At 70.1% G+C, this 55059-nt stretch carries 53 protein-coding genes, 1 pseudogene and 3 riboswitches (1 of these 57 only partly in view); of the genes and pseudogenes, 35 read left to right on the forward strand and 19 right to left on the reverse strand.

Annotated features, from left to right (window positions below):
- Positions 1–224: 224 nt before the first annotated feature.
- Positions 225–764 (forward strand): outer membrane protein assembly factor BamE, encoded by a 540-nt coding sequence (bamE, locus tag HWX22_RS20470; RefSeq protein WP_059818213.1) that lies wholly within the window; start codon positions 225–227, stop codon positions 762–764.
- Positions 765–797: 33 nt separating this feature from the next.
- On the opposite strand, the gene HWX22_RS20475 is transcribed toward bamE, so the two are convergent.
- Genes HWX22_RS20475 through cobA form a run of 4 tightly spaced genes read right to left on the reverse strand, consistent with a single transcriptional unit; the run spans position 798 to position 3866 of the window.
- Positions 798–2102: a cobyrinate a,c-diamide synthase gene (locus HWX22_RS20475; RefSeq protein ID WP_175910935.1), complete on the reverse strand. Its 1305-nt coding sequence runs from the start codon at positions 2100–2102 to the stop codon at positions 798–800.
- Between the two features lie 3 nt (positions 2103–2105).
- Positions 2106–2708 carry a cob(I)yrinic acid a,c-diamide adenosyltransferase gene (cobO, locus tag HWX22_RS20480; RefSeq protein WP_059524395.1) on the reverse strand — a complete coding sequence of 201 codons (603 nt, stop codon included), beginning with the start codon at positions 2706–2708 and terminating at the stop codon, positions 2106–2108.
- 34 nt (positions 2709–2742) lie between these two features.
- Positions 2743–3120, reverse strand: coding sequence for a cobalamin biosynthesis protein (locus HWX22_RS20485; protein WP_059691724.1), 378 nt, complete (start codon positions 3118–3120; stop codon positions 2743–2745).
- Positions 3117–3866, reverse strand: coding sequence for a uroporphyrinogen-III C-methyltransferase (cobA, locus tag HWX22_RS20490; protein WP_175916265.1), 750 nt, complete (start codon positions 3864–3866; stop codon positions 3117–3119). Before cobA ends, HWX22_RS20485 begins: the two co-directional genes overlap by 4 nt.
- 169 nt (positions 3867–4035) lie before the next feature.
- Positions 4036–4272, reverse strand: a riboswitch (cobalamin riboswitch).
- Between the two features lie 125 nt (positions 4273–4397).
- A riboswitch (cobalamin riboswitch) is annotated at positions 4398–4661 on the forward strand.
- 184 nt (positions 4662–4845) lie between these two features.
- Here cobA and HWX22_RS20495 point away from each other — a divergent pair.
- From HWX22_RS20495 to HWX22_RS20530, 8 genes are all read left to right on the forward strand, one after another.
- A complete protein-coding gene (locus tag HWX22_RS20495) occupies positions 4846–5904 on the forward strand; it encodes a HoxN/HupN/NixA family nickel/cobalt transporter (protein ID WP_175910943.1) in 1059 nt (352 codons plus the stop codon).
- Positions 5905–5929: 25 nt separating this feature from the next.
- Entirely contained in the window at positions 5930–7018 is a 1089-nt protein-coding gene (gene cobW / locus HWX22_RS20500; RefSeq protein WP_175916266.1) for a cobalamin biosynthesis protein CobW, read from the forward strand.
- Positions 7019–7024: 6 nt separating this feature from the next.
- A complete protein-coding gene (gene cobN / locus HWX22_RS20505) occupies positions 7025–10840 on the forward strand; it encodes a cobaltochelatase subunit CobN (RefSeq protein WP_175916267.1) in 3816 nt (1271 codons plus the stop codon).
- Positions 10837–11925: an ATP-binding protein gene (locus HWX22_RS20510; RefSeq protein ID WP_175916268.1), complete on the forward strand. Its 1089-nt coding sequence runs from the start codon at positions 10837–10839 to the stop codon at positions 11923–11925. The genes cobN and HWX22_RS20510 overlap by 4 nt, the downstream gene beginning before the upstream one ends.
- A gap of 68 nt (positions 11926–11993) precedes the next feature.
- Complete coding sequence (locus HWX22_RS20515; protein ID WP_175916269.1) at positions 11994–12602, forward strand: VWA domain-containing protein; 609 nt, start codon at positions 11994–11996, stop codon at positions 12600–12602.
- A gap of 76 nt (positions 12603–12678) precedes the next feature.
- Entirely contained in the window at positions 12679–13131 is a 453-nt protein-coding gene (locus HWX22_RS20520) for a YaiI/YqxD family protein (protein WP_059524379.1), read from the forward strand.
- A gap of 120 nt (positions 13132–13251) precedes the next feature.
- Positions 13252–13824 carry a DUF1993 domain-containing protein gene (locus HWX22_RS20525; RefSeq protein ID WP_175916270.1) on the forward strand — a complete coding sequence of 191 codons (573 nt, stop codon included), beginning with the start codon at positions 13252–13254 and terminating at the stop codon, positions 13822–13824.
- Between the two features lie 36 nt (positions 13825–13860).
- Complete coding sequence (locus HWX22_RS20530) at positions 13861–14187, forward strand: low molecular weight protein tyrosine phosphatase family protein (RefSeq protein ID WP_175916271.1); 327 nt, start codon at positions 13861–13863, stop codon at positions 14185–14187.
- A 15-nt stretch (positions 14188–14202) separates the two neighbouring features.
- On the opposite strand, the gene HWX22_RS20535 is transcribed toward HWX22_RS20530, so the two are convergent.
- Both HWX22_RS20535 and HWX22_RS20540 read right to left on the reverse strand, forming a co-directional pair.
- Positions 14203–14637, reverse strand: a complete 435-nt coding sequence (locus HWX22_RS20535; protein WP_175916272.1) for an NUDIX domain-containing protein — start codon at positions 14635–14637, stop codon at positions 14203–14205.
- A 163-nt stretch (positions 14638–14800) separates the two neighbouring features.
- A complete protein-coding gene (locus HWX22_RS20540; RefSeq protein WP_175916273.1) occupies positions 14801–15046 on the reverse strand; it encodes a hypothetical protein in 246 nt (81 codons plus the stop codon).
- A gap of 273 nt (positions 15047–15319) precedes the next feature.
- Here HWX22_RS20540 and HWX22_RS20545 point away from each other — a divergent pair, with 273 nt between their 5' ends.
- From HWX22_RS20545 to HWX22_RS20555, 3 genes and pseudogenes are all read left to right on the forward strand, one after another.
- Positions 15320–16486 (forward strand): CoA transferase, encoded by a 1167-nt coding sequence (locus HWX22_RS20545; RefSeq protein WP_175916274.1) that lies wholly within the window; start codon positions 15320–15322, stop codon positions 16484–16486.
- A gap of 138 nt (positions 16487–16624) precedes the next feature.
- Positions 16625–17790, forward strand: a pseudogene (locus tag HWX22_RS20550) (acyl-CoA dehydrogenase family protein).
- 53 nt (positions 17791–17843) lie between these two features.
- Positions 17844–18587 (forward strand): IclR family transcriptional regulator, encoded by a 744-nt coding sequence (locus HWX22_RS20555; protein ID WP_059818230.1) that lies wholly within the window; start codon positions 17844–17846, stop codon positions 18585–18587.
- Positions 18588–18694: 107 nt separating this feature from the next.
- Here the strand turns inward: HWX22_RS20555 and HWX22_RS20560 are convergent, their stop codons facing one another.
- Positions 18695–20050, reverse strand: a complete 1356-nt coding sequence (locus HWX22_RS20560; protein ID WP_175916275.1) for a chitinase — start codon at positions 20048–20050, stop codon at positions 18695–18697.
- On the opposite strand from HWX22_RS20560, the gene HWX22_RS20565 reads away from it, so the two are divergent.
- Positions 20043–20327, forward strand: coding sequence for a hypothetical protein (locus tag HWX22_RS20565; RefSeq protein WP_175916276.1), 285 nt, complete (start codon positions 20043–20045; stop codon positions 20325–20327). The two genes, HWX22_RS20560 and HWX22_RS20565, sit on opposite strands and share 8 nt — an antisense overlap.
- On the opposite strand, the gene cobJ is transcribed toward HWX22_RS20565, so the two are convergent.
- From cobJ to cobG, 4 genes are read right to left on the reverse strand one after another with little or no spacing between them, the layout of a single operon-like run.
- Positions 20303–22018 (reverse strand): precorrin-3B C(17)-methyltransferase, encoded by a 1716-nt coding sequence (gene cobJ / locus HWX22_RS20570; RefSeq protein ID WP_175916277.1) that lies wholly within the window; start codon positions 22016–22018, stop codon positions 20303–20305. The genes HWX22_RS20565 and cobJ overlap by 25 nt on opposite strands.
- Positions 22015–22749 carry a precorrin-2 C(20)-methyltransferase gene (locus tag HWX22_RS20575; protein WP_175916278.1) on the reverse strand — a complete coding sequence of 245 codons (735 nt, stop codon included), beginning with the start codon at positions 22747–22749 and terminating at the stop codon, positions 22015–22017. The genes cobJ and HWX22_RS20575 overlap by 4 nt, the downstream gene beginning before the upstream one ends.
- Positions 22746–23372 carry a precorrin-8X methylmutase gene (locus HWX22_RS20580; RefSeq protein WP_175916279.1) on the reverse strand — a complete coding sequence of 209 codons (627 nt, stop codon included), beginning with the start codon at positions 23370–23372 and terminating at the stop codon, positions 22746–22748. Before HWX22_RS20580 ends, HWX22_RS20575 begins: the two co-directional genes overlap by 4 nt.
- On the reverse strand, positions 23365–24720 hold the full coding sequence (cobG, locus tag HWX22_RS20585; RefSeq protein ID WP_175916324.1) for a precorrin-3B synthase: 1356 nt from the start codon (positions 24718–24720) through the stop codon (positions 23365–23367). The genes HWX22_RS20580 and cobG overlap by 8 nt, the downstream gene beginning before the upstream one ends.
- Before the next feature lie 106 nt (positions 24721–24826).
- Positions 24827–25018: riboswitch (cobalamin riboswitch) on the reverse strand.
- 203 nt (positions 25019–25221) lie between these two features.
- On the opposite strand from cobG, the gene cbiE reads away from it, so the two are divergent.
- Genes cbiE through cobM form a run of 4 tightly spaced genes read left to right on the forward strand, consistent with a single transcriptional unit; the run spans position 25222 to position 29044 of the window.
- Entirely contained in the window at positions 25222–26457 is a 1236-nt protein-coding gene (gene cbiE, locus HWX22_RS20590; RefSeq protein ID WP_175910969.1) for a precorrin-6y C5,15-methyltransferase (decarboxylating) subunit CbiE, read from the forward strand.
- Positions 26457–27545 carry a cobalt-precorrin-5B (C(1))-methyltransferase gene (locus HWX22_RS20595; protein ID WP_175910971.1) on the forward strand — a complete coding sequence of 363 codons (1089 nt, stop codon included), beginning with the start codon at positions 26457–26459 and terminating at the stop codon, positions 27543–27545. Before cbiE ends, HWX22_RS20595 begins: the two co-directional genes overlap by 1 nt.
- The gene (locus HWX22_RS20600; RefSeq protein WP_175910973.1) at positions 27542–28273 is read left to right on the forward strand and encodes a cobalt-precorrin-6A reductase; all 732 of its coding nucleotides are present in this window, start codon (positions 27542–27544) and stop codon (positions 28271–28273) included. The genes HWX22_RS20595 and HWX22_RS20600 overlap by 4 nt, the downstream gene beginning before the upstream one ends.
- A 42-nt stretch (positions 28274–28315) precedes the next feature.
- A complete protein-coding gene (gene cobM, locus HWX22_RS20605; RefSeq protein WP_059818239.1) occupies positions 28316–29044 on the forward strand; it encodes a precorrin-4 C(11)-methyltransferase in 729 nt (242 codons plus the stop codon).
- 36 nt (positions 29045–29080) lie between these two features.
- On the opposite strand, the gene HWX22_RS20610 is transcribed toward cobM, so the two are convergent.
- The gene (locus HWX22_RS20610; RefSeq protein ID WP_175916280.1) at positions 29081–30265 is read right to left on the reverse strand and encodes an MFS transporter; all 1185 of its coding nucleotides are present in this window, start codon (positions 30263–30265) and stop codon (positions 29081–29083) included.
- A gap of 132 nt (positions 30266–30397) precedes the next feature.
- Here HWX22_RS20610 and HWX22_RS20615 point away from each other — a divergent pair, with 132 nt between their 5' ends.
- Positions 30398–30910, forward strand: a complete 513-nt coding sequence (locus HWX22_RS20615) for a MarR family transcriptional regulator (RefSeq protein WP_059818240.1) — start codon at positions 30398–30400, stop codon at positions 30908–30910.
- Positions 30911–31045: 135 nt separating this feature from the next.
- On the opposite strand, the gene HWX22_RS20620 is transcribed toward HWX22_RS20615, so the two are convergent.
- From HWX22_RS20620 to HWX22_RS20630, 3 genes are all read right to left on the reverse strand, one after another.
- Positions 31046–31750, reverse strand: a complete 705-nt coding sequence (locus tag HWX22_RS20620) for a glutathione S-transferase N-terminal domain-containing protein (protein WP_175916281.1) — start codon at positions 31748–31750, stop codon at positions 31046–31048.
- A 223-nt stretch (positions 31751–31973) separates the two neighbouring features.
- A complete protein-coding gene (locus HWX22_RS20625; protein ID WP_175916282.1) occupies positions 31974–33098 on the reverse strand; it encodes a porin in 1125 nt (374 codons plus the stop codon).
- Positions 33099–33347: 249 nt separating this feature from the next.
- Positions 33348–36041, reverse strand: a complete 2694-nt coding sequence (locus HWX22_RS20630) for a LuxR C-terminal-related transcriptional regulator (RefSeq protein WP_175916283.1) — start codon at positions 36039–36041, stop codon at positions 33348–33350.
- A 254-nt stretch (positions 36042–36295) separates the two neighbouring features.
- Between HWX22_RS20630 and HWX22_RS20635 the strand changes: the two genes are divergently transcribed.
- The 12 genes from HWX22_RS20635 (at position 36296) to HWX22_RS20690 (ending at position 47835) form a co-directional block, all read left to right on the forward strand.
- Complete coding sequence (locus HWX22_RS20635) at positions 36296–37213, forward strand: universal stress protein (RefSeq protein ID WP_175916284.1); 918 nt, start codon at positions 36296–36298, stop codon at positions 37211–37213.
- Positions 37214–37246: 33 nt separating this feature from the next.
- Positions 37247–38227: a quinone oxidoreductase gene (locus HWX22_RS20640; RefSeq protein WP_059524340.1), complete on the forward strand. Its 981-nt coding sequence runs from the start codon at positions 37247–37249 to the stop codon at positions 38225–38227.
- Positions 38228–38237: 10 nt separating this feature from the next.
- The gene (locus tag HWX22_RS20645; RefSeq protein ID WP_059691703.1) at positions 38238–39086 is read left to right on the forward strand and encodes a TauD/TfdA family dioxygenase; all 849 of its coding nucleotides are present in this window, start codon (positions 38238–38240) and stop codon (positions 39084–39086) included.
- 125 nt (positions 39087–39211) lie between these two features.
- On the forward strand, positions 39212–40267 hold the full coding sequence (locus tag HWX22_RS20650) for a 3-keto-5-aminohexanoate cleavage protein (RefSeq protein ID WP_175916285.1): 1056 nt from the start codon (positions 39212–39214) through the stop codon (positions 40265–40267).
- A gap of 156 nt (positions 40268–40423) precedes the next feature.
- On the forward strand, positions 40424–41752 hold the full coding sequence (locus tag HWX22_RS20655; protein ID WP_059691702.1) for an MFS transporter: 1329 nt from the start codon (positions 40424–40426) through the stop codon (positions 41750–41752).
- 22 nt (positions 41753–41774) lie between these two features.
- Positions 41775–42350, forward strand: a complete 576-nt coding sequence (locus HWX22_RS20660; RefSeq protein ID WP_059524332.1) for an alpha/beta hydrolase — start codon at positions 41775–41777, stop codon at positions 42348–42350.
- A 263-nt stretch (positions 42351–42613) separates the two neighbouring features.
- Complete coding sequence (locus HWX22_RS20665; protein WP_175916286.1) at positions 42614–43780, forward strand: extracellular solute-binding protein; 1167 nt, start codon at positions 42614–42616, stop codon at positions 43778–43780.
- 49 nt (positions 43781–43829) lie between these two features.
- Positions 43830–44909, forward strand: coding sequence for an ABC transporter ATP-binding protein (locus HWX22_RS20670; protein ID WP_175916287.1), 1080 nt, complete (start codon positions 43830–43832; stop codon positions 44907–44909).
- A 46-nt stretch (positions 44910–44955) separates the two neighbouring features.
- The gene (locus HWX22_RS20675) at positions 44956–45828 is read left to right on the forward strand and encodes a sugar ABC transporter permease (RefSeq protein WP_175916288.1); all 873 of its coding nucleotides are present in this window, start codon (positions 44956–44958) and stop codon (positions 45826–45828) included.
- On the forward strand, positions 45828–46751 hold the full coding sequence (locus HWX22_RS20680) for an ABC transporter permease (protein WP_175916289.1): 924 nt from the start codon (positions 45828–45830) through the stop codon (positions 46749–46751). Before HWX22_RS20675 ends, HWX22_RS20680 begins: the two co-directional genes overlap by 1 nt.
- A gap of 182 nt (positions 46752–46933) precedes the next feature.
- On the forward strand, positions 46934–47371 hold the full coding sequence (locus HWX22_RS20685; protein ID WP_059449716.1) for a hypothetical protein: 438 nt from the start codon (positions 46934–46936) through the stop codon (positions 47369–47371).
- 251 nt (positions 47372–47622) lie between these two features.
- Positions 47623–47835, forward strand: a complete 213-nt coding sequence (locus tag HWX22_RS20690; RefSeq protein ID WP_059467484.1) for a hypothetical protein — start codon at positions 47623–47625, stop codon at positions 47833–47835.
- 205 nt (positions 47836–48040) lie between these two features.
- On the opposite strand, the gene HWX22_RS20695 is transcribed toward HWX22_RS20690, so the two are convergent.
- Positions 48041–48178 (reverse strand): hypothetical protein, encoded by a 138-nt coding sequence (locus HWX22_RS20695; RefSeq protein ID WP_175916290.1) that lies wholly within the window; start codon positions 48176–48178, stop codon positions 48041–48043.
- Here HWX22_RS20695 and HWX22_RS20700 point away from each other — a divergent pair.
- From HWX22_RS20700 to HWX22_RS20720, 5 genes are all read left to right on the forward strand, one after another.
- Positions 48177–49367: a CoA transferase gene (locus HWX22_RS20700; RefSeq protein ID WP_175916291.1), complete on the forward strand. Its 1191-nt coding sequence runs from the start codon at positions 48177–48179 to the stop codon at positions 49365–49367. The genes HWX22_RS20695 and HWX22_RS20700 overlap by 2 nt on opposite strands.
- Positions 49368–49396: 29 nt before the next feature.
- Complete coding sequence (locus HWX22_RS20705) at positions 49397–50359, forward strand: hydroxymethylglutaryl-CoA lyase (protein ID WP_175916292.1); 963 nt, start codon at positions 49397–49399, stop codon at positions 50357–50359.
- A 25-nt stretch (positions 50360–50384) separates the two neighbouring features.
- Entirely contained in the window at positions 50385–50768 is a 384-nt protein-coding gene (locus HWX22_RS20710; protein ID WP_059524323.1) for a VOC family protein, read from the forward strand.
- Between the two features lie 263 nt (positions 50769–51031).
- The gene (locus HWX22_RS20715; RefSeq protein ID WP_175910997.1) at positions 51032–51859 is read left to right on the forward strand and encodes an alpha/beta hydrolase; all 828 of its coding nucleotides are present in this window, start codon (positions 51032–51034) and stop codon (positions 51857–51859) included.
- 119 nt (positions 51860–51978) lie between these two features.
- A complete protein-coding gene (locus HWX22_RS20720; RefSeq protein ID WP_175916293.1) occupies positions 51979–52872 on the forward strand; it encodes a LysR family transcriptional regulator in 894 nt (297 codons plus the stop codon).
- Positions 52873–52943: 71 nt separating this feature from the next.
- On the opposite strand, the gene HWX22_RS20725 is transcribed toward HWX22_RS20720, so the two are convergent.
- The 3 genes from HWX22_RS20725 to HWX22_RS20735 form a co-directional block, all read right to left on the reverse strand.
- Positions 52944–54401 carry an MFS transporter gene (locus tag HWX22_RS20725; RefSeq protein WP_175916294.1) on the reverse strand — a complete coding sequence of 486 codons (1458 nt, stop codon included), beginning with the start codon at positions 54399–54401 and terminating at the stop codon, positions 52944–52946.
- Positions 54398–54685, reverse strand: coding sequence for a hypothetical protein (locus HWX22_RS20730; protein ID WP_175911002.1), 288 nt, complete (start codon positions 54683–54685; stop codon positions 54398–54400). Before HWX22_RS20730 ends, HWX22_RS20725 begins: the two co-directional genes overlap by 4 nt.
- 164 nt (positions 54686–54849) lie before the next feature.
- Positions 54850–55059: the final stretch of a hypothetical protein gene (locus HWX22_RS20735; protein WP_175916295.1), read on the reverse strand. It continues 966 nt past the right edge of the window; 210 of the gene's 1176 nt are visible here — the last part of the coding sequence; its start codon lies off the right edge, out of view; the stop codon is at positions 54850–54852.

The following is a 55059-nucleotide window of genomic DNA, read 5'->3' on the forward strand; positions in this document are numbered from 1 at the left end:
CGGTGTCGGTCAACTCGCGCGTGTCGGGCCAACAACAGGCTCTTTTGCATTGGAAACGCGCCGAAAGCGCTACGCAAGAGCCAGTGCAGACCCTCGTCCAGGCTCCTGTTCCATTGGAAAGCGCTATGCGCGCGAATTTGACGCTCCTTGACATCGACGGGACGAGCCGCGTGCTACGCTGCGCGCGACGCCGGATCGGCTCGATGAATACAGGTGTGGATGACATGCGAAAACAGTTTCTGACCGTGCTGACGGCCTGCGCGGTCGGCGTTCTGGTGGCCGGTTGCGACGACCAGAAGGTGGCTGACGCGGTGAATGCGATCAAGCCCGATCCGATGGCGTTCGGCAATCTGCAGCCGGGCGTCTCGACGACCGAGGACGTGCTGCGTCAGGCCGGCAAGCCCGAGATGGTGAGGCAGGGCGAGGACGGCTCGCAGCGCTTCGAGTATCCGCGCGGCCCGTACGGCACGAGCACGTACATGCTCGATTTCGGGCCGGACGGCCGGCTCGTGTCGATCACGCAGGCCCTGACGGCGGCAAACATCGCGAAGGTCGTGCCTGGAATGTCGAAGGACGACGTACGGCAACTGCTCGGCAAGCCGACCGAGGTCGCGCAATACGCATTGAGTCATGAAGAAGTGTGGAGTTGGCACTGGGCCGAGGGCGGCGTATCGGGCGACGCGATGTTCAACGCGCATTTCTCGCCCGACGGCACCGTGATCCGGACTTCACGCTCGGAAGCGCCGGGCCGCGAAAAGCACTGACATCGCGACCTCGCGGCGTCCCGCAGTTTTTCGTCAGAATGCCGTGCCGCCGAACAGCGCGGCCGCCAGCTCCGGATTCGACGGCCAGTACATATGCATGTACGTCGCGACGATCGGGCCCGCGCGATAAACGGCTTCGCCACTGCCGGGCGCGCCGTCGGGCCGCGCGGCGGTCGCCAGCGGCGCCAGCGGCGTATCGAGCCGCGAATAATGAAACGTATGACCGCGCATCGGCCCGGTGCGCGTGTCCAGCTGCTGCATCCCGAGCGCCGCAAACCGGCGCTGCATCGTCGCATGGCCCGCCAGCAGCCCGAGCATCGGCGTCGTCGCGCCGTCCACGTCGGTCAGCGATTCGCACAGATACACCATCCCCCCGCATTCCGCGACGATCGGCCGGCCGGCCGCCGCGTGCGCGCGAATCGTCCGCGCGGTCACGGCATTCGCCGCAAGCGTCGCCGCATGCAGTTCCGGATAGCCGCCCGGCAGGAACAGCGCATCGCAATCGGCGGGCACGGGTTCGTCGGCCAGCGGCGAAAAGAACCGAAGCTGCGCGCCGAGCGCATCGAGCAGCGCCAGATTCGCCGGATAAATGAACGAGAACGCCGCATCGCGCGCGATCGCGATCCGCGTGCCGGCGAGCGCACGCGGCAGCGGGGCGCGGACATCCGGCGCCGCGAACGAAACGGCGGGCGGCAATTCGGCGAGCGCCGTCTGCGCGAGCACGTCGGCCGCGCGCTCGAGCCGCGCATCGAGGTCGTCGATGTCGGCGGGCTGGTGCAGGCCGAGATGCCGCTCCGGTAGCGCGATGCCCGCATCGGCCGGCACGTGGCCGAGCCAGCGCAAGTCGTCGGGTAACGCCTGCCGCAGCAATTCCGCGTGCCGCGGCGACCCGACGCGATTCGCCAGCACACCGTGAAACGGCACCTCGGGGCGGAACCGCGCGAGCCCGAATGCGATTGCCGCGAACGTCTGCGCCATCGACTTCGCGGCAATCACCGCGACGACCGGCACGCCGAACGCGACCGCGAGATCGGCGCTGCTCGGCGTGCCGTCGAACAATCCCATCACGCCTTCGATCAGGATCAGGTCCGCGTCGCGTGCGGCATCGGCGAGCAGCGCACGGCAGCCGGCTTCCCCGACCATGCCGAGGTCGAGCGCATGCACGGGGGCGCCGCTCGCGCGTTCGAGCAACATCGGATCGAGAAAATCCGGCCCGGTCTTGAACACGCGCACGCGCCGGCCGAGCCGCCGGTGCAGCCGCGCGAGGCCGGCCGTCACCGACGTCTTGCCCTGGCCGGACGCGGGCGCGCTGACGAACAGCGCGGGGCAGGCCGGCATCGCTCAGAACTCCACGCCGGGCTGCGCCTTCACGCCTTGCTCCTTGTACGGATGCTTGACGAGCCGCATTTCGGTGACGAGGTCGGCCGCATCGATCAGTGCATCGGGCGCATGCCGGCCCGTGACGACGACGTGCACCGAATCCGGCCGCCCGACGAGCGTCGCGAGCACTTCGTCGAGCGGCAGATATTCGTACTTCAGCACGGTGTTCAGCTCGTCGAGGATCACCATCCGGTACTCGCCGCTTTCGATCATCCGGCGCGCCTCGTCCCAGCCCTTGCGCGCGGTCGCGATATCGGCGTCGCGATTCTGCGTGTTCCACGTATAGCCGTCGCCCATCGTCACGAAGTCGCATTGCGCGACCGCGCCGAGGAAATCGCGCTCGGACGTGTGCAGCGCGCCCTTGATGAACTGCACGACGCCGAGCCGCATGCCGTGGCCGAGCACGCGCACGGCCATGCCGAACGCGGCCGTGCTCTTGCCCTTGCCGTTGCCGGTGTTGACGATCAGCAGGCCCTTTTCCTGGGTGGCGGCAGCCTGCTTCTTTTCATGGCCGGCGCGGCGGCGTTCGGTCATCCGCTGATGGGATTCGGCATCGGTCTTCATCGGGAATCGTCCTGTCGAAAGCGAAACAAAGGGTTCAGAGCGGGCCGGCGAGCGCGACCGTCACGCCGCCCAGGATGGATTTGGGGCCGAGCAGCCGGCCCCGCGGTGCCGCGAGCCGCGCGCACGGCTCGGCCACGCCCGCGACGCCGAAACGCGCGAGCGCGGCCGCCGACGGGCCGCTCAATGGCGGTTCGGGGCACTGCGCGAGTTGCGCCGCGTCGAACGCGACGAGCGGCCAGCCGCGGCGTGCGCACAGCATGCGCAGCGGCCGGGCGCGCGCCTTGTCGGCGAGCGTCGCGACGACGGCCGGCTCGGCATCAGGGTAGTGCTTCAGCGCCGCGCGGATCGCGGCATCGAGTTGCGCGGCCGTCACGTCCGCGCGAAACCCGACGCCGAGCGCGACGCGCATCATGCGCGGCCGCCGAGCGCCGCGCGCACGGCCGGATCGCCGGCAAGCGCGGCGACGCGGCCGATCACGACGATCGCGGGCGAACCGATACCGGTCGCGCCCACGCGTTCGACGATGGTGTCGAGCGTCGCGAGCACGTGCCGCTGCCCGTCGCGCGTCGCGTTCTCGATCGCCGCGCACGGCATGTCGCCGGGCACGCCGCCGTCGCGCAGCGCGGCCACGATCGCGTCGAGCCGGCGTATGCCCATGTAGATCACGATCGTCATGCGCGTCGCGGCCAGCGCGCGCCAGTCGGGTTCGTCGGCACCCGCGCCGTGGCCCGTGACGAAGATCACGCCCTGCGCGTCGCCGCGATGCGTGACCGGAATGCCGAGCGCGGCCGGAGCCGCGATACCGGCCGTGATGCCGTTCACGACCTCGACCGGGAAACCCGCCGCGCCGAGCGCGAGCAGCTCCTCGCCGCCGCGGCCGAACACGAACGGATCGCCGCCCTTGAGCCGCGCGACGCTGCGGCCCGCGCGCAGGTGCGCGAGCATCGCGGCGACGATCGCCTCCTGCGGCGTCGATGCATGGCCGCCGCGCTTGCCGACGTGCTCGATGCGCGCGTCGGCGCGCGCATGGCGCAATACGTCGGGGTTCACGAGGTCGTCGACGAGCAGCACGTCGGCCGTGGCGATCGCGCGCACGGCCTTCAGCGTCAGCAGATCGGCGTCGCCGGGGCCGGCGCCGACGAGCCAGGCGCGGCTCATCGGACGCGGCACGGCGCACACCGTGTCGTGGCAGTGGAAAGGGGACGGCGAGCGGCACATCGGCGGCCGGCGGACAGGCAAGGCATGATGGATCGGGCGAAGCCCGCGCGAACGCGGGCGGGAAGCGCACCCCATCCGTCCCCCGCGGATCGGGCGTTCGGCGAGCAGCGGGCTCGCCCCTTGCGTCGGCCGGTATCCGGGCTGGCCGCTTGCCAGGCCGCAGCCTTCCCGCCCGCTGAAGGGCAGTGGCATCGCGGGCGGCCTGGGCGCGTGCGGGGGGAACCGCGGCGCGCGGGCGGCGTACCGTTGCGGGGACAGCACAGGCCGGGCGGACTTCCGCCTCCTGTTTCCCGTTTAACTGCGTGCGCGGAATGCGCATGCGAGCACCGAACGCGGCGCATACGATAGCACAGCGATCGGCCCGCGCGAACCCGCCCCGCGGGCGCCGCGAGCGCCCCCGGCGCGATGCCGCGGCCGTGCCAACCGCGCCGCGTCGGCCCGTTCCGCCTTGACGCTCCCCGCACCGCCGCCTACACTCGCACGCGTTTTGGTGCTCGCGCGCGCTCCTCCGGCGCGCGCAGTTAAACGGGAAACAGGGAGCCTGGCTGCACCGCAGTCGAGCCAACCTGTGCTGCCCCCGCAACGGTAAGCGAACGCATCGCGCCCAGCGCGATGCAGCGCCGCTTCGCCGCATGCCTGCCGCATGCGGACGACCGCCACTGGATGCCGTGCATCCGGGAAGGCGAAGCGGCGTGTTCGTCAGCCCGGATACCGGCCAGAACGTGGGGTTCAGCGCCGCGGGGAGGCGGCGCATCGTCCACGGCCGCAGCACGCCCGACGCCCGAACGCTGCCCGCTTCCTTTGCCGACCCGTCAGCCGCATCGCGCGCGGGCCGGGGCGAAGAACGGCCAGCGGCGCGGGCGGGGCCGACGACGGCCGTGTTGGCATTCATCATGTCGACCGTTCGCAAAGGAGCATCATGCTCGACTCGTTCTTCCGTCTGTTCAACGACAGCTCATCCGGGCTGCGCGGCAAAATCGTCGCGATCTATTCATTGCTCGTCGCCTTCAACATCGGCGCGTGGATCTGGGCCTTCGTCGCGTTTCGCGACCAGCCCGTGCTGCTGGGTACCGCGCTGCTGGCCTACGTGTTCGGCCTGCGCCACGCGGTCGACGCCGACCACATCGCCGCGATCGACAACGTCACGCGCAAGCTGATGCAGGAGGGCCGCAGCCCGCTCGGCGCGGGCCTGTTCTTCTCGCTCGGCCATTCGACGGTGGTGATCGTGATGTCGGTGGTGGTCGCGCTGACCGCGGCGTCGCTCGCGCGCTTCGAGAGCATGAAGACCTGGGGCGGCGTGATCAGCACGAGCGTGTCGGCGTTCTTCCTGCTGGTGCTCGCGGCCGCCAACCTGCTGATCCTGATCTCCGTCCACCGGACGTTTCGCGCGGCCCGCCGCGGCGAGGCGATCGTCGACGCCGACCTCGACATGCTGATGAACCAGCGCGGCGTGCTGGCCCGCCTGTTCCGGCCGCTGTTCCGCCTCGTGTCGCGCAGCTGGCACCTGTATCCGGTCGGCTTCCTGTTCGGCTTCGGCTTCGACACCGCGACCGAAATCGCGCTGTTCGGCATTTCGGCCACGCAGGTGCAGGGCGGCCTGTCGTTCTGGTCGGTGATGGTGCTGCCGGTGCTGTTCACCGCGGGCATGACGCTCGTCGACACGACCGACGGCATCCTGATGATGGGCGCGTACCGCTGGGCGTACGTGCGGCCGATCCGCAAGATCTACTACAACATGACGATCACGTTCGTGTCGGTGCTGGTCGCCGCGCTGATCGGCGGCATCGAGGTGCTCGCGCTGCTCGCGGATAAACTGTCGCTGCAGGGGCCCGTGTGGGATTTCTCGACGATGGTCGCATCGCATTTCGGGATGCTCGGCTACGTCGTGATCGGCCTGTTCCTCGCGTGCTGGATCGTGTCGGCCGCGATCTACCGCCTCAAACGCTACGACGAGATCGACGTGACGCTCTCGGCCTGACTCCCTTTTCGACACAGGATCCACCATGACCTTACGCAAGCTTCCCGTCACGATCGTCACGGGCTTTCTCGGCAGCGGCAAGACCACGCTGATGCGCCACATCCTGCAGCACGCCAAAGGCCGCCGCATCGCGGTGATCGTCAACGAATTCGGCGAGCTCGGCATCGACGGCGAAATCCTCAAGGGCTGCGGCATCGGCTGCGAGGACGCGGACGGCGCGCAGGGCGAAGCGTCGGGCCAGCTGTACGAACTCGCGAACGGCTGCCTGTGCTGCACCGTTCAGGAGGAGTTCTATCCGGTGATGGAAGCGCTCGTCGAGCGCCGCGCCGACATCGATCACGTGCTGATCGAGACGTCGGGCCTCGCGCTGCCGAAGCCGCTCGTGCAGGCCTTCAACTGGCCGACGATCCGCAACAGCTTCACGGTCGACGCGGTCGTGACCGTCGTCGACGGTCCGGCCGCCGCGAGCGGCCAGTTCGCCGAGAACCCGCAGGCCGTCGACGCGCAGCGCCGCGCCGATCCGAACCTCGACCACGAATCGCCGCTGCACGAACTGTTCGCCGATCAGCTGTCGTCCGCCGACCTCGTGATCGTGAACAAGGCCGACCTCGTCGCCGACGCGCGGTTCGCCGAGGTCGAAGCCGCGATCCGCGAGGAAATCCCGCCGCAGGTGAAGATCGTGCGCGCGACGCGTGGCGAACTGGACGTCGCGATGCTGCTCGGGCTCGAATCGGCGTCGGAGGAAACGATCCACCTGCGGCACGACCATCACGGCTCGGCCGACGACGGTGATCACGACCATCATCACGACGATTTCGATTCGGTGGTGGTGTCGGGCGATGCGGGCACGCGCGAGGCGACGATCGCCGCGCTGCAGCGTGTCGTCGAGACGCATACGATCTACCGCGCGAAAGGCTTCGCCGCGCTGCCCGATGCGCCGATGCGGCTCGTGATCCAGGGCGTCGGCCGCCGCTTCGACAGCTACTTCGACCGTCGCTGGCAGGACGGCGAAACGCGTGCGAGCCGCTTCGTGCTGATCGGCGAGGATCTCGACGCGGCCGCGCTGCAGCGCGCGTTCGACGCCGCGTGCGCGGCCGACCTGCAACAGGCGTAACGCGCGATGCATCTGCTGCGCACCACGCCGGGCGGCTTCGTCGACGATACGCAGGGCGTCGTGCGGATCGACCAGCAGCCGGCCGACATCGTGATCCTGAGCTCAGCCGACACGACGCTGTCGCTGCTGGCCAGCGTCGTGCCGAAACTGCCCGCCGGCTTTCCGAGCGTGCGGCTCGCGAACGTCACGTTCCTGCGGCAGCCGGCGTCGGTCGATTTCTACGTCGACGACGTGCTGCGTCACGCGAAGACGGTCGTGATCGATCATCTGGGCGGCGAAGCATACTGGCCGTACGGGATCGAGCAGGCCGTGTCGCTCGCGTCGAAACGCAAGCAGCAGCTCGCGATGTTCTCGGGCGACCTGCAGGAAGACCCGAACCTCGTCGCGAAGAGCACGGTCGCGCCCGACCTGTGCCGGATGTGGTGGCGCTATCTGCGCGAAGGCGGCATGCACAACGCCGAAGCGTTGCTGCGCAGCATCGCGTTCCATACGCTCGGTTTCGGTGACGAACCCGAGCTGCCGCGCCCGCTGCCGGCCGCCGCGCTGTATCACCCGGCGCGCGACCCGGCGAGCGTCGACGACTGGCGTGCGCGCTGGACGCCCGGCGCGCCCGTCGTCGCGATCCTGTTTTATCGCGCGCACTGGCAGGCCGCGAACACCGCCGTGTTCGACGCGCTGGCCGATGCGCTCGTGCGCGAGGGGCTCAATCCGCTGCCGATCGCGGTCACGTCGTTGAAGGATGCGGTGAGCCGCGAGGTCATCACGCAGCTGTGCGACACGCATGGCGTCGCGCTCGTGCTGAACACCACCGCCTTCGCGGCCGGCGCGATCGACAGCCCCGAGCCCGACGTGCTCGCCGGCGATGCGCCGGTGCTGCAGGTGATCCTGTCCGGCGGCAACCGCGACGCGTGGGTGGCCGACAACCAGGGGCTGCATGCGCGCGACATCGCGATGCACATTGCGTTGCCCGAGGTCGACGGGCGCATCGTCACGCGCGCGGTGAGCTTCAAGGGGCTGGCGTATCGTTGTCCGCACACCGAAGTCGACGTCGTGCGCTACCAGCCGGACGCCGAACGCGTCGCGTTCGTCGCGGCGCTCGCGCGCGGCTGGTGCCGGCTGCGCATGCTCGACAACGCCGACAAGCGCATCGCGCTGATCCTCGCGAACTATCCGCAAAGCGAAGGGCGGATCGGCAACGGCGTCGGGCTCGACACGCCGGCGTCCGCACTGCGCGTGCTGGCGGCGCTACGCGATGCGGGCTATGCCGTGGCCGATCTGCCGGCCGATGGCGACGCGCTGATCGCGCGACTCACCGAAGGCGTGACCAACGACCCGGCCGTGCGCGCCTTGCGCCCCGCGTTCCAGAGCTTCGCGCTGGCCGATTACGTCGCGCATTTCGCGCGGCTGCCGGCCGCGGTGCGCGACGCGCTGAACGCGCGCTGGGGCCCGCCCGAAGCGGACCCGACGCTGCGGCAGGGGCGCTTCACGATCGCCGGCTGGCGCGCGGGCAACGTGTTCGTCGGCATCCAGCCGTCGCGCTCGCGCGGCGAGAACGACTATGCGAGCTACCACGATGCGGATCTCGTGCCGCCGCACGCGTATCTCGCGTTCTATTTCTGGCTGCGCGATGCGTTCGGCATCGACGCGGTCATCCACCTCGGCAAGCACGGCAACCTCGAATGGCTGCCGGGCAAGAGCGTCGCGCTGTCCGACGCGTGCTGGCCCGACTTGACGCTCGGGCCGCTGCCGCATCTGTATCCGTTCATCGTCAACGATCCGGGCGAGGGCAGCCAGGCGAAGCGCCGCGCGCAGGCGGTGATCGTCGATCACCTGATGCCGCCGCTCACGCGCGCGGAAAACTACGGCCCGCTGCAGGATCTCGAACGGCAGGTCGACGAATACTACGAGGCGCTGATGGTCGATGCGCGGCGCGCGAAGCTGCTGCGCAAGACGATTCTCGCGACGATCGCCGAACACCGTCTGCACGACGAACTGAGCGTGTCGCCGCCGCGCGATGCGGGCGACGAGGATGCGCTGCTGACGCGCGTCGACGCGTGGCTGTGCGAACTGAAGGAAGCGCAGATTCGCGACGGGCTGCACGTATTCGGCGTGTCGCCCGCCGACCGTCAGCGACGCGACACGCTGCTCGCGCTCGCGCGTTTTCCGGTCGGCGACGGCAAGGGCGAACGCGCGGGACTGATCGGCGCGCTCGCGCGCGATCTCGCGCTCGGCGACGATTTCGATCCGCTCGCGGCCGACTGGGCCGCGCCGTGGACGGGCCCGCGGCCGGCCGTTCTGCAAGCGCTCGACGCGTCGCCGTGGCGGCATGCCGGCGACACGCGCGAGCGGCTCGAACGGCTCGCGCAGCATTGGCTCGACGGGCTGTGCGCGGCTGTTTCCGGCGAGACCGGCGCCGATGCCGCCCCCACGCCGCCCGGCGACTGGCCGAGCACGCTCGCCGTGCTCGAGCGCGTGCGCTCGACGCTGCTGCCCGCCCTCGACGCATGCGGCGGCGAGGAACTGCGCCAGCTGCTGCGCGGGCTCGACGGCCGCTTCGTGCCGCCGGGGCCGAGCGGCTCGCCGTCGCGCGGCCGGCCCGACGTGCTGCCGACGGGCCGCAATTTCTATTCGGTCGATACGCGCGCCGTGCCGACGCAGGCCGCGTGGACGCTCGGGCTGAAGTCCGCGCAGCAGTTGATCGAACGCCATCTGCAGGACCACGGCGACTATCCGCGCGCGATCGGCCTGTCGGTCTGGGGGACGGCCACGATGCGCACCGGCGGCGACGACATCGCGCAGGCGTTCGCGCTCCTCGGCGTGCGGCCGAAATGGGCGCACGGCAGCCATCGCGTGACCGACTTCGAGATCCTGCCGATCGAGATCTTCGACCGGCCGCGCATCGACGTGACGTTGCGCGTGTCGGGTTTCTTCCGCGACGCGTTCCCGAACCTGATGCACCTGTTCGACGCGGCCGTGCAGGCCGTTGCCGCGCTCGACGAGCCCGAGGCACTGAACCCGATCCGCGCGCGCGTCGAGCGCGAACGCGCGAAATGGATCGAGCAGGGCGTGGCGCCGGACGAAGCGCGGCGGCGTGCCGGCTGGCGCGTGTTCGGCGCGCGGCCGGGCAGCTACGGCGCGGGCCTGCAGGATCTGATCGACCAGCGCCGCTGGCAGACCGATGCCGATCTCGCCCATGCGTACCGCCAGTGGGGTGGCCATGCATACGCGCAGAACAGCGCCGGCGACGCCGCGCCGGACGTGTTCGGCGAACGGCTCGCGACGATCGACGTCGTCGTGCAGAACCAGGACAGCCGCGAACACGACATCCTCGATTCGAACGACTACTACCAGTTCCAGGGCGGGATGACGGCAGCCGTGCGGCACCTGTCCGGGCGGCAGCCGAGCGTCTACCACGGCGACCATGCGAACCCGGTCGCGCCGAAGATGCGCACGCTGCGCGAGGAAATCGCGCGCGTGATCCGCTCGCGCGTCGTCAATCCGAAATGGCTCGACGGCGTGAAGCGCCACGGCTACAAGGGCGCGGCCGAAATGGCCGCGACCGTCGATTACCTGTACGGCTATGACGCGACCGCGCGCGTGCTGTCGGACCACCAGTACGCGCTCGTCGCCGACGCGTACCTGTTTGACGACGCCACCCGCGCGTTCCTCGAACGCCACAACCCGAAGGCGCTGCACGGCATCTGCGAACGTTTCGTCGAAGCGATGCAGCGCGGGCTGTGGCAGGAGCCGGGCGATTATCGCGAGCGGATCGAAGCGGTCTGGCTCGACAGCGAACAATGTCAGGAAGGAGGACGGCGATGACCGATTCGACGACGCATCGCGCCCGCGCGGTATTTCCGTTCGCGGCGCTGGTCGCGCAGCAACCGCTTCAGCAGGCGCTGCTGCTCGCGGCGATCGACCCGTCGCTCGGCGGCGTGCTCGTCAGCGGGCCGCGCGGCACCGCGAAATCGACCGCCGCACGCGCGCTCGCCGAACTGCTGCCCGAAGGGGCATTCGTCACGCTGCCGCTGTCGGCGAGCGACGAACAGGTCACGGGCACGCTCGATCTCGCCCATGCGCTCGCCGAAAACGGCGTGCGCTTCCGGCCGGGCCTGCTCGCGCGCGCGCATCGCGGCGTGCTGTACGTCGACGAGGTGAACCTGCTCGCCGACGGGCTCGTCGATACGCTGCTCGACGTCGCCGCGAGCGGCGTGAACGTGGTCGAGCGCGATGGCGTGTCGCATGCGCACGACGCGCGCTTCGTGCTGGTCGGCACGATGAATCCCGAAGAAGGCGAACTGCGCCCGCAACTGCTCGACCGCTTCGGGCTGATGGTCGAACTCGAGAACTGCTTAGATGCCGCGCAGCGCGAGCAGATCGTGAAGGCGCGCCTCGCGTTCGATCTCGACCCGGACGCGTTTCGCGCACGTCACGCGGCCGCGCAGCGCGAACTCGACGACCGGATCCGCGCGGCGCGGGCACGGTTGCCGGCGCTGGATTTCGGCGACGCGGTGCATGCACGCGTCAGCGCACTGTGCATCGACGCGGCCGTCGACGGCCTGCGCGCCGACCTCGTGATGCTGCGCGCCGCGCGCTCGCTCGCGGCGCTGGAGCAGGCCGGCGCGGTGACGGTGTCGCACGTCGAACGCGTGGCCGACTCGGTGCTGCGGCATCGGCGCCATGCGGGTACGCCGCCGTCGTCGGGCGCGACGCAGTCGAATGCGGAGGGCGGCGGCGACCGCGGCGACCGTCCGCCGCCGGACACGCACCGGCAGCCCGACCATCCACCGGGCGCGGCACGAAACGACGCGACCGCATCGCAAGGCGACTGGGGCTACCTGCCGCCCGAGCCGGCCGGACTGCGTGACGTGAAGAGCGTGGTGCCGCTGCCGCTAAAAAAACGCTGAGCCATCGAGCCGACGCCGCCGCGAATACCGTTCGCGGTCCTCGATGGCAACCAGGCGCTGTCGCGCGCGTGCCGGGTACGGTGCGTGCCGGCACGGCCGTTGCATGGCCGGCGACGCTCGCCGCGAAGCGCGGCGGCCCGCTGCACGTCGACCATCTGCGTTTCCGCAAGCGGGCCGGCACACCGCGCGCGCTCCATTGCTTCGTGCTCGACTGCTCGGCGTCGATGCTGGCGCACGATCGGCTCGCGCTCGCGAAAGGCCTGATCGTCGCGTACTTCGATCAGGCCGCGCGCGATCGCGTGGAAACCGCGCTGATCTGCTTCGGCGGCAACGGCGCCGCGCGGCGCTTCGGCCCGGCCGTGCCGCGCTGGTGGAATGCGCGCTGGCTCGAACCCGTGGACGGCGGCGGCGGCACACCGCTTGCCGATGGCGTCGCGGCCGCCGCGCAATTGCTCGCGGGCGCCGCACGGCGTACGCCGGACGAGCAGCGCTGGCTGTGGGTGCTGTCCGACGGCCGCACGCGCGAAACGCCGCCGAGACCGGCGGCCGCCGATCACGTCGTGTTCGTCGACTTCGACGATGCGGCCGTGCGAATCGGGCAGGGCAGGCGGCTCGCCGATGCCTGGGGCGCGCAATGGATGACGGCCGCGTCGCTGTGCGCCGGGCCGGCCGGCTGATCGCGTGGGCGGCCGTGCGTGGCGACGCGCCGGCGCTGCGCTATGATCGCCGTTTCTACCCACCGGAATGCCTGCCATGCAAGTACTCGTCGATGCCGACGCGTGTCCCGCCGTCATCAAGGACATGCTGTTTCGCGCCGCGCGTCGTGCCGAGATCTGCGTGACGCTGGTCGCGAACCAGTTCCTGCGCACGCCGCCGTCGCCGTTCATCAAGGCGCTGCAGGTGCCGGCCGGCTTCGACGTGGCCGATGCGCGGATCGTCGAACTCGCGGAAGCCGGCGATCTCGTGATCACGGCCGACATCCCGCTGGCCGCTGCGGTCCTCGACAAGGGCGCGCATGCGCTCGACCCGCGCGGCAACTGGTTCAGCCGCGAGAACATCGAGGAACGGCTGTCGACTCGCGCGATGATGGAGCAGCTGCGCAGCGCGGGCATCGATACGGGCGGCCCGGCCCCGTTCAGCGTGCGCGACGGCAAGGCGTTCGCATCGCAATTCGATCGGTTCCTGGCACGCCACGGCAAGCCGTGACATACCGGGCGCCGGTCGTGCGATACGTCACTGGTTTCGCGTCGAAACGTCGGCTACGGCAGAATACGGATTCGCGCCGACATTGATATCGTGGCGCGAACGCCTCATCGGAGAGCATGGATGTCACCGACCCAACTTCTCGTTCCGACCTTCACCCAGATGCTGCGCGCGCAATCCGCGTGGCTCGACAAGGCCGCCGCGCATCGGCAGGCCGAGGGCAACGCGCCCGATGCGTTGCTGACGCTCAAGCTGGCACCCGACATGTATCCGCTCGCCGCCCAGGTGCGGTTTTCCTGTTTCCAGGCGATGGAACCGGTCTACCGTTTGCGCGGCGAACCGTTGCCGGACGTGCTGCTGGCGTTGCGGGAGGCCGGCTGGCATGCCGACGCGCAGCCCGGCACGCTGAGCGACGCGCAAGGGATCGTCGCCGGCACGATCGCATTCCTCGGCGAACTCGCGCCGGACGCACTCGACGGCGGCGCCGCGCTGCCGATCGCGCTCGAACTGCCGAACGGCATCGCGTTCGACATGAGGGGCGAACAGTACGCGCGCGACTGGGCGCTGCCGCAGTTCTACTTTCACGCGATCGCCGCGTACGCGATCCTGCGCCATCACGGCGTCGAGCTCGGCAAGGCCGACTACGTGCCGCACATGCTGGCCTACGTGCGGCCCGGCACGATTCCGCAGGGTTGACCGGTTGAGCGGACCATCCGGCCGCCGTGCACCGGCATGACACGGGCCCTGTTCATCTGCAGCCGCAACCGGCTGCGCAGCCCGACGGCCGAGGCGGTGTTCGCCGCGTGGCCGAGAGTCGAAACCGACTCCGCGGGCCTCGCGCCCGACGCGCAGACGCGCTTATCCGCCGAGCAACTCGAATGGGCCGAGATCGTGTTCGTGATGGAGCGGGCGCACAAGGCGAAGCTGTCCGCCCGATTCGGCATCCGGCTGAAGCACAAGAAGATTGTCTGCCTCGACATTCCCGACCGCTACGCATACATGCAGCCCGAACTCGTCGCGCTGCTCGAGCGCAAGGCCGGTCCGTTGCTGCGCGGGTGAGCCGCACGGGCCGGTTCAGCGCGAGCGGAACGGCCCGTCCGCGTGCGCGTGCGCGGGAAAGCGGTCGAGGTGCAGCAGTTCGATGATCTTGCGGGTCGGCACGCTCGCGCGCAGCGTCTCGAGCCGTTCGACGTCGAACCACTTGCAGCGCGCGATCTCGTTGCTCGCGCGCGGCGTCAGATGTTTCGGCACGTCGGCCACGAACACGTGATGAAGTTTCGTGAGGCCGCCGAACTGCACCGCATAGTCGAGCGCGAGCCCCTCCAGCCGCGTTTCCTCCGCCAGCTCCCGCTGCGCGGCCTTGAGCGGCGTCTCGCCGCGCCGGATCGTGCCGCCCGGCAGCGACCAGCGCGCCGCGGTACGGGCGACCAGCAGCACGCTGCTGCGCTGGCGGCACACGATCGTGGCGCGTTCCTTGATGCTCGCGACGGTATCCGGCCCGGTATTCATGTTCGGCAAAACAGGTGCTGAATCGTGGAGGGAAATGGTCGTCGACCGGCGGTGCCGGCCTGTCGCCCGATCGTCGGGCACGACGGCATGCAAGCCGCCGCGCCGATCATACCGGGCGTTCGTGACAGTTCCGTGCGTTGTCGCGCGCGCACCGCGCATCGCGTCACGCGTGCGTGTAGAACCCCGTACGCGCGGGTTTCCCGGACCGCCCATGGCGCCGCTTGTGGATGGCGCGCCGGTGCTGATGCGGGGGCGGGTTCACGTGCGGGCGCGTGGGCGCGGGCCGTGCCGTCGGCGCGGCGGCCCGCGGCTGTGATTGTCCTTCGCCAAACTGGTAAGTCTGGGTTTGCGCGCTGGCGACGCCCAGCGTCGACGCCAGCACGATGGCCGCGAGCAGCATGTGTTTCATGAAAGGTCCGCCTGTCTTCAGTGAGCACTCTCCGGCAGCTTAGCGAACCGCGGCCCGGCGCCGCAACCGGCCGGCGTTCGGTGTCGTCCCCAGTTGCGGGCGACCGCGTTCTCCGCCCGGCTGCCGGGGGCATGCCCGGCTTGACAACGAAATTCCCGAGTGTGAATATAACTTCACGCACGAGAATTATCATTCGAGTCCGGGAAAGCGTGTCGCCGCCTGTCGGCACGGCGGAACCAGCGGTCCGATCAACCGGAAGCAGGAGCGAGACGCATGGCGGAACTGGAACAGCAGGGCGCGTTGGCGGGGTTGCGCATCATCGATCTGTCGCGGGTGCTGGGCGGCCCGTACGCGACACAGATTCTTGCCGACCACGGCGCGGAAGTGATCAAGGTCGAACCGCCGTCGGGCGACGAGACGCGCACCTGGGGGCCGCCGTTTGACGGTGACACAGCGTCGTATTTCCTCGGCGTGAACCGCAACAAGCTCGGCATCGCGCTCGACCTGACGAAGCCTGAGGATCGCGAGCGCCTGCTCGACCTGCTCGAGCACGCCGACGCGCTGGTCGAAAACTTCAAGATCGGCACGATGGAGCGCTGGGGCCTCGGCTTCGAGACGCTGCACGCGCGTTTTCCGCGTCTCGTCCATTGCCGCGTGTCGGGCTTCGGCGCGGACGGCCCGCTCGGCGGGCTGCCCGGTTACGACGCGGCCGTCCAGGCGCTGGCCGGGCTGATGAGCGTGAACGGTGAGGCGGGCGGCGCGCCGCTGCGCGTCGGTGTGCCGATCGTCGATCTCGTCACCGGGCTGAACGCGGCGCTCGGCGTGCTGATGGCGCTGCGCGAACGCGATGCGAGCGGGCGCGGCCAATTCGTCGAATCGACGCTGTTCGACTGCGCGCTGTCGATCCTGCATCCGCATACGCCGAACTTCTTCCATTCGGGCAAGGCGCCGGCGCGCACCGGCAACGCGCATCCGAACATCACGCCTTACGACAGCTTTCCGACCGCGAGCGTCGACATCTTTCTCGCGGTCGGCAACAACGGGCAGTTCGCCGCGCTGTGCGACGTGCTCGGCACGCGCGACTGGCCCGACGATCCGCGCTTCGTCGACAACCGCGCGCGCAGCGCGAACCGCGCCGCACTGCGCGCGCTGCTCGAAACGGCGCTGGCCGCACACGACGGCGCGGCACTCGCCGAGCAGCTGATGCGCCGGGGCGTGCCGTGCGCGCCCGTGCTCGGGCTCGATGCGGCGCTCGACCATCCGCACGTCGCGCACCGGCAGATGAAGGTCGAACTGGGCCGGCATCGCGGCATCGCGTCGCCGATCAAGCTCGGCCGCACGCCGGCCACGTACCGGCGGCCGCCGCCCGCGCTGAACGAACACGCGGCGCAGGTGTTCGCCGACGACGCACGCGACGACGACGGCCCACGTCGCAACTGACCCGCATCGCGGCCGGCACCGCCCGCGCCCCCTTCGCACATCACGCCGCGCCGCACCCGACACGCGCCGCTGCAAGAGGAGACACCTCATGCCCGCATGGATCGGCGCGGCCGTTCACGTTTTCCTGGAGGGCAATCCATGCAGTTCGACCTGACCGACGATCAGCGCGCGATCGAAAGCGCGATCGAGAAAATCTGCGAACGCTTCGGCGACGACTACTGGCTCGAACGCGATCGCGCGGGCGGGTTTCCGTCCGACTTTCACGCGGCGCTCGCCGAGGCCGGCTGGCTCGGCATCGCGATGGACCCGGCCCACGGCGGCGCCGGGCTCGGGATGACCGAGGCCGCGCTGATGATGCGCACGATCAGCGCGTCGGGCGCCGGCCTGTCGGGCGCATCGGCCGTCCACATGAACATCTTCGGGCTGAACCCGGTGCAGGTGTTCGGCAACGACGCGCAGAAGGCGCGCTTCCTGCCGCCGCTGATCGCCGGCCGCGACAAGGCCTGCTTCGCGGTGACCGAGCCCGATGCCGGCCTCGACACGCGCACCTCGCCACGCAGGCGCGTCGCGACGGCGACCACTACGTGCTGAGCGGCCGCAAGATCTGGATCTCGACCGCGCAGGTCGCGAACAAGATGCTGATCATCGCGCGCACGACACCGCTCGACCAGATCGCGAAGCCGACCGATGGCTTGAGCCTGTTCTACACCGACCTCGACCGTTCGCGCGTCGAGGTGCGCGAGATCGAGAAAATGGGCCGCAAGGCAGTCGATTCGAACATGCTGTTCATCGACGACCTGCGCGTGCCGCGCGACGACCTGATCGGCAACGAGGGCGACGGCTTCCGCTACCTGCTGCACGGGCTGAACCCCGAACGGATCCTGATCGCCGCCGAGGCGATCGGCCTCGGGCAGGCCGCGCTGCGCCGCGCGACGCAGTATGCGTGCGAACGCGTCGTATTCGGCCGGCCGATCGGGCAGAACCAGTCGATCCAGCATCCGCTCGCGCAGGCCTGGATGCAGCTCGAAGCCGCGTGGCTGATGGTGATGAAGGCCGCGACGCGCTACGACGCGGGGCAGCCGTGCGGCGCGGAGGCGAACGCCGCGAAGTACCTCGGCGCGGAAGCCGCGTTCCAGGCGTGCCAGACGGCGATCGCGACGCACGGCGGGATGGGCTATGCGAAGGAATACCACGTCGAGCGCTATCTGCGCGAGTGTATGATTCCGAGGCTCGCGCCCGTGAGTCCGCAACTGATCCTGTGCTACATCGCGGAGAAGGTGCTCGGGCTGCCGAAGTCGTACTGACGCGCGGCGGCCCGCCCGGCGCGCGGTTTCCCGTTCCGAATCAAGCGCTCGTCATGGACGTCAAACTCGTTGCCCGCACGCTCGACCTGTTCGAGCTGTTCGCCGCCGAACGGCGGCCGCTGCCGCTCACCGAACTCGCGCGCCTGCTCAACGTGCCCGCGTCGAGCTGCCTGGCGATGGCGCGCACGCTCGTGAGCCGCGGCTATCTGTACGAGGTGCGCAAGCGCGGCGGCTACTATCCCACGCGGCGCCTGCAGACGATCGCCGCCGCGATCGACGCGACCGATCCCGTCGTCGACATCGTGCATCCGCATCTCGTCGCGCTGCGCGACGCGAGCCACGAGACGGCCGTGCTCGGCAAGATCCAGGGCGCGTCGGTCACGTATCTCGACGTCGTCGAATCCGAGCAGGCGATCCGCTACACGCGCCAGCCGGGCGAGCTGCGGCCGCTGCATGCGAACTCGATCGGCAAGGCGATCTTCGCGTCGCTCGCGAGCGACGCGCAGCAGGCGCTCGGCGCGCAATTGTCGTTCGAACGCTTCACCGATGCGACGGTGGCCGACCTGCCGGCGCTCGTCGCGCAAACCGCGCGGTTTCGCGAACTCGGCTGGGCCGAGAACCTCGGCGAGAGCGCGCCGGAGCTGTCGGCGATCGCGGTCGCGCTGACGCTCGACGGCGACTGGTACGGGCTGTCGATCGTCGGGCCGACCGAGCGGATCCGCCAGCATCGCGACACGCATGCGGCGCTGCTGGTCGACGCCAAGTCGCGGCTGCTGGCCGAGCAGGGGCGTGGTTAGCAAGAAGCGCGAAGCACGGCGGAGGGCTGCTTCGGCGGCCGTTCACCGCGATGCCGGGCGGCATCCGGGAACGGCCGTGGCGCGTCACGCGCCGGTGTGCCGCGCCGTCACGACTTCACCCACACGCCGCCTGCGCTCGGGTTGTCGCCCTGCGTCCACCATTTCGCGCAGTATTTCGCGCCCTGGTACATGACGCACGTGCCGCCCTGGTACGCGGTCGTTGCCGACCACACGGGCGTGCCGCCGCCGACCGGCTTCCATACCGCAGCCTGGCCGGGCACGTCGCCCTGTGTCCACCATTGCGCCTGGTACGTCGTGCCCTGGTAGGTCACGGTCGCGCCGGCCGTATAGACCTGGCCGGCCGACCAGGGCGCGCCGGGTTGCGGCGTTCCGCCGTTCGAGCCGCCGCCGTAGTTCGGATCCTGCGTGACGCCCGTGCCCCACTTGCCGTCGAGTTTGCGGAAGATCGATGCGAACGCGTATGGCTGCTGCGCGATACCCGAGCAGGTCGGCGCCACATATGCGCCGTTGTTCGGGCAAGGCTGATCGCGGCCGACCGACCAGTTGCCGAAGAAACCGTAGCCGTTGCCGATCGCCGCATTCAACACGCTCTGCGCATTCGCGAGCGTGAAGGTTTCGCCCTGCACGTCGTTCATCCCGATCATCGGCGTGACGCCCACCATCTGCCACAGCTGCGCGCCCGTTTTCGGCTGGCCCGCCGACTTGAACGCCGTATCGAGCTGCGAATAAAGCGCCTGCGCGGCGCTGATCGCGGCCGCGCCCATGTCGATGTTCGCGGGGCCGTAGTCCATCGTCATCAGGTTCACCGCGTCGAACGCAACCTTGTTCGCGATTGCCGCGTTGACGACGTTCACGCCATCCTGCGTGAGCCCGGTCGGCATCGTCGGCAGCGTCAGCGTGACGTGCAGCGGCTTGCCTTTCGCCGCGTAGTCGGACTGCAGTTGCGCGACGGCCTGGAAGTTTCGGGCGACGGCGGCGCTGTCCTGCTGCGATGCGCCCTCGATGTCGAAGTCGACGTGCGCGAGGCCGTAGGTGTCGATCACGGTCTGATAGGCCGTCTTCAGCGCGGGGACGCTCGAGCATGCCTGCATCAGCGGCGTGCCGTTCGCGCCGCCGAACGAGACGGCAATCTCGCCGCCTTTCGCGCGATAGCTCGCGATCGACGTCGACAGCGACGCGAGCAGGTCGCCGCTCGCGCCGTTGCCGATCGGCTGCACGCCGCCCCAGGACGGCGCGCAGCCGCTGCCCGCGACCACGAACGCGAGCGTGAACTGCTGGATGCCTTGCTGGACGCCGATCCGGTCGACGAGCGGCGTCGGGTAGAGCGTCACGTCGACGAAGGGCGCATAGACGCCGGCGCCGTGGGACACGCTCGCCACGGCGAGCAGACAGCCCGCGGCGAGCGCGCGCGGGTTGAATCGCGGCAACACGTTGTTGTTCATTGTGTTCTCCAAGTGGAAGAGGGATACGCTGGCCCGCGTATCGCCGCCGGGCGGGCGATCGGGTATGCCCGCCCGGCGGCGTGCTCATCTTGGAGGATTCGCGCCGAATCGTGAATACTTAGGTGTTCTTTTCGTTATTCGATTCCCGATACGTAACGATCTTGCCGATTCGATCGCCTATCGAAACGCGAAGCGGGCGATTTTTCCGACCGATATCGATCGGATGGTCGGCCGCGCGTTGCGCCGCGACGTTCAACGATACCAGCGCGGCGTGTAGACCCACTCACGCCCGTCGCCGATCGCGAAACGCCGCGTCGTCGACGAACCGACGATCACCATCGTGCGCATGTCCACCTGATCGCTGCGCAGCGCGCCGAGCGTCGTCGTCGTGAGCGTCGCGCCGGGCCGGCCGATGTCGCGGCCGAGCACGACGACCGTATCGGCCGCACGATGCGCGCGCACCGCATCGAGCGCACGGTCGAGCTGCCACGGCCGGGCACGCGAGATCGGGTTGTAGAACGCCATCACGAGATCGGCTTGCGCCGCGTGCCGCAGGCGCGTCTCGATCACGTCCCACGGCTTCAGGTTGTCCGACAGCGAGATCGCGCAGAAATCGTGGCCGAGCGGCGCGCCGGCCTGCGCGGCGGTCGCGAGCGATGCCGATACGCCGGGTTCGATGCGAAGTTCGACCGCGGCCCATCGCGGATCGCGCGCTTCGTCGAGCGCTTCGAGCACGGCCGCGGCCATCGCGAACACACCCGGGTCACCCGACGAGACGACCGCGACGCGCCGGCCTTCGGCCGCCAGTTCGAACGCATGGCGCGCGCGCTGCATTTCCTCGCGATTATCGGTGCCGTGGACGCGCTGGTCCGCGCGGAACGGGCCGGCCATCGTCACGTAGGTCGTATAGCCGAGGATGTCGGTGGCTTGCGCGAGCGCGGTGCGCGCGGCGGGCGTGAGCCATGCCGCATCGCCCGGGCCGAGGCCGAGCACCGTCAGGCGGCCGCGTGCACGGCCGAGCGTCGCGGGATCGACGGGTTGCGTCGCGACCGCGCACGCGAGGCCGTCGGACGTTGCGCGCAGTGTGTGCGCCATGCGCAACGTCGAACCCAGCAGGGCAGCCGCATCGGCATCTTCGTCGCGTTCGACATCGGCGAAGCGCAGCGGCACGCCCAGCGTCCGTGCCGCCGCCTCGACCCGCGCATCGCCGAGCAACGACGCCGGTGCGACGAGTGCGGCGAGCGCCAGCCGCGCGAGACCGTGCGTATCGAGCAGCGCGTCGATGCGCTCGGCAAGCGATGGCGACGCATCGGCCCGCACGCCGCGCGCCTCGATGGCGACCACCACGCTGCGCGGATGGATCACGAGTTCGTCGCGCGCGCCGCGCCACGCATCGGGCGTCACGCGGATCGCATGCGCGGCCGCATCGTCGCGCGGCAGCGCGACGTCGTCGAGCCACGGCGCCGCGCCGTCGACGCGCGTGGCCGCACCCGCGAGCAGGTCGGACACGAAACGCTTGCCTTGCTGGAGATCGGCGAGCGCATAGCCGTCGGGCGGGTTGAGCACGCACGCGCCGAAGCGCAGCTCGCCGCTGGTCGTGATCGCGGGCGCGACGCCGAGGCATTCGGCGATTTCGCGCGCGATCAGGTTGACGCCCGTCAGCCCGCCGAGCAGCGGCACGACGGCCGAACCGTCTTCCGCGACCGCGAGCACCGGCGGCTCGACACCCTTGTCGGCCAGCGCCGGCGCGACGCAACGGATCACGATGCCGGCCGCGCACAGCGCGACGATCGGCAGGCCGCGTGCGTAAAGCTCGCGCAGGTGTGCGCCGAGCTCGTCGAACGGCACGTCGGCCTCGACGCGCGACGCGAGCCCGTGCACGACGGCGCCCGGATAACGCGCCTGAATACGCCGCGCGGTATCGAGTGCGCCCGCGCCGAGAATCACGATCGCGGGCGGAGTCGTCATCCTTGCCATTTTTCCCCCGGCACGACGAGCAGCGAGAAGTACGGCGACGCCATCGGATCGACTTCGTCGAGCGGCACGATGCGCTGCGCCGCCATCGTCGCGCGCTCGACGTACAGCGCGCGCTTCGCGAGCCCCAGTTCGTCGAGTACGCGCCGCACCTTGTCGAAGTTGCGGCCAAGCTTCATCACGACGGCCGCGTCGGCCTGCGCGAGCCGCGTGCGCAATTCGTCCTCCGGCAGCACGCCGGACAGCACCGACAGGCTCTGGTTGCGATAGACGAGCGGCTGGCCGAGCACGGCCGTGCCGCCGAGCATCGCGCACACGCCCGGGATCACTTCGGTGTCGTAGCGCGGCGCCAGGCGATCGTGCAGGTACATGTACGACCCGTAGAAAAACGGATCGCCTTCGCAGATCACCGCGACGTCGCGCCCGGCGTCGAGATGCGACGCGACGATCTCGGCGGCCGTGTCGTAGAAATCGGCGATCACGGTCTCGTAGCAGAGCGGCGGCGGCAGCGCCTCGGTCGTCACCGGATAGACGAGCGGCAATTGCGTCTGCGCATCGAGCAGATGCGCCTCGACGATCCCGTAGGCATTGCCCTTCTTGCCCTTCGCGACGAAATACGCGACCACCGGCGAGGCCTGCAGCACGCGCAGCGCCTTGATCGTCATCAGTTCGGGGTCGCCGGGGCCGACGCCGACCCCGAACAGGCGTCCGCGCGGGGCCGTCATTCTGCCTCCGTCGCGAGTGCGTTGACGGCGGCCGCGGCCATCGCGCTGCCGCCGCGCCGGCCGAGCAGCGCGACGTACGGCACGCCGCGGCTGTCGGCGTCGAGTGCCGCCTTGGATTCGGCCGCGCCGATGAAGCCGACCGGAAAGCCGAGGATCAAAGCGGGGCGCGGCGCGCCGGCGTCGATCATGTCGAGCAGGTGGAACAGCGCGGTCGGCGCATTGCCGATCACGACGACGCTACCGGCCAGATACGGGCGCCACAGTTCGAGCGCCGCGGCCGAGCGCGTGTTGCCGAGATGCCGCGCCAGGTCGGGTACTTCCGGTTCGCCGAGCGTGCAGATCACGCGATTGCCGACCGGCAGCCGCGCGCGCGTGATGCCTTCGGCGACCATCCGCGCGTCGCACAGGATCGGCGCGCCGGCCGCGAGCGCCGCGCGGCCCGCCGTGCCGGCGCCGGCCGAGAAGCGCAGGTCGTAGGCGACATCGACCATCCCGCACGCGTGGATCACGCGCACCGCGAGCTTCTCGAGATCGGGCGGAACCTGCGACAGGTCGGCCTCGGCGCGGATCGTCGCGAACGACTGGCGGTAGATTTCCTGCCCGTCGCGAATGTAGTCAAGCATCGGTGGTGTCCTGGCTGTGCCGCGCGTCCGTCAGTCGGTCCGCGGCCTGGTCAATCGTCAGATGGCGCGCGAGCGGGGCGCCGAGGCCCGCGGCGGCGTCGCGCCGGTAAAGGTCGTAGCGGCCGGGCGCGACCGCGACGAGGGTGGACGTCGCGGGGTGCGGCAGCGCGCAGTGACGCTCGCAGCCGGTCAGGTGCACGTCGACCGGATGGCCGACGCGCGCGGCCAGCGCGAGCGCATCGTGTTTCGTATCGGCGCGCGACTTCGCGCAGCCCGCGCTGCCGGTGCACGCGACCAGCGCCGCCAGCGGGTCGGACATCGTGCACACGAGGCCGAGCGACGCGAGCGCGTCGAGCACGGCCGGCGTGCGTTCGTGCCGCACGCCGTGCACGAACACGCCTTGCCACGGGGTCATCGACAGCGTGCCGTCGCCTTCCGCGTCGGCGAGTGCCGCAAGCCGTTCCAGTTGTGTTGCGTCGAGCCGGCCGAGCACGAACTGCGCGCCGACGCTGCAGCGATCCGCATCGCGCGACGGCCGTGCACCGAAACGCAGCGCGGCGTCCGCGTGCTTGCGCCGCCAGCCGGCCAGTGCCGGATCGGCTTCGAGCGGGAAGGGCGCGTAATGCTGCACGCGCTCGCGCAACGCGCATGCGCCGCCCGTCGCGAGCAACGCGCGCATCCGCGTGATGTCGGCCGGCGCGAGATCGAGGAACGCGAGCAGCAGTGCGCGAACGAGCGCGACGGTCTGGTCCGGCGCGACGTCGAACCAGGCCCGCGGATCACCGGGCGCGACCGGCGGGCAGCCGGCCAGGCCCGCGGCGATGCGGACTGCGCCGTCGCCGCGACGCCACGCGGCGAGCCAGATGTCGTGCGGATGATCGAGCGCCGCGACCGTTTCGCCGCCGTCGAGCTGGATCGAGAATTTCGGCGACATCTCGCCACGGCGCGGCTCGTGCGTCAGCATGTCGAGCAACGGCAGCGCGAGCGCGCGGCTGTCGAGCAGTGCGTCGGGATCGCGCCCCGCGAGCGGGCTGAGCATCAGGTTGCGGACGTCGTCGCTCGCGGCGAGCGCGGCCCGGTCGTCGGCGGCATCGCCGGCGCGCGGGCCCAGGCCGGCATCGAGCAACGCGTCGGCCAGCGTATCGGCCGCGCCGTCGCGGATGCCGCGCAACTGGAGATTCGCGCGATTGGTCGCGTCGATCGCGCCGGAGCCGTAAGCGCGCGCGGCTGCGGCGATCGCACGCGCCTGCCGCGCGTCGAGCCGGCCACCCGGCAGCTTGATCCGGCACAGCCCGCCGTCGGCGGCCGCGACGACGCGCACGAGCCCCGGGCAAGCCGACGGGCGCACGACGGGCGATGCAGGAATGGAATCGGGGGCGGAACTCAACGGGATACCGGGACAGTGTCGCGCCGCGGCCAACGCATCGGTACACCCCGCCCGACGCCGACTGGCACGCACGCACTTTCATGCCGGCAGGTCTCCTGGCTGACAGGTCGGCGCCGGCTCCCGGCCTTCCCGGTGAAACCAGTGGCACGAGGGGGAGATCGGCTCGCTGTCTACAGTTGCGGGGGCAGCCACAGCGGCGCGGTGCGCGCCCTGTGTTCCCTCTTCGGCCCCGAAGGGCACCGGCGAACGAACGGCCGTAGCATACCCGATTTCCCCCGCGCTTCGCGACCGCCGAGCGGGCATCGTGGCCGAAGCGAAATGCGGCCCGGCGTCGGCGGGCCGGCAGATGAAACGCGCGGTGGAACACGGTACCATGCCGACTTTCGCAATGCGGACGGCCGCACCGGCGCCATACCGGCGCCGTGCGGCGACTCGATGGAACCGGACGATGGGGAAGGGTGCATGACGGCGTGGCTGACGGTAGTGGGCATCGGCGACGACGGCTACGCGGGGCTCGGGCGCAGCGCACGGCGCGCGCTGCTCGAGGCGTCGCGGGTCGTCGGCGCGAAGCGGCACCTCGACATGCTGCCCGCGCGGCTGCGGGCCGAGCGCGCCGCGTGGCCGTCGCCATTCGACCTGTCGGGCCTGCTCGCGCGACGCGGTTCGCCCGTCTGCGTGCTGGCGAGCGGCGACCCGATGCTGTTCGGCGTCGGCGCGACGCTCGCGCGCGAACTATCCCCCGACGAATGGCGCGTGCTGCCCGCGCCGTCGTCGCTGTCGCTGGCGGCCGCGCGGCTCGGCTGGGCATTGCAGGACGTCGGCGCGGTGTCGCTCGTCGGCCGGCCGCTCGCGACGCTCGCGCGCCATCTGCTGCCGGGCCGGCGCCTGTTCGTGCTGAGCGCCGACGGCCGCACGCCGGCCACGGTCGCCGCCGAACTCGCCGCGCGCGGCTTCGGCCCGACGCGCATCAGCGTGTTCGAACATCTCGGCGGGCCGCTCGAACGGCGCATCGACGGTCTCGCGCAAGACTGGAACATCGACGAAACCGCCGCGCTCAATCTTGTCGCGCTCGACTGCCAGGCCGGCCCCGATGCGCCGCGCCGCGCACTCACGCCCGGCCTGCCCGACGACGCGTACCGCCACGACGGCCAGCTCACCAAGCGCGACATGCGCGCGCTGACGCTCGGACGCCTCGCGCCCGCACCCGGCGAATTGCTGTGGGACGTCGGCGCGGGCAGCGGCTCGATCGGCATCGAATGGATGCGCGCGCATCCGTCGTGCCAGGCGATCGCGATCGAGTCGCATGCGGAGCGCCAGCGCTTCATCGAGCACAACCGCGACACGCTCGGCGTGCCGGGGCTGCAACTCGTCGCGGGGCGCGCGCCCGCTGCGCTCGCGGGCCTCGCTGCGCCCGACGCGATCTTCATCGGCGGCGGCGCGACCGCGCCTGGCGTGCTCGACGCGTGCTGGTCGGCGCTGAAGCCCGGCGGCCGGCTCGTCGCGAATGCGGTCACGCTGCAGGGCGAGCTCGCGCTCGCCGCGTGGCGCGAGATGCACGGCGGCACGCTCACGCGCGTGTCGCTCGCGCACGCCGAGCCGCTCGGCCGCTTCGATACGTGGCGGCAGCCGTTGCCCGTCACGCTGTACGACGTGCGCAAACCTGATGCCATGGCAACGGACCTCACGGACCCCGCGTGATGCGCGACGAAACCCCCGAACAACCGGCGCCGCTGCGCTTCGGCTACACGACCGGCAGCTGCGCGACCGCGACGTCGCTCGCCGCCGCGCGCCTGCTGCTGGCGGGGCACGCGGTCGACGCCGTCGAGATCGTGCTGCCGAAGGGGCAGCACGTGATGATGCGGCTGGCGTTCTGCCGGACGACGGCCGACGGCGCGGAAGCCGGCACGATCAAGGATGCCGGCGACGATCCGGACGTCACGCACGGCGCGCTGGTCTTCGCGCGCGTCGCGCTCGCGGCGGCGCCCGGCGTGCGCTTTCACGCGGGGCCGGGTGTCGGCACCGTCACGCGCGCCGGACTCACGCTGCCCGTCGGCGAACCGGCGATCAATCCGGTGCCGCGCCAGATGATGACCACGCACCTCGACGCGCTCGCGGCCGAATTCGGCTACGCAGGCGGCTTCGACGTGACGATCGGCGTCGAGGGCGGCGAGGTGCTCGCGCTGAAGACGATGAACCCGCGGCTGGGCATCGTCGGCGGATTGTCGATCCTCGGCACGACCGGCATCGTGCGGCCGTTCTCGTGCTCGGCATACATCGCGTCGATCCACCAGGGTATCGACGTCGCCCGCGCGAACGGGATCGCGCACATCGCCGCGTGTACCGGCAACGCGAGCGAGGATGCGATGCGCGCGCACTACGGCCTGCCCGACATGGCGCTGATCGAAATGGGCGATTTCGCCGGCGCGGTGCTCAAGCACCTGCGCCGCGCGCCGGTCGCGCGCCTGTCGATGTGCGGCGGCTTCGGCAAGCTCAGCAAGCTCGCGGCAGGCCATCTCGACCTGCACAGCCGCCATTCGAGCATCGATCTGCCGCTGCTTGCGCAGTGGGCGGCCGAGGCGGGCGCGAACGCGGCGCTGCAGGCCGCGATGCGCGCGGCGAACACCAGCCAGGAAGCGCTCAAGCTCGCGCAGGCCGACGGCGTGCCGCTCGGCGACATCGTCTGCGCGCATGCGCTGCGGGTCGCGCGCGACATCGTGCCCCCATCGGTCGCGATCGAAATGTTCGCGATCGACCGGCAGGGCCGCTTCGTCGGGAGCGCACGATGAGCACGCGCATCCTGCTGCTCGGCGGCACCGGCGACGCGCTGAAGATCGCGCGCGCACTCGGCCCGCAACACGTCTACAGCCTCGCGGGCCTCGGCAAGGTGCCCGAGGACTTGCGCTGCGAAGTGCGCGTCGGCGGCTTCGGCGGAGCGGCGGGACTCGCCGCGTACCTGCGTGGCGCCGGCATCGGCCTCGTGATCGACGCGACGCATCCGTATGCCGCGCGAATCAGCGCGAACGCGGCGGCGGCCGCGCGCGACGCCGGCGTGCCGCTGTGGGCGCTGCGCCGCGCGCCGTGGGCGCCGCAACCCGGCGACGACTGGCGGATGGTCGACGACTGGGCCGGCATCGAGGCCGCGCTCGCGCCGTTCCGGCGGCCGCTGTTCACGCTCGGCCGCGAACCGCTCGCGCATCTCGACGAGATTCCGCCGCACCAGTTCTGGCTGGTGCGCTGCCTCGATGCGCATCCCGGCAACGCGCGCGCACAGGTCCTCGCCGCGCGCGGGCCGTTTACGCTCGACGGCGAGCGCGCGCTGTTCGCACTCGCGGGCATCGACGTCGTCGTCAGCAAGAACAGCGGCGGCGCCGCGACCGAGGCCAAGCTCGACGTCGCGCGCGAACACAGGCTGCCGGTCGTGATGCTGCGCCGGCCGGCGCAGCCCGACGCCGATCGCACGTTCGACTCGGCCGCCGCGCTGCTCGATGCGCTCGACCCGAGCGCGCGCGCGTGACGCCGCGCGCCGGCTGCCCCATGAATTGACGGAGATTTTTCGATGACGGTGTATTTCATCGGCGCAGGTCCCGGCGACCCGGAGCTGATCACGGTGAAGGGCCAGCGTCTCGTGCGCACGTGCCCGGTGATTCTGTACGCAGGCTCGCTCGTGCCGCCGGCCGTGCTCGACGGCCATCGCGCGGAGCAGGTCGTCAATACGGCCGAGCTCGACCTCGATGCGATCGTCGCGCTGCTCGCCGCCGCGCATGCGAAAGGCCAGGACGTCGCGCGCGTGCATTCGGGCGATCCGTCGCTGTATGGCGCGATCGGCGAACAGATCCGCCGGCTGAAAGCCCTCGGGATTCCGTATGAAATCGTGCCCGGCGTGACGGCCACGGCCGCGTGCGCGGCGACGCTCGGCGTCGAGCTGACGCTGCCCGGTGTCGCGCAGACGGTGATCCTCACGCGCTTTGCGGGCAAGACGACGATGCCGGAAGGCGAAGCGCTCGGCGCGCTCGCCGCGCATCGCGCGACGCTCGCGATCCATCTCGGCGTGCGGCATCTCGCGCGGATCGTCGACGAAGTGCTGCCGCATTACGGGCCCGCCTGCCCGGTCGCGGTGATCTACCGTGCGAGCTGGCCCGACGAGGAACGCGTGACCGGCACGCTGGCCGACATCGTCGGCAAGGTGCAGGACACGCGGATCGAGCGCACCGCGCTGATCCTGATCGGGCGCGTGCTCGATGCGGAAGGGTTCGCGGATTCGACGCTGTATGCGAGCGGCAGTTGATTGCGCGTGCAGGGAACGCGAGGCACTGCGCTCGCGCTACGCCCGCGCAACGCGCCGCGCAAACCGCGGCGCGAACCCCGTCGCCAGCGCGAACAGCACGACGCACAGGCAAGCCATCGCGACCCACGCGGGCGACAGATCCGCGAGATGCTGGCGCACGATGCCCGCCGCGAACGGAAACAGCCCGGCGATCAGATAGCCGACGCCCTGCACGAACCCCATCAACGACGCCGCGTCGGCCGGTGTCGCCGCATGATCGACCGTGACGATCAGCGACAACGGAAACAGCGCGCCGATACCGGCACCCATCAGCAGGGCAGCCGGCAACGCAAGTGCCTGCGGCGCGGCCAGCATCACCAGCAGCCCCGCGAGCAGCGACGCGATCGCCGCGTGCAGCGCGGGCCGGCGATCGGGCAGGCGGTCGATCGTCGCCGAGACCGCGAGCCCCGCGACGACTTCGGCGAGCGTCACGCCGCCGAGCAGGCTGCCGGCCGCGGTCGGCGACCAGCCGAGCCGCATGTAGTACGGCGGCAGCCATGCCAGCACGAGGGTATAGGCGCCCGTCGCGATCCCGAAGAACAGCGCGAGCCGCCACGCGCGCGGCGAGCGCGACGGGCGCGCCTGCACCATCGACGCCGACGTCGGCCCGGACACCCACGCGTCGCCGCCCCGGCTGGCCAGCGACCACGCGAGCGCTGCGAGCGCGGCCGGCAGCGCCCAGCCCGCGAGCGCGACCAGCCAGCCCCAGCGGGCCGCGGCGAACGGCGCGACGACGCTCGCGAGCACCGCACCGCCCATGATCGACGTCGAATAGACGCCCATTGCGCCGCCGATCCGCGTCGCGAAATGCGCCTTCACGAATCCCGGCAGCAACGCCTGCACCATCGCGATCCCGAGGCCCGCGCAGCATGCGCTCGCGAGCAGCAGCCACGCGTGCTGCGCGCCGATGCGCGACGCGCAGGCGAAGCCGATCAGCGCGACGCCCAGCCATACGCCGCCCACGATTCCCGTCACGCGCTGCAGCCGCCGCGCGCTCAACGCGCCCAGGCCCATCAGCAGGATCGGGATCGTGGTCAGCAGGCTCGCCGCGCCGTCGCCGATGCCGGTCGCGCGCTGGATCATGTCGAGCAGCGGACCGATCGCGGCCAGCGCCGGCCGCAGGTTCAGTCCGACCAGCACGATGGCGGCAAGCCGCCATCCGGGAGAAGTGAAGCGATTCATGGAACGGCCCTCGGTGTCGGTGCGCGACACCTCCGTCAGGAGGGCCGCGCGTTTTCATGTAAAGTGTCTCGACATCAAGATAAATGCCGATTTATCTCGACGTCAAGATAACTGGTGAGCCGAGGAGGGTTAATGGATCGAGCCGCGCATGCGCTCGCGCAATGGCGCGTCGAGCGCCCGGATCTGGACGCGTCGTCGATGCTCGTGATGGGACGGCTGCAGGAGGCCGCACTGGTGATCGCACGCGACGGTCTCAATCCGTTGTTCGCGCGCTACGGGATGCAGCCGGGCGAATTCGACGTGCTGGCGACGCTGCGGCGCAGCGGCGCGCCGTTCGCGCTGACGCCGACCGCGCTGTACGACGCGCTGATGATGTCGTCGGGCGGGATGACCGCGCGCATCGACCGGCTGCAGAAGGCCGGATGGGTCGAGCGTCGGCCGAACCCGGCCGACGGCCGCGGCACGCTCGTCGCACTGACCGACGCCGGCCGCGCACTGATCGACGATGCGGTGGTCGCGCACGTCGACAATCAGCGCGCGATGCTGGCCGCGCTGTCGGAGGCGGAGCAGGCGCAGCTTTCAGCGCTGCTGGCAAAGCTGCTGGCGGGACTGGGGGAAGCGGCGTCGACGTCCGCCGAAAAATAGCGCCGCCGATTCGTCACGTCGAATGAACGCAGCGAGCGGGAAACGAAAACGCCCGAAGGAAGCGGGAGAATCGCCCGCCGCGCGATGCGGCGGGCCAGGAAGAGAGCGGGCCGCGAGGTGCGCCCGCTGCGCGGCTCAGCCGCGTGCGGGGATGTTGAGCCCGCGCGCGACGGCCGGACGCGCGACAAACGCATCGAGCGCCCGCGCGACATGCTTGAATTCGCCGAAGCCGACCAGGTCGCCCGCTTCGTAGAAACCGACGAGGTTACGCACCCACGGGAAGATCGCGATGTCGGCGATCGTGTACGTATCGCCCATGATCCACTTGCGGTTCGCGAGATGCGCGTCGAGCACGGCGAGCAGACGCTTCGATTCGGCGACGTAGCGGTCGCGCGGCCGCTTGTCTTCGTAATCGCGGCCCGCGAACTTGTGGAAGAAACCGACCTGCCCGAACATCGGGCCGATGCCGCCCATCTGGAACATCACCCACTGGATCGTATCGTAGCGGCCCGCGAGATCCTTCGGGATCAGTTGGCCCGTCTTGTCCGCGAGATAGATCAGGATCGCGCCGGATTCGAACAGCGGCAGCGGCCGGCCGTCCGGGCCGTTCGGATCGATGATCGCCGGGATCTTGTTGTTCGGGTTCAGCGACAGGAATTCGGGCGACAGCTGGTCGTCGGTGTCGAAGCGGACGAGGTGCGGCTCGTACGGCAGGCCGGTTTCCTCGAGCATGATCGACACCTTGACGCCGTTCGGCGTCGGCAGCGAGTACAGCTGCAGACGGTCGGGATGCTGGGCAGGCCATTTCTTCGTGATCGGGAAGGCGGACAGATCGGGCATGGAGGTTCGCTCGTCAACGTGGAGGATCCGCGCTCCGCCGTCCTGCCGCGCATCGCCGACCGCCTCTGACATCGCGACAGGAACGGGACGAACACTTCGACAGACGGGCGGGGCGCGCCGAAAACGCCCACTGTAGCCGATCCCCGCGATCGCTGCAGACGGCGGCCGCGCGCGGTGCCCGAGCGCCGCCGCACGCCCATCGCGTCGTTGCGTCGCCGCTTCGTCAGAAGTTGTGCCGCAGCCCGAGCATCGCGGCGGTCGTGCCGACCCCGGGCGCGACCGGCTGCCCGTACACGAGCATCTGGTTCATCGTGCCGCGGTTGTTCACGTGACCGACCTGCGCATACACCATCGTCCGCTTCGACAGGCTGTAGTCGGCCGTGAGCACGACGGCCGTCGACCGGTTCTCGGCGCGGTTGCGGTCCTTCAGGTAGTACACGGCGGAGGCGACCTGCAGCGCGGGCGTGAAGCGATAGCCGACGCCGGCCGACAGCATGTCGAGGTTCACCTTGTCCGCATGCGACGGATTCCGGCCGTTGCCGTACGACGCCGACACCGAGAAATCGCGGATCGTGTATCTCGCGCCGACGTAGACGAAGCGGTTGTTGTCGACGCCGGTCGGCGCGACACCCGGCGCCGGATTCGTGTCGTGACCGTTGTAGTAGACCGCCGACGCATTGAGCCCGTAGTTCGAGTAACGCAGCACGACCGACTCGCGCGTGCCGCCCTGGAACTGCCCGGCGACGCCGCCGGGTGCGTATTCGAGCGCGATCGACGCGCCCGCGAACGTCGGCGACTGATAGACCAGCGCATTGCTGTCGTACAGCGCGCCGATCGCGCCGTTGGTGCTCGTTCCCGGCCAGCCGGCCGCGGTGTTCAGGCCGAGCCACGCGGTCAGCACGCTGCCGAAGAATTGCGCGTTGCGCACGTCGGTGTCGGCCATCGCGTAGATCATCGGCACGATCTGGCGGCCGGCCGTGAACGTGCCGAACGGCCCCGACACGCCAAGCGACGCCACCTGGTTGAAGATCGCGACGGCGCCCGGCGTGTCGCTCAGCTGCATCTTGCCGGTGCCGCTGTCGAACGAACCCTGCAGCTTGAAGTTGACCTTGTAGCCGCCGCCCAGGTCCTCGCTGCCCTTGATACCCCAGAAGCTCGAATAGATGCCGCCGTCCTTCATGCGGAACACCTTGCCGGTGTTCGGCGCATTCGGGCCGAACGACGCGGCCGACGTGCTCTGGTACAGCAGGCCCGTGTCGACCACGCCGTACAGCGTGACGGAGGATTGCGCATGCGCGAGCGCCGAACAGCCGGCAAGCGCCGCGAGCGCGGCCAGTTTCGTCTTCATCGAAGTCTCCAGGATCGTAATGGACCGCACGGGATCGAGCCCGGGCGGGTAGAGCGGGGGAAGCATCGAGGCAGGCGGGAAGGCGCGTGAGGCGACGCCGGTGCGAGCCGTGCGGAAAGGTTACGCAACGACGCGCGGCCGCTCCCCCCCATGCGCGGGGGGCAGGGTTGCGGAGAATCGGGGGGCGGGCGGCGGCGACGCTGCCGTCAACGGCGGGGCAAGGCCGCTACAGACGCGTGCAGACGGCGTTCAAGGCGCGCTTTCGAGCAATCCGAGCACCAGCGCGCGGCGCACCGCGTGCTTGCGCGAGCTGGCGTCGAGCTTGCCGAACAGGTTCTTCAGGTGCCACTTCACGGTTTCCTCGCCGACGGCGAGCGCCACCGCGATTTCCTTGTTCGACAGGTTGCGCGCGAGCAGTTCGAGAATCGCGCGTTCCTTCGGCGTCAGCACGACGCTCGGCACCGCGCGCGGGCTCGCCGGGCTGCGCGGCGCGGGCGGCACGATGCGCGGCTGCGGCTGCGCGGGCCGCACGGGGCCGTCGCCCGCGGCCGCTTCGTCGCCGATGCGGCGCGCCCAGTCGGCGACGGCCGGATGCGCGTCGGCGAGCGTGCGCGTGAGGCCGAACATGTCCGCGAGGTTCATCGCCTCGTCGAGCAGCGCGCGGCCGCCGTGTCCGGACTGTTCGAGCGCGAACGCGCTGAGCGCCATGATCTCGATGCGCTCGCGTCCCATGCTCATCTCGCGCGCCAGCACCGCCGCTTCGTCGAGCGCCGCGCACGCATCGTCCCAGCGGCGCGCGGCAAGCGCGGCACCCGCATGCGCCGTCGCCTGCAGCAGCACGACGGGGCGTCGCCACAGCGGCCCGTGCGACGGAAACTCCGCCGCGGCGATCGCATCGATCCGTTCCACGAGCGCATGGCAGGTCGCCTCGCGATAGCGGGCCGCGTGAATGCGCACCTGCTCGGCGAGACTCGCGACCGACAGGCGCGGCAGCCGGCGCGCGACGCCCATCGCGTCGAGCGCCTCGAGCAGGTCGATCGCGCGATGCTCGACGCCGTGCAGCAGCGCGATGCGCGCGGCCGTCCGGTAGCCGAGCAGCACGGTGTCGGGCGTGCCCGCGTGCTCGAGCACGTCGAGCCGGTTCGCGAGCAGCGCGGCGGCCTGGTCGACGCGATCGGCCTCGTACGCGATCGCCGCGCACATTGCCGCGAGCATGCAGGTCAGCGGATGGCGGCGCCCGAGGTCGGCTTCCGCGCGCGCGAGTGCCGGCGACAACGCGTCGTCCGCGAGCCGGATCTGGCCTTCGCGCAGGTAGCTCAGCCCGGTGATCAGTTCGCCCCAGCGCGCGACGTAGCCGAATCCGGCCGCCGTCTCGCCGCGCGGCGCGGCCTGCTGGAAGCGGCGTGCCTGCGCCGGTTCGCCGACGATGATCGCGCGCGCCGACAGGCGGTTCGCGTGCATCTGCGCGAGCCACGTCGCCGCGGGCGGCGCGAAGTCGGCCCACGGTTCGAACAGCTCGACGAACCGGTCGATTTCATCCGCGTAATAGGCCGCCGCGCTGAGGATCAGCGCGCATTCGTAGCGCATCGCGGCCGGCGTGCCGGCATCGGCCAGGATGCCGGCGATCTGGCGCTGCGCCTCGACATGGCGCTCGCCGAGTGCCAGCGCCCAAGCGACCGCGATCCGCAGCGTCGGGCGCTTGTCGAGTTCCGCATCGGGCAGCAGCGCGAGCCAGTCGAGCACGTCGTTGATGCGGCCCTGCTTGATCGCGTCCTCGAGGCAGCGCTGCGCGAGCGCGTATGCCGTGTCGAACTGGCCGGCCGCGTACGCGTGGCGCGCGGCTTCCTCCGTCATTCCGTGCGCGTCGAGCCACGCGGCCGCGCGTGCGTGCAGCGCGCTCCGCTCGGCGTCGGGGCTCGCCGCGAGGCGGTCGCGCAACGTATCGCGCACGAGCGGATGCAGCCGGCACCAGTCGGAATCGTCGGACGCGATGAACAGCGGCGTGTCGCGCGCGAGCCGCGCGAGCCGGTCGGGGGCGTTTGCGTCGTCGAGCAGCGCGGCGCACAGCGATGGATGCAGGCGATCGGCGACGCTCGTGCGCGTGAGGAACGCGGTGTCGTCGGACGACAAATTTGCGAGCAGCAGCTCGACGAGCCGGTCGCGGGTGCCGTCCATCCGCGCGGCAAGCGCGTCGACGGCCTGGCGCGGATCGGCCGAGCGCGCCATCGCGGCCATCGCGAGCTGCAGCCCGAGCGGCCAGCCGTCGACGCGTTCGAACAGGCGCGCGCACGCGTCGGCGTCGACCCGCTGCGCAAAGCGCGCGCCGACCAGCGCGATCGTCTCGTCGAGTGTGAAGCGCAGCCAGTCGGGGCCCGCGAGCGTGCATTGCCCGCCGGCGAGCAGGTCGCCGGCCGCGTGATCGAGCCCGCGCCGGGCCGCGACGACCACCCGCAGGTTCTGCGGCGCGTTGTGCAGCACGTAGGTCAGCGCGTCGAGGCCGGCGGGCGGCAGCCGCTCCGCGTCGTCGACGATCAGCAGCGCGTCGATCGACAGTTGCGCGACTTCGGCCAGCCAGGCGGTCAGCCCCTCCAGCGCGCGGGCCGCGCCGTCCGGAATCAGGCGCCCGAAGCCAGGCCGCGCGCAACCGGTGCGCACCGCCTGCACGAGCCCCTGCAGCAGGCGCGGCGCGTCGTCGCGCTCGTCGGCGGACAGCCACACGACCGCGCGGCCGAGCGCGAGGGATTCGCGCCGCCATTGCGCGAGCAGCGAGGTCTTGCCGTAGCCGGCCGGCGCCTGCACGAGCGTGACGGGCCGCGCGTCGAACGCCGGTGCGGCAAGGCTCAGCCGCGCACGCGCGAGCAACTGCGCCGGCACGCGCGGCGCGGTCGTCTTCAGCACGAGTTCGGTGGGGGGCGCGTCGGCGCGATCGGGTGGGTGGGCCATCGGGGCAGGAGTCGGAATCCGGCGATGCCGTGCGGGCCAGCGTCCGGGGTGGGCGTGGGGGGAAGGATCGACCGAACCGCGTTCGCGCGTCAATCCCCCCCGCGACGAGTGGGGCCGCACCGCCGCCCGGTCGATAGCATGGGTTCCGATGCGTGACGAACGCAACCGACGAATGCAACGAGGAGGGACCATGGACATCGTATCGACCGGCGCGCGACGCAGCGCACCGAGCGCCGGATAAGCGGAGCGGCACGATGTATCGCCATCTGCTCGTGACGGTCGACGGCATGCCCGGCGGCATCGATGCGATCGGCCATGCGCTCGAACTGGCGCGTGCGGTCGGCGCGCGGGTCACGTTCGTGCTGTCCGCCGCCGCGCCGGACTCGCGTTTATCCGGAGCGCGGATGCCGGAACACGGTGCGAAAGTGGAAGCCGCCGCACGGGCGCAGGGCCTGTCCCATGCGATCGCGGGGGCCGGCCGTCCGGGGGCCGGCGACGCCTCGCCGGCCACGCTCGCCGGCGAGCTCGGCTGCGACCTGATCGCCGTCGCGGCGCTGCCGCACGATGCCGATGCTGCCGCGACCGCGCAACGGTGGGTGCTGCTGGCGACGAGCGGCGTGCCGGTGCTCGTGTGCCCGGCGCGGCGTGCGCCGGCCGAGGCGCGCGTGATGGCCCGCTGTCTCGCGGCGCATCGCGCGCTCGGCGAGCAGCTGCAGGCGCTGACGATGACGATGGCGAGTGACACCCCGGACGCGGCAACGCGGCCGACCGGCGACGCGGGCGGCCCGCTGGCGGCGCTGGCATCGCTCGCGGCGCTGCAGAACGCACGCTTCGGCGCGTCTGCCGAAGCACGCCTGTTCGCGGCATTGCGCATGCGGGCGGAGAGCACCGCGGCCGAACTCGACGAGCTCGACCGCCAGCGGCGCCGCGATGCGCACGCGCTCGACGCGCTGGCGCGGCTCGCCGCCGACGGATTGCCGTCGGCCGCGTTCGATGCGGCGCTCGCCGACTATGCGCGCGGCGCGTTCGAGCAGATGGGGCGCATCGAAGGCGTGATTTTCCCGGCTGCGCGGCGCTATCTGGGCGACGCCGACTGGAACGAACTGGACGCGCCCCCGGCGAGCGGCACAGTCGCGACGACGCCGGGCGCGGACGAACCCGACGATGCGTGACGCGCATCCGACTGAATACTTACGGAGAACACGATGGCACATGCAGTGCGATTCCACGAAACCGGCGGCCCCGACGTGCTGCGCTGGGAAGCGGTCGAAGTCGGCGAGCCGGGCGCCGGGCAGGTTCGCCTGCGGCACGAGGCCGTCGGCCTTAATTTCGCCGACACGTACTTCCGCAGCGGCCTGTATCCGGTTCCGCTGCCGGCGGGCATCGGCGTCGAGGCGGCCGGCGTGGTCGAGGCCGTCGGCCCCGGCGTGACGAACGTCGCCGTCGGCGATCGCGTGACCTACACCGGCTTCCTCAACACGCTCGGCGCGTACAGCACCGAACGGCTGATTCCGGCCGCGCCGCTCGTGAAGCTGCCCGCCGGCATCGCATGCGAAACGGCCGCGGCGATGACGATGCGCGGGCTGACGTCAGCCTACCTGCTGCGCCGCATCCACGCGTTCGCGCCGGGCGACACGATCCTGCTGCATGCGGCCGCGGGCGGCGTCGGGCTGATCGTGTCGCAATGGGCGAAGCTGCTCGGGCTCACCGTGATCGGCACCGTGTCGAGCGAACACAAGGCCGCGGTCGCCCGCGCACACGGCTGCGACCACACGATCGACTACAGCCGCGAGGACGTCGCGAAACGCGTGCGCGAACTAACGGACGGCGTCGGCGTCGACGTCGTGTTCGACAGCGTCGGCAAGGACACCTTCGAAGGCTCGCTCGATTCGCTGAAGCGGCGCGGGCTGATGGTCTGCGTCGGCACGGCGTCGGGCCCGATCCCGCCGTTCGACCCGCAGCGCCTTGCGATGAAGGGCTCGCTGTACCTGACACGCCCGGCGCTGGCCGACTACATCGCCGATCCGGCCGAGAAGAACGACCTGGCCGGCGAACTGTTCGCGCACGTCGCGGCCGGCCGCATCCGGATCGAGATCAACCAGCGTTATGCGCTGCAGGACGCGGCGCAGGCGCACCGCGACCTGGAATCGCGCAAGACGACCGGCTCGTCGGTATTCATCGTCTGAGGAGACGCGCATGCGAGTCGAACCCCTGACCTGTGCGATCGGCGCGGAGTTGCTGGACGTGAGCCTCGCCGACGCCGTGCACGACGACGGCCTGTTCGCCGAGATCCGCGCGCAACTGCTGCGTCATCGCGTGCTGTTCCTGCGCGACCAGGACATCACGCGCGCCGAGCACGTCGCGTTCGCGCGCCGCTTCGGCGAGCTCGAGGATCATCCGGTCGCCGGCAGCGACCCCGAGCACCCGGGGCTCGTGCGGATCTACAAGTCGCCCGACCAGCCGAACGACCGCTACGAGAATGCGTGGCACAGCGATGCGAGCTGGCGCGTGGCGCCGCCGTTCGGCTGCGTGCTGCGCTGCATCGACGGTCCGCCGGTTGGCGGCGACACGATGTGGGCGAACATGGTGCTCGCGTACGAGCACCTGCCGGAACACGTGAAGCAGCAGATCGCGGACTTGCGCGCGCGTCACAGCATCGAGGCGAGCTTCGGCGCGGCGATGCCGATCGACAAGCGTCTCGCGCTGAAGGCGCAGTATCCGGACGCCGAGCATCCGGTCGTGCGCACGCATCCCGAAACGGGCGAGAAGGTGCTGTACGTGAACGCGTTCACGACGCACTTCACGAACTTCCACACGCCCGGGCGCGTGCGCTACGGGCAGGACGCGAACCCCGGCGCCGGCCAGTTGCTGCAATACCTGATCAGCCAGGCGTATATCCCCGAATACCAGGTGCGCTGGCGCTGGAGGAAGAACAGCGTCGCGATCTGGGACAACCGCGCCACGCAGCATTACGCGGTGATGGACTACCCGCCGTGCGTGCGCAAGATGGAGCGCGCGGGCATCGTCGGCGACGTGCCGTTCTGATCTGAACGCGCCCGCGCCTTAACCGGTTCCTGAAACCCCATGCAACACGCCGGGCCTGCCGCCCGGCGCGACGGGACACGCACGCCCGTACGCCCCGAACACAACGATTCCATCTGGAGGACGACATGCAATTTCTCGACGATTCGCTGCACCCGGAAAACCAGGACAAGGTAGTCATCACGGTCGCGCCATACGGCCCCGAATGGATGCCCGCGGATTTCCCGGAAGACATTCCGGTGACGATGGACGAGCACGTACAGAAGGCCGTCGACTGCTACAACGCGGGCGCGACGGTGCTGCACCTGCACGTGCGCGAACTCGACGGCAAGGGCAGCAAGCGGCTGTCGAAATTCAACGAGCTGCTCGGCCGGCTGCGCGAGGCGGTGCCCGACATGATCCTGCAGGTCGGCGGCTCGATCTCGTTCGCGCCGGAAGGCGACGGCGCGGAAGCGAAATGGCTGTCCGACGACACGCGCCACATGCTCGCCGAGCTGACGCCGAAGCCCGACCAGGTGACGGTCGCCATCAACACCGTGCAGATGAACATCACCGAACTGATGAACCGCAAGGACATCGCCGGCACGTCGCTGAACGAGGCGGCGCTGTGGGACGCATACCGCGAGATGACCGTGCCGGCCGGCCCCGGCTGGGTCGACGAGCACCTGCGCCGGCTGCAGGCAGCCGGCATCCAGCCGCATTTCCAGCTCACCGGCATGCACGCGCTCGAGACGCTCGAGCGGATCATCCGCCGCGGCGTCTATCGCGGCCCGCTGAACGTCACGTGGGTCGGCATCGGCGGCGGCTTTGACGGCCCGAATCCGTACAACTTCATGGAATTCGTGCGGCGCTGTCCGGACGGCGCGTGCATCACGCTCGAATCGCTGATGAAGAACGTGCTGCCGATCAACACCGTCGCGATGGCGCTGGGGCTGCATCCGCGCTGCGGGATCGAGGACACGATCATCGACCAGAAGGGCAACCGGATGACGTCGGTGCAGCAGGTCGAGCAGTGCGTGCGGATCACGCGCGAACTCGGCCGCGACATCGCGACCGGCAAGGAGGCGAAGGCGATCTACCGGATCGGCGTGCAGTACGACGGCGTCGACGAGACGCTCGCGCAGCTCGGGATGGCGCCGAACCGCCGGCCCGGGCAATTGAGCGTGCCGCTGCGCGCGGCCTGACGCACCGCGCATCCGGGTGGCGCGCCCGCGCCGCCCGCCGATCGATGTGGCGCGGCACCCACCCTCGCGCGGTGCGCGAGGCAAGCTCCGACGAACGGAGCGGGGCCGCGCAAGCCGCGCCGGCGCATTGCCGCACCGGCGCCGGAGGAGACACGCATGCTGATTCATCACGTCGAGCCGTCGCTGCAGGACGTGGCGGCCACCGGGCGGCGCGCGCCGGCCTATGCCTGGCTCGTGTTCGGGCTGACCGTCGGCCTGCTGCTGTCGGACTACATGTCGCGGCAGGTGCTCAATGCCGTGTTTCCGCTGCTCAAGCACGCGTGGGGACTGTCGGACACGCAGCTCGGCTCGCTGTCCGGCGTCGTCGCGCTGCTCGTCGGGCTGCTGACGTTTCCGCTGTCGGTGCTCGCCGACCGCTTCGGCCGCGTGCGCAGCATCGTGCTGATGGCCGCGCTGTGGAGCGTCGCGACGCTCGGCTGCGCGCTGTCGACCAACTACGCCGAAATGCTCGTGGCGCGCGGGCTCGTCGGCCTCGGCGAAGCCGCGTACGGCAGCGTCGGCGTCGCGCTGATCCTCAGCATCTTTCCGGCGCGCCTGCGCGCGACGCTGACCGGCGCGTTCATGGCCGGCGGCGCGTTCGGCTCCGTGTTCGGGATGGCGCTCGGCGGTCTCGTCGGCGCGCATCTCGGCTGGCGCTGGTCGTTCGGCGTGATGGCCGCGCTCGGCATCGTGTTGCTCGTCGCGTACCGCGGCATCGTCACCGAACGGCGGCTCGCGGCATGCCGCGTCGAACCGTGCCGGCCCCATGCCGATGCGCCGCGCGACCTGCGCGGCAGCGTGCGCGCGCTGATGTCGGGGCTGTTCGCATCCCGTTCGGTGATCTGCGCGTATGTCGGCAGCGGGCTGCACCTGTTCGTGCCCGGCGCGCTGTTCGCCTGGTTGCCGAGCTACCTGAACCGCTATTACGCGATGGCGCCGGACCGTGCCGCCGTGCTTGCGGCCGGCTTCGTGCTGCTGTCGGGCGTCGGGATGGTCGGCTGCGGGATCGTCACCGACCGCGTCGGACGCGCCGACGGTTCGCGCAAATGGCTGACCGCGATCGCGTATTGCGTGCTGACGGGCGTGTGCCTCGCGATCGCGTTCCGGCTGCCGCCCGGGCCGCTGCAACTCGCGTTGATCTGCGCGGGCATGCTGGTCGGCGCGGGCGCGTCGGGCGCATCGGGCGCGATGGTCGCGAACCTCACGCCGGCCGCGATCCACGCATCGGCGTTCGCCACGCTCACGCTCGCCAACAACCTGCTCGGCATGGCGCCGGGCCCGCTGCTGACGGGGTGGGTCGCCGATCGCGCCGGCCTCGTCGGCGCACTGCAATGGATTCCCGCCGTGCCGCTCGCGGCCGCCGCGCTCTTCGCGATCGGACGCGCGAGCTACGCGGCCGACCTCGCGCGCGTCGAACGCGAACGACGCGCGTCACATCTTTCCTGAACCGAACCCTCCCGGAGGCAGCATGACCCTGGCGACCGCGCCCACCATCCTGATCGTGCCCGGCTTGCGCGATCACGTCGAAGATCACTGGCAGACGCATCTGCAACGGCGCCTGCCGAACGCTCGCGCCGTCGCGCCGCTCGAAGCCGACAAGCTGAGCCGCGCCGCGCGCGTCGCGGCGCTCGATGCGGCGCTGGCCGCGATCGACGGCCCCGTGATCCTCGTCGCGCACAGCGCGGGGGTGATGATCACCGTGCATTGGGCGCTGCAGGCCACGCGTGCCATCGACGGCGCGCTGCTCGCCGCACCGGCCGATCTCGATACGCCGATGCCCGCCGGCTATCCGACACCGGATGCGCTCGACGCGCACGGCTGGACGCCGGTGCCGACCCGGCCGCTGCCGTTTCCGAGCATCGTGGCCGCGAGCCGCAACGATCCGCTCGCGCGATTCGAACGCACGCAGGCGCTGGCGGCCGGGTGGGGCAGCCGGCTCGTCGATCTCGGCGAAGTCGGACACCTGAACCCGGCTTCGGGTTTCGGCGAATGGCAGGATGCGGAGCGATTGATCGGGGAGGTGATCGCGCTCCGTGCGGCCTGAGCGCCGTCCGCAACGCGCCGCGCACGCTTTGCATGCCGGCGCGTCCGTCCGAACCGATTCCCGTTCAGCGTCCGTTGATATACGACGTCCTAACATGCGACGTATCCGTCGCATTGGCCAACAAGCACATCCTCGACAAACGGAAGGTTTTTGTTAGGGAAATTCCCGCCCCGCGCGGGTCGGTTTTTTGTTGACCGACATCGTATAACGCCGTCATGATTTCCCGAAAGAACGGTCCCATCCACCGACCGAAGCGAGGAGACATGAACACCACCACGATCGCGCGCCGTGTCCGCCGGATTGCCCTGGCGCTGGGCCTGACGCTGACGGCCGCGGCCGCCGTCGCGGCTCCCGTGTCGCTGAATGTCGTCGACGTCGCGGGCAACTTGCAGCTCACGCAGAAGGCCATCGAGGCGTTCAAGGAAAAGAACCCGAATCTCGTCTCGAACGTCACGTTCACGAACGCGCCCGCGCCGCAGTTGCCGGGCAAGATCAAGGCGATGCAGGCCGCGGGACGGGCCGACATCGACCTCGTGCTGACGGGCACCGACGCGCTGGCCGCCGGCATCGAGCAGAACCTGTGGCTGAAGCTGCTGCCCGACAGCGCGGGCGCGTTCCCCGGCGTGCTCGACAAATACGCGCCCGGCCCGCGCAAGATGCAGGATCTCGCGCAGGGCTTCGGTCTCGAAGTGACCTACATGCCGGCCGGCCCGCTGCTCGAATACAACCCGGCCAAGGTCAGCGATCCGCCGAAGACGCCCGAGCAGTTGCTCGCGTGGTGCAAGGCGCATCCGAACAAGCTGATCTACGCACGCCCGGCCAATTCAGGCCCCGGCCGCACCTTCCTGATGGGGCTGCCGTACGTGCTCGGCGACAAGAACCCGCAAGACCCGATCAACGGCTGGGACAAGACCTGGGCGTTCCTGAAGCAGCTCAACGACTGCGTGCCGTACTACCCGGGCGGCACGTCGGCCGTGATGAAGGAGCTCGGCGAAGGCACGCGCGACATGACGGTGACCGTGACCGGCTGGGACCTCAACCCGCGCGCGCTCGGCATCGTGCCGGCCGACTTCCGGGTCCAGGCATTCGACAACATGACGTGGGTCAACGACGCGCACTTCATGGTGATTCCGAAGGGCGTCGCGAAGGACAAGCTCGACGTGCTGTTCAAGCTGATGAATTTCCTGCTCGAACCGGCGCAGCAGGCGATGACCTACGACGACGGCTACTTCTATCCTGGCCCGGCGGTGAAGGGCGTGACGCTCGAGATGGCGCCCGCGCACAGCCAGGAGGTGATCAGGAAGTTCGGCCGCCCCGAGTACGCGAAGCTGCTCGCGGATCGTCCGCACGTGCAGCCGCTCAACGCGCAGGCGATGGTCGCCGCGTTCCAGAAGTGGGACCGCGAGATCGGTTCGCAGAAGTCGAAATGACGCATGAACCCGCGGGCGCCGCGGCGCCCGCGCCGACGGAGTTCGCGTAATGAAGCACAGTTTCGAACGGTTGCGGCTCGACGGCGTGTGCCGCAGCTTCACCAATGCGGAGGGCGCGCAGGTCGCCGCACTGAACGGGCTCGATCTCGACATCCGGCGCGGCGAGTTCATCGCGCTGCTCGGCCCGTCGGGCTGCGGCAAGTCGACCGCGCTGAACTGCATCGCCGGGCTGCAGCCGCTCACGAGCGGCGGCATCTGGCTCGACGATACGCGCATCGACGTATTGCCGCCCGAGCGCCGCGGCTTCGGCATGGTGTTCCAGAACTACGCGCTGTTTCCGCACATGTCGGTGCTCGAGAACGTCGGCTTCGGGCTGAAGATGCGCGGCGTGCCGAAGCAGGAAACGCGGCGGCGCGCGCAGCAGGCGCTCGAACTCGTGCAACTCGTCGGCCACGAGGGCAAGCTGCCCGGGCAGCTGTCGGGCGGGCAGCAGCAGCGCGTCGCGATCGCGCGCGCGATCGTCATCGAGCCGCCGCTCGTGCTGATGGACGAGCCGCTGTCGAACCTCGACACGAAGCTGCGCATCGAGATGCGTGCCGAGATCCGCCGCATCCACACGCAGCTCGAACGCGCGACGATCTACGTGACGCACGACCAGGACGAGGCGCTGTCGATGGCCGACCGGATCGTCGTGATGAAGGAGGGCGTCGTGCAGCAGGTCGCGTCGCCGAAAGACGTGTACACGCGCCCGCACAATCTGCACGTCGCACGCTTCATGGGCTATCGCAACGTGCTGCCGTTCACGCTCGAAGGGATGGCCGGCGACCACGTGAACGTCACCGCGGCGGGCGTGCGCATCGCGGGCGTGCCGATGGCCGGTTTCGACGGCAAGGACGTGGTGGTCGCGCTGCGCCCCGACGACATCGAGCGAGCGGAAGAAGGGGCCGACAACGCATTCGATGCGACCGTCGAAACGGTCGAATACGGCGGCCGCGACTCACTCATCCGCGCGATCACGCCGTTCGGCCCGATCTGGGCGCGGGTCGCCGGCGAGTTCGCGGAGGGCGAGCGGTTGCGGCTGCGCGTCGCGCCGGCGCGCACGCTCGTCTATGCGGGAGACGCGCAATGAACGGCCGCCGCGTCGCATGCGCGGCCGCGCGCCGCCCGGAGGCCGCATGAGCACGCTCACGACCGGCGGCGCGCCGCGCGACGCGAAGGCGTGGCTCGTCACGCCGGCGCTCGCGTTCATCGTCGCGCTGTTCATCTATCCGTTCGCGTACGGCCTGGTCCTGTCGTTCCAGCCGATGAACGGCGGCGGCGCGCTCGCGAACTACGTGCAGTTCTTCACCGACACCGCGATGTGGCCGACCGTGCTCGTCACGCTGAAGCTCGCGGTGCCGGCGACGCTGATCAACGTCGGCATCTCGGTGCCCGTCGCGTTCGCGCTGCGCCGCAACTCGCCGTATCAGAAGTTCGTCACGACGCTGCTCGTGATTCCCGTCACGCTCGGCACGGTGCTCGTCGCCGACGGGATGCTCACGTATTTCGGACCGAACGGCTGGTTTCCGCAGGCGCTGCAGGGGCTGCACCTGTACACGGACGAAGTGCGCCTCACGCACAATTATTGGGGCGTGCTGCTGTCGCTGATCGTGTCGGGCTTTCCGTTCGCGTTCCTGCTGATGCTGTCGTACATCAGCGGCATCGACCCGACGCTCGCGCGCGCCGCGGCCACGCTCGGCGCGAACCCGTGGCAGCAGTTCCGGCGGATCTACCTGCCGCTGCTCGTGCCGGGGCTCACGATGGCCGCATGTCTGTCGTTCGTGCAGGCGTTCTCGGTATTCCCGTCGGCCGTGCTGCTCGGCGCGCCGGCCGGGCCGACGCGCGTGATCTCGATCGCGGCCGCCGAAGCCGCGTTCGAGAGCTACGACTATTCGCTCGCATCGGCGATCGCGATCGTGATGGGCTTCGTGCAGTTGCTGGTGGTCGCGTCGATGCTCGGCGCGCGCCGCTTCTTCTATACCGGTCCGGTCACGGGAGGCAAGGGCTGATGGCGACCGACAATCATGCGGCGCCGGCATGGCCGCCGAAGCACAGCCCGCCCGGCGCGCAGCCCGTCAACGCGATGAAGCCGCGGAAACTGCGCGACAGCCTCGCCGGCCGCGCGTGGAAGGCGCTCGTGTGGGGGCTGATGGCGTTCTTCCTGCTGAACGTGATGCTGCTGATCGCGACCGTCGCGGTGAACTCGGTCGCGACGCGCTGGTTCGGCACGCCGCTGCCGCAGGGCTTCACGCTGCACTGGTATGCGAAGGCGTGGGAAGACTTCCAACTCGCCAGCGTGCTGTGGGTGACCGTCGAAGTCGTCGGCGCGGTCGTGCTGCTGTCGGTCGCGCTCGGCGTGCCGGCCGCATACGCGCTCGCGCGCGTGCAGTTCCGCGGCAAGCGCTTCGCGCTGCTGGTGTTCCTGCTGCCGCTGATGGTGCCGCCCGTCACGTACGGGATCCCGATGGCGACCGTGATGTACAAGGTCGGGCTCGCCGGCACGCTGCCCGGCGTGATCCTCGCGAACCTCGTGCCGGCGCTGCCGTTCGTGATCCTCGTGATGACGCCGTTCATCGAGCAAATCGATCCGAATCTCGAAGCCGCCGCGCGCATCTTCGGCGCGAACACGTGGCGCTATTTCCGCTACGTGCTGCTGCCGCTGCTGATGCCCGGCATGCTCGCGGCCGGGCTGCTCGTGCTGGTGCGCACGATCGGGATGTTCGAGCTGACCTTCTTCACCGCGGGCCCGAGCACGCAGACGCTCGTCGTCGCGCTGTATTACGCGGTGTTCTCGACCGGCGTGCGCGCACCGCAGTCGATCGACGCGATGGCGATGATCTACATGGCCATCACGCTCGTGTGGGTCGTGATCGCGCTGCAGTTCGTGAGCCCGACGCAGCTCGTGAGTCGTGTGAAGCAGGAGCGGCAGTAGCCGCGCACGAAGGCGGCGGGGCAGCGGGGCGGTCGCGCCGTTTCTGCCGTCCGTGCAATTGGTTACAAATGGATACCGCGAACCACGCGCGGACGTTGCAGACTACGCGGCATACCGGCTCGGCGATGCGTAAACGGCCATCGCCGCATGCCGCCCGACGTTCACCCGATTCGCGGAGTTCCATGAAGTTTCCCACGCTGCTGACGCTCGGCTGTGCCGCCACGCTGCTCGCCGCCTGCCACCTGCTCCACGACGGCCCCGGATCGAGCGACGTCGATGCCGCGGTGCGCCGCGCGCTCGAAGCGGAAAACCACGGCGGCCTGAACGCGCTGTTCGGCCAGCCGCTGCCCGTGTCTGCCGACGTGATCTCGGCGAAACCCGACGGCGACTGCAGGAAGACCGGCGAACGCACCTACGCGTGCGACGTCGTGATCACGTGGCGCAACAGCGATTACACGCCGTCGCGTGCGAACCTGACCTTCGTGCAGGCCGCCGACGGTTCGTGGCAGACCTCGGGCGTCGACGCCGCCATCGCGACCGGCGCCGCCAAGTCGCTGATCGACAAGATCGGCAAGGCATGGCCGGGCAACGCAGCCAGCGGTGCATCGGCACCGCAATGACGCGCCGGCGACGGGCTTCGTCGCCGCTCCCGCCGAAATGCCGTGCGGACGATGCGTGCCGAACCGTCGCCTTGCCTTCCGTTGAAGGCAACCAGTCCCTTCGTCTCGTCCGATGCTCGAACCTGTGTCACGGTGAAAAAGGGCGCAAACACCGCCTGCCGTCGGTCGAAGCCATCCTCGGTATGCGGGCCGGCATATAGGGAAAACCCTTAATTCGAGATATAATCGCGGGCTAGAAGAAAGGTCGAACCATGCCCGAACGTTTCCAATCCCTTGAAAAATTCGTGTTTTCCCTGGTCGTGATGTCCGCGGTCTTCTGCTCCGCATTCCTCGCGTACGAGCGTCACCCCGAGATCAAGATCGCGCTGCACGAAGGCGAAGCGCTGATGCGCGAAAGCGCCAAGTATTCGGTCATCTGCTCGCCGTCCAAGGTCGATCCTTGCGTCGAGATGTCCGCTTACTGAGCCTCGTCTCACGTTGACGCAGCGCCGCTGATTCCCGCCGACGCGCGGCCGATGGCCGACACGCGTCGGCGGCGCGCATCGCGCACCCGCGCATACCGGTGCCCGCCGCGCACCGCCTGAAACCCCGATTCCCCGCTTCTCCGATTCCGCCGCGGCGTCCTGTCCGCAACGCGTCGTCACGTCTTTCTCCCCGCTCGATCCATCGTCACGACGTGCCGCGGCTCGCCGCCATGCGTGCCTTTCCGTTCGGGAAAGGCTGGTTGAGCATCGATCGATTTTCGCCGAATGCGAACGTCGTCATGATCGCCGTCATCGACAACGTGATTTCATCGGAGACAGCCATGACACGCCCCCTGGACGGTATCCGCGTGCTGGAACTCGGCCAACTGATCGCCGGGCCGTTCGCGGGCCGGATGCTCGCCGAATTCGGCGCGGACGTGATCAAGGTGGAGCCGCCCGGCGTCGGCGATCCGCTGCGCAAATGGCGGCTGCTGCACGACGGCACGTCGGTCTGGTGGGCCGCGCAATCGCGCAACAAGACCTCGCTCGCGCTCGACCTGCGCACGCCGGAAGGGCAGGACGTCGTGCGCCGCCTCGTCGCCGAGACCGACGTGCTGATCGAGAATTTCCGGCCCGGCACGCTCGAAGGCTGGGGGCTCGGCTGGGAGACGCTGTCCGCGATCAACCCGAGGCTCGTGATGCTGCGCGTATCGGGCTTCGGTCAGACCGGCCCGTATCGCGACCGCCCCGGCTTCGGCGTGATCGCCGAGGCGATGGGCGGCCTGCGCCACCTGACCGGCGAGCCCGGCCGCACGCCGGTGCGCGTCGGCGTGTCGCTCGGCGATTCGCTGTCGGCACTGCACGGCGTGATTGGCGTCCTGCTCGCGCTGCGCCATCGCGAGCAGCAGGGCGGTCAAGGGCAGGTCGTCGACGTCGCGCTGTACGAATCGGTGTTCAACATGATGGAAAGCCTGCTGCCCGAATACTCGGCATTCGGCGCGGTGCGCGAGGCGGCCGGCAGCAGCCTGCCCGGCATCGCGCCGACCAACGCGTACCGCTGCCGCGACGGCAAGTACGCGCTGATCGCCGGCAACGGCGACAGCATCTTCCGTCGGCTGATGGAACTGATCGGGCGCCCCGATCTCGGCCACGATCCGGCGCTCGCGCACAACGACGGACGCGTCGCGCAGGTCGCGCGCATCGACGCGGCGATCGGCGAATGGAGCGCGCGACACGATCTCGACGACGTGCTCGCCGCGCTGAACGACGCGCGTATCCCGTCCGGGCGCATCTACGACGTCGCGGACATCGCGGCCGATCCGCACTACCGCGCGCGCGACATGATCGTCGACGCCGCGCTGCCCGACGGCACGCCCGTGCTCGTGCCGGGCATCGTGCCGAAGCTCGGCGCGACGCCGGGAAGCATCGAGCGTCCGGCGCCCGCGCTCGGCGCCGATACGGACGCGGTGCTCGAATCGATCGGCATCGATGCCGCGACGCGCGACGACTGGCGCGCGCGCGGCGTGATCTGAACCGGCCGGCCAGCCTCCGGGACGACGACATGAGCAAGCCTCCCCGACGACTCTACATCCACGAAGTCGCGACACGCGACGGTTTCCAGAATGAAGCGGCGTTCGTCGACACCGACGACAAGATCGCGCTCGTCGACGCGTTGAGCGCATGCGGCTACGCGAAGATCGAGGTCACGTCGTTCACGTCGCCGAAGGCGATCCCCGCGCTGCGCGACGCGGAGGCCGTGATGCACGGCATCGTGCGCGCGCCGGGCGTCGTCTATACGGTGCTCGTGCCGAACGTGCGCGGAGCGGAGCGCGCGCTGTCGTGCGGCATCGACGAGGTGAACCTCGTGATGTCGATGAGCGAGAGCCACAACCGCGCGAACCTGCGGATGACCCGCGAGCAGTCGTTCGCGCAGCTGCGCGACGTGATCGACGCGGTGCGCGGCACGGGCGTTGCGATCAACGTGTCGCTGTCGACCGCGATGGGCTGCCCGATGGAGGGCGACGTGCGCGCGGAAACCGTGCTCGCGTGGATGCAGCGCTTCGCGGATCTCGGCGTGCACGGCGTCACGCTGTGCGACACGACCGGCATGGCATATCCGTCGCAGGTGCGCGAGCTGGCCGAACGCGCACGCGAGCGCTTCGGCGCGCTGCAGCTCACGCTGCACTTTCACAACACGCGCGGAATGGCGCTCGCCAACACGCTCGCCGCGCTCGAAGCCGGCATCGACCGCTTCGACGCGTCGCTCGGCGGGCTCGGCGGATGCCCGTACGCGCCGGGCGCGACCGGCAATGCGTGCACCGAGGAATTGGTCCACATGCTCGCGCTCGACGGCTACGATACGGGCATCGACCTTGCGGCCGTGCTCGCCGCGGCTGCGCGGCTGCCCGCGCTGATCGGGCATGACGTGCCGAGCCAGATCCTGAAGGCCGGGCGCCGCTCGGACCTTCATCCGCCGCCGCGCGCCGAAACCGGCGACATGCCGGCGCAGCGGGCTTTCTCGTGAACGCGTGGAAACAGGAGCGAACCACATGGCACTGATTGACCACCTCGACCACCTCGTGCTGACCTGCGTCGATCCGGAGCGGACCAGGCACTTCTACACGGAAGTGCTGCAGATGCAGCTCGAAACCTTCGGTGCGGGCCGGCTCGCATTCCGCTTCGGCAACCAGAAGATCAACCTACACGTGCGCGGCGCGGAGTTCGAGCCGAAAGCGCACGTGCCGGTGCCCGGCGCGCTCGACCTGTGCTTCATCGCGTCGGTGCCGCTCGACGACGTGATCGCGCATCTGCGCCGCGTTGACTGGCCGATCGTCGAAGGGCCCGTCGAGCGCACCGGCGCGACGCAGAAAATACGGTCGGTGTACGTGCGCGACCCGGACCTGAACCTCATCGAGATATCCGAACTGATCTGAGTGCCGATCCGTTGCGCCGAGCGGCTACCATCGCCGCTTCGTCGCACCGGTCCGCCCGTTCGCGCATGCGCCGGCACGACGCGCGCGCTGCTCGACAGTCCTCCGCCGAAAGCGGACAGGCGCATGCCGCCCCCGCCGATTCCGGATAGCCGGCGCCGGTTGCGCTACGCATAATGGCGCAACGGCGTCGGCCCGTCCGGCGCCTTCGTGGCGGGGCACCGCGAACGTCCCGCGCATCCGCAAACCGACCAGGCGCTTCCCGAATGACGATCCTCTATCGCGGCATGGACCGCGCGGCGCTCGACGCCGCCTACCTGAACACGAGAGCCATTCCCGATTTTCCCGCGGTGCTCGCGTCCTGCCAGGCACGCAGCGCGGCGCTTTACGATGCGACGCCCGGGCAGCGCGACCTGCGTTACGGTGCGGGTCCGGCGCAGCGCTTCGACTGGCTGCGGTGCGGCGTGGCCGACGCGCCGCTGTTCGTGTTCATTCACGGCGGCTACTGGCAGCACTGCGCGAAAGAGGATTTCGCGTACGCGGCCGCCGGCCCGCTCGCACGCGGCTTCGACGTCGTGCTCGCCGAATACACGCTCGCACCAGCCGCATCGATGACCGACATCGTCGGCGAGATCGGCGCGTTGCTCGACCATCTCGCGGCCGACCCCGACGGCATCGGCACCGCGGGACGACCGATCCATCTGAGCGGTCACTCGGCCGGCGGCCACCTGACGGCCGTGCATCGCGCGCATCCGGCCGTCGTGTCGGCGCTCGCGATCAGCCCGCTCGTCGATCTCGAACCGATCTCTCTGTGCGTGCTCGACGACAAGCTGAAGCTCACCGCGCAGGAAATCGCCGCGTACAGCCCGCTGCGTCACATCGGGCCGGGCGCACCGACCGTCGTCGCGGTCGGCGCGGCCGAGCTGCCAGAGCTCGTGCGTCAAGCGCACGAATATGCGGACGCCTGCGAAGCGGCCGGCGAACGGATCGCGCGCGCATGGCTGCCCGGCATGCAGCACTTCACGGTGCTCGACGATCTCGCGAAACCGGAGAGCGCGATGCTCGCTGCGTTGCAGGCGATCGCGCCGCGCTGACCGCGCCGTGTTGCGTCGCCTTGCGTGATTTCGCGCCGCGCGCGGCCGGGCGTATGATCGCTTCAGGCCTGCCTGGCGCGGCACGCGCGCCCCGCACGGCGCTTCCCAGGACCTTCATCATGGTGAACCCGCTTCACTTCGATCTGCAGTCGCTGCGCGTGTTCGCGCTCGTCGCCGAGCACGGCAGCCTGACCAAGGCGGCCGAACACGGCCAGCTAACGTTGTCCGCGGTCAGCAAGCGGATCGCCGAACTCGAAAGCGTGACCGGCAGCGCGCTGTTCGTCCGGCATGCGCGCGGTGTCGAGCTGACGCCGGCGGGCCGCTCGCTGCTCGACCATGCGGCGAAGGTGATCGAGCAGGTCAACCGGATGGCGCAAGAGATGAGCGACTACGTTGCGGGCGTGCGCGGCCACATTCACGTGTGGACCAATACGTCGGCCATCGTCCAGTTCCTGCCGGCCGATCTCGCCGCGTTTCTCACCGACAACCCGGGCATCAAGGTCAGCCTGGAGGAGCGGCTGAGTCACGAAATCGTCGACGCGCTCGCGGCCGGCAAGGCCGATCTCGGCGTGTTCGCGGACAACGTGCCGGCGCCCGGCATCGAACGCCGCCTGTACCGGCGCGACGAACTGGTACTGCTCGTGCCGCGTGGGCATCGCTTCGCCGCGCACGACAGCATCCGCTTCGCGGATACGCTCGATGAAGACTACGTCGGCCTGAGCGACGGCAGTTCGCTGCTCACGCGCATGACCGACGCCGCGTTCGCGGCCGAGCGCTCGCTGAAGCTGCGCATCCAGGTGTCGAATTTCGACGGCGTGAGCCGGATGATCGAGGCCGGGCTCGGAATCGGCGTGCTGCCGCGCGATGCGGTGACCGGCGAGCGCGCGGCGCGGCTCGGGGTCGTGAAGCTCGACGACGCGTGGGCGACGCGCACGTTGTGGGTCGGCGTGAAGGCAGGCGCTGTGCTGACCACCGACATCGCGAAGCTGTTCGATTTCATGTCGGCACGCTGAACCTGCTCAATGGCGCGCCGCACGCGCGATGCACGGGGTACGCAAGCGCATGCCCCGTGCCGGTCGCCGTGTCATACCGGGTTGATGTCGTCGTGGCTGCGCCGGGAGGTCAGCGGCCCCAGCACGCGCAGCGTGACGGCAACGATGCCGAGCGCGACCGAGATCACGCCGAACATCGCGCCGGCGCCATGTGCGGCCAGCACCGGCAGCAGCACGAACGGCAGCGCGCCGCTGACGATGCGCGACAGCGCGTACGTGCTGCCGATCGCGGTCGAGCGCGCACGTGCCGGAAAGATCTCCGCCTGGTACACGTGATACGCGTTGCTGAACACGTTCGACGCGCAGGTCGTCAGGAAACCGAAGCAGACGATCAACACCGTGTTGCCCGAATACGCGAAGCACAGCCCGAACGCGGCGATCGACAGGATCGACCCGATCACGAGCGTGCGGCGCTCGATCCAGTTCAGCAACGGAATGGACAGCAGCGAGCCGATCGGATAACCGATGAACGACAGCGCAATGAACAGCGTGCTGTCCGTGACGTCGAACCCGCGGCTCTTGACGACCGTGCCCGCGAGCGTGCCGAAACCGTAATAGCCGAAGCCCTGGAACAGGTGGAACACCGCAAGCATCAGGTAGCGCGCGCCGTAAGGCCGGCGGCGCAGCAGCGCGATGCGCTCGCCGAGGCGCAGAGGCCGCTGCGGTTCTGCCGATGCCGCGAACTGCTCGGGCACGCACACGCCTGCGCTGTCCGCGAAGCGCCGAACCGCGGCATGCGCATCCGCGACGCGGCCCTGCGCGAGCAGCCAGCGCGGGCTTTCCGGCAGCCGATGCTGGACCAGCAGCACGTAGACCGCGCCGAGGCTGCCAATCGCGAGGATGATGCGCCAGCCGGCCACACCCGAGACATGCAGCGGATTCAGCCACAGCGCGAGGAAGCCGACCAGCGGCACCGCGACGTACGAAGTCGTATAGCCCCAAGCGGCGAATCGCCCACGCTTGTCCTTCGGCAGGATTTCCGACAGGAAGCTGTCGGCGACCGGGTAGATCGCGCCGACGCCGATGCCCGTCAGGAACCGGCATGCCACCAGCATGTCGGCGTTCACGGAGAACGCGCCGATCAGCGAAAACGCGCTGTACCAGACGAGCGTCAGCAAGAACGCCTTGCGCCGGCCGATGCGGTCGGCAAGGCTGCCGAGACACATCGCGCCGACGAACATCCCGATGAATGCCGAGGCCAGCAGCAGCTTGAAATCGGCGCTTTGCCGGCTCAGCCCATATTCGTTCTGCAACGCGGAGCCGATCGTGCTGACGAGGAAGATCTCGTACATGTCGAAGAACAGCCCGACGCCGATCACCCAGACGACGAAGCAGTGCAGCGCACTGACGGGCAGGTCGTCCATGAATTCGCCGAGCGTGACGCCACGGGCGGGCAGGGTCGTCGCACCGGCGCCGGCCCGGGCCGCGGACGGTACGGCGGACGCGGGGTCATCCGCGGTGCCGCCGAGGTTGAGGGATTGGCTGTTCATCGTGTCTCCTGATTATCGATTTGCCGTGGCGCAACGCCCGGCTGTTCGCGGCCGGCCTTGCAGATCCGGTCGCGCGACGCGGCGCGTGTGCGCGCCAGGCCCGCGAAAGGCCGGCTGCACGGGTGGCGTCGAGCGTCCGAAACATCGTCGGCGAATTTGCGCGACACGATAATTGCGGATGCTTCAAGCATCCTTTCCTGCGCAGAAAGGCTGCGGAACGCCCGCCGGGCGGTCTTCGGATGAAGGTCAGGCAGCTGCGGGAAGGCGAGGGCAGGGAAAACCATGGGTGACGCTGCGTGCATTCGGCGAGCCGCGATGCCGTGCGGAGCGGTTCGGCATCGGCGGGACCGGCGGCGCTACGCAACGGAGCGGAACGGCAGGCTCAGCCCTCCGCATTCGTCATGCGTCCACCGCTCGACGTGGTGCGCCGTGCGCACCGCATTGCCGCTCATTGCGACGCGCACGGATCAGCGCATCCGGCTGCCGCCGTCTGACCGGCATCGACAGCGGGGGTAGAGCTGGCGTCGGCCCGTTCCTGGCGGACCGTATCCGACGCAACCGCCTGCAACCTTGCCGCCATGTCCGGCGCGATGCCGAGTTGCGCGGCAGCTTGCTCCTGCGGGCCGAACGTACGGACGTCGACCCCGGCGATCTGCTG

Origin of the sequence: Burkholderia sp. BCC1638, assembly GCF_902833195.1 — a bacterium.
Lineage (GTDB): Bacteria > Pseudomonadota > Gammaproteobacteria > Burkholderiales > Burkholderiaceae > Burkholderia > Burkholderia diffusa.

What these genes read in the sequence shown, in the direction of transcription:
- HWX22_RS20540 (WP_175916273.1), bottom strand. Translation starts at nt 15,046, where the DNA reads ATGAAACACATGCTGCTCGCGGCCATCGTGCTGGCGTCGACGCTGGGC.
- HWX22_RS20730 (WP_175911002.1), bottom strand. Translation starts at nt 54,685, where the DNA reads ATGGTTTTCCCTGCCCTCGCCTTCCCGCAGCTGCCTGACCTTCATCCG.
- HWX22_RS20530 (WP_175916271.1), top strand. Translation starts at nt 13,861, where the DNA reads ATGACACGGGCCCTGTTCATCTGCAGCCGCAACCGGCTGCGCAGCCCG.
- HWX22_RS20665 (WP_175916286.1), top strand. Translation starts at nt 42,614, where the DNA reads ATGAACACCACCACGATCGCGCGCCGTGTCCGCCGGATTGCCCTGGCG.
- HWX22_RS20700 (WP_175916291.1), top strand. Translation starts at nt 48,177, where the DNA reads ATGACACGCCCCCTGGACGGTATCCGCGTGCTGGAACTCGGCCAACTG.
- HWX22_RS20685 (WP_059449716.1), top strand. Translation starts at nt 46,934, where the DNA reads ATGAAGTTTCCCACGCTGCTGACGCTCGGCTGTGCCGCCACGCTGCTC.
- HWX22_RS20625 (WP_175916282.1), bottom strand. Translation starts at nt 33,098, where the DNA reads ATGAAGACGAAACTGGCCGCGCTCGCGGCGCTTGCCGGCTGTTCGGCG.
- cobW (WP_175916266.1), top strand. Translation starts at nt 5,930, where the DNA reads ATGACCTTACGCAAGCTTCCCGTCACGATCGTCACGGGCTTTCTCGGC.
- HWX22_RS20645 (WP_059691703.1), top strand. Translation starts at nt 38,238, where the DNA reads ATGCGAGTCGAACCCCTGACCTGTGCGATCGGCGCGGAGTTGCTGGAC.
- HWX22_RS20710 (WP_059524323.1), top strand. Translation starts at nt 50,385, where the DNA reads ATGGCACTGATTGACCACCTCGACCACCTCGTGCTGACCTGCGTCGAT.
- HWX22_RS20680 (WP_175916289.1), top strand. Translation starts at nt 45,828, where the DNA reads ATGGCGACCGACAATCATGCGGCGCCGGCATGGCCGCCGAAGCACAGC.
- cbiE (WP_175910969.1), top strand. Translation starts at nt 25,222, where the DNA reads ATGACGGCGTGGCTGACGGTAGTGGGCATCGGCGACGACGGCTACGCG.
- HWX22_RS20510 (WP_175916268.1), top strand. Translation starts at nt 10,837, where the DNA reads ATGACCGATTCGACGACGCATCGCGCCCGCGCGGTATTTCCGTTCGCG.
- HWX22_RS20630 (WP_175916283.1), bottom strand. Translation starts at nt 36,041, where the DNA reads ATGGCCCACCCACCCGATCGCGCCGACGCGCCCCCCACCGAACTCGTG.
- HWX22_RS20485 (WP_059691724.1), bottom strand. Translation starts at nt 3,120, where the DNA reads ATGATGCGCGTCGCGCTCGGCGTCGGGTTTCGCGCGGACGTGACGGCC.
- HWX22_RS20675 (WP_175916288.1), top strand. Translation starts at nt 44,956, where the DNA reads ATGAGCACGCTCACGACCGGCGGCGCGCCGCGCGACGCGAAGGCGTGG.
- HWX22_RS20525 (WP_175916270.1), top strand. Translation starts at nt 13,252, where the DNA reads ATGTCACCGACCCAACTTCTCGTTCCGACCTTCACCCAGATGCTGCGC.
- HWX22_RS20705 (WP_175916292.1), top strand. Translation starts at nt 49,397, where the DNA reads ATGAGCAAGCCTCCCCGACGACTCTACATCCACGAAGTCGCGACACGC.
- HWX22_RS20635 (WP_175916284.1), top strand. Translation starts at nt 36,296, where the DNA reads ATGTATCGCCATCTGCTCGTGACGGTCGACGGCATGCCCGGCGGCATC.
- HWX22_RS20555 (WP_059818230.1), top strand. Translation starts at nt 17,844, where the DNA reads ATGGACGTCAAACTCGTTGCCCGCACGCTCGACCTGTTCGAGCTGTTC.
- HWX22_RS20715 (WP_175910997.1), top strand. Translation starts at nt 51,032, where the DNA reads ATGACGATCCTCTATCGCGGCATGGACCGCGCGGCGCTCGACGCCGCC.
- HWX22_RS20660 (WP_059524332.1), top strand. Translation starts at nt 41,775, where the DNA reads ATGACCCTGGCGACCGCGCCCACCATCCTGATCGTGCCCGGCTTGCGC.
- HWX22_RS20580 (WP_175916279.1), bottom strand. Translation starts at nt 23,372, where the DNA reads ATGCTTGACTACATTCGCGACGGGCAGGAAATCTACCGCCAGTCGTTC.
- HWX22_RS20560 (WP_175916275.1), bottom strand. Translation starts at nt 20,050, where the DNA reads ATGAACAACAACGTGTTGCCGCGATTCAACCCGCGCGCGCTCGCCGCG.
- HWX22_RS20520 (WP_059524379.1), top strand. Translation starts at nt 12,679, where the DNA reads ATGCAAGTACTCGTCGATGCCGACGCGTGTCCCGCCGTCATCAAGGAC.
- HWX22_RS20690 (WP_059467484.1), top strand. Translation starts at nt 47,623, where the DNA reads ATGCCCGAACGTTTCCAATCCCTTGAAAAATTCGTGTTTTCCCTGGTC.
- cobN (WP_175916267.1), top strand. Translation starts at nt 7,025, where the DNA reads ATGCATCTGCTGCGCACCACGCCGGGCGGCTTCGTCGACGATACGCAG.
- HWX22_RS20595 (WP_175910971.1), top strand. Translation starts at nt 26,457, where the DNA reads ATGCGCGACGAAACCCCCGAACAACCGGCGCCGCTGCGCTTCGGCTAC.
- HWX22_RS20610 (WP_175916280.1), bottom strand. Translation starts at nt 30,265, where the DNA reads ATGAATCGCTTCACTTCTCCCGGATGGCGGCTTGCCGCCATCGTGCTG.
- HWX22_RS20575 (WP_175916278.1), bottom strand. Translation starts at nt 22,749, where the DNA reads ATGACGGCCCCGCGCGGACGCCTGTTCGGGGTCGGCGTCGGCCCCGGC.
- HWX22_RS20620 (WP_175916281.1), bottom strand. Translation starts at nt 31,750, where the DNA reads ATGCCCGATCTGTCCGCCTTCCCGATCACGAAGAAATGGCCTGCCCAG.
- HWX22_RS20695 (WP_175916290.1), bottom strand. Translation starts at nt 48,178, where the DNA reads ATGGCTGTCTCCGATGAAATCACGTTGTCGATGACGGCGATCATGACG.
- HWX22_RS20720 (WP_175916293.1), top strand. Translation starts at nt 51,979, where the DNA reads ATGGTGAACCCGCTTCACTTCGATCTGCAGTCGCTGCGCGTGTTCGCG.
- cobA (WP_175916265.1), bottom strand. Translation starts at nt 3,866, where the DNA reads ATGAGCCGCGCCTGGCTCGTCGGCGCCGGCCCCGGCGACGCCGATCTG.
- HWX22_RS20650 (WP_175916285.1), top strand. Translation starts at nt 39,212, where the DNA reads ATGCAATTTCTCGACGATTCGCTGCACCCGGAAAACCAGGACAAGGTA.
- HWX22_RS20600 (WP_175910973.1), top strand. Translation starts at nt 27,542, where the DNA reads ATGAGCACGCGCATCCTGCTGCTCGGCGGCACCGGCGACGCGCTGAAG.
- HWX22_RS20545 (WP_175916274.1), top strand. Translation starts at nt 15,320, where the DNA reads ATGGCGGAACTGGAACAGCAGGGCGCGTTGGCGGGGTTGCGCATCATC.
- cobJ (WP_175916277.1), bottom strand. Translation starts at nt 22,018, where the DNA reads ATGACGACTCCGCCCGCGATCGTGATTCTCGGCGCGGGCGCACTCGAT.
- HWX22_RS20640 (WP_059524340.1), top strand. Translation starts at nt 37,247, where the DNA reads ATGGCACATGCAGTGCGATTCCACGAAACCGGCGGCCCCGACGTGCTG.
- HWX22_RS20725 (WP_175916294.1), bottom strand. Translation starts at nt 54,401, where the DNA reads ATGAACAGCCAATCCCTCAACCTCGGCGGCACCGCGGATGACCCCGCG.
- HWX22_RS20475 (WP_175910935.1), bottom strand. Translation starts at nt 2,102, where the DNA reads ATGCCGGCCTGCCCCGCGCTGTTCGTCAGCGCGCCCGCGTCCGGCCAG.
- bamE (WP_059818213.1), top strand. Translation starts at nt 225, where the DNA reads ATGCGAAAACAGTTTCTGACCGTGCTGACGGCCTGCGCGGTCGGCGTT.
- HWX22_RS20670 (WP_175916287.1), top strand. Translation starts at nt 43,830, where the DNA reads ATGAAGCACAGTTTCGAACGGTTGCGGCTCGACGGCGTGTGCCGCAGC.
- HWX22_RS20495 (WP_175910943.1), top strand. Translation starts at nt 4,846, where the DNA reads ATGCTCGACTCGTTCTTCCGTCTGTTCAACGACAGCTCATCCGGGCTG.
- cobO (WP_059524395.1), bottom strand. Translation starts at nt 2,708, where the DNA reads ATGAAGACCGATGCCGAATCCCATCAGCGGATGACCGAACGCCGCCGC.
- HWX22_RS20535 (WP_175916272.1), bottom strand. Translation starts at nt 14,637, where the DNA reads ATGAATACCGGGCCGGATACCGTCGCGAGCATCAAGGAACGCGCCACG.
- cobM (WP_059818239.1), top strand. Translation starts at nt 28,316, where the DNA reads ATGACGGTGTATTTCATCGGCGCAGGTCCCGGCGACCCGGAGCTGATC.
- HWX22_RS20615 (WP_059818240.1), top strand. Translation starts at nt 30,398, where the DNA reads ATGGATCGAGCCGCGCATGCGCTCGCGCAATGGCGCGTCGAGCGCCCG.
- HWX22_RS20655 (WP_059691702.1), top strand. Translation starts at nt 40,424, where the DNA reads ATGCTGATTCATCACGTCGAGCCGTCGCTGCAGGACGTGGCGGCCACC.